The organism is Actinoplanes siamensis (genome assembly GCF_016862395.1).
GTDB classification, from domain to species: Bacteria; Actinomycetota; Actinomycetes; order Mycobacteriales; family Micromonosporaceae; genus Actinoplanes; species Actinoplanes siamensis.
This window is the reverse complement of sequence record NZ_BOMW01000046.1, coordinates 1-55,359: the sequence shown is the minus strand read 5'-3', so window position 1 is coordinate 55,359 and position 55,359 is coordinate 1. Positions and strand designations below refer to the sequence as shown.

Genomic DNA, 55,359 nt, shown 5'->3' with positions numbered 1-55,359 from the left:
CTGCTGGGGATGGAGAGTACTGGCCCAGGGTCGCGAAACGGTGTAATGGGGCCGTTGGTTCGGCTCACGTTCGGCCGGGAGGCGCCGCGCCCACCCGCCCGCGGCCGGCTGCGATATCTGCTTCCGTTGATCCTTGTCGGGCTGGTCGGAATCGGCGCGGCGGCCTACGAGTACCTGCTCGCCCACCGCGACGTACCGACGATCCTGATCGCGATCCTGGCGATCGGGTCGGTGCTGCCGGTCGCCGTCTGCTACCGACTGCCGGTGAACGCGTGGCGGCTCACGTTCGTGATGGTCTTCCTGGGCGTGGTCGACGCCGGGCCGGAGGAGCCCTGGCCGTGGAACACCGTGCAGATCCTCGGCACGCTGTTCGTGCTCGGCCGCCTCGCCACGGTCAGCAGCTCGCTGGTCACCCTCTGGGCCACCACGCTCACCGTGATCGGAGTCCTGCTGCTCGGCGGGAAGAACTCCGGGGGCGCGAGCATCATGATCGTGGCGGTCGCGGCGCTCGGCAACATCGCCTCCGCCCGCCGCCGCACCCGCGAGCTGCTCGCCGAGCAGACCGAGCTGAACGAGCTGGAGCGGGCCAGACGCGCGGTGCTGGAGGAACGCGCCCGGATCGCCCGGGAGATGCACGACGTGGTGGCGCACCACATGTCGATGATCGCGGTGCAGGCCGAAACGGCGCCGTACCGTTTGGCCGGGTTGCCCGACGAGGCGAAGGACGAGCTGGCCTCGATCGCCGGAGCGGCCCGGGAGGCGCTCACCGACATGCGCCGGCTGCTCGGGGTGCTGCGCTCGGCGGACCAGGCGGCGGAACGGGCGCCGCAGCCGGGGTACGCGGAGATCGCCGAGCTGGTGGCCACCGCCCGCAAGGCCGGGCTGCCGGTCACCGGCGACCTGCCGACCCTGGCCGGGATCGACGGGACGGCCGGGCTCACGGCGTACCGGATCATGCAGGAAGCCCTGGCCAACGCGGCCCGGCACGCGCCCGGCGGCCCGGTCCGGCTGACCGCTCGCGCCGATGGCGATCTCCTGGAGTTGCGGGTCGTCAACGAGCTGACCACCGCGCCCGGCGCCGGGCACAAGCCGGGTCATGGATTGACCGGGATGCGTGAGAGGGTGGCACTGCTCGGTGGCGAGCTGACCGCCGGGCCGGACGGCGAGGGCGGCTACCAGGTGCTCGCCCGCATCCCACGGCAGCCGGAGGCGCGATGATCAGAGTGTTGATCGCGGACGATCAGGCGATGGTGCGGCAGGGCTTCGGCGCGCTGCTGGCCGCGCAGCCCGACCTGCTGGTGGTCGGCGACGCCGCGGACGGCGCGGCGGCGATCACGGCGACCCGCACGCTGAACCCCGACGTCGTGCTGATGGACGTGCGGATGCCGGTGATGGACGGGCTGGAGGCGACCCGGCGCCTGGCCGGAGGCCCCCGGATTCTCATCCTGACCACCTTCGACCTTGATGATTATGTGTACGAGGCCCTGCGCGCCGGCGCCAGTGGTTTCCTGCTCAAGGACGCCCCGGCCGCCGACCTGGTCCACGCGGTGCGGGTGGTGGCGGCTGGCGAGGCGCTGCTGGCGCCCTCGGTGACGCGCCGGCTGATCGCCGAGTTCGCCGACCGCCCGCGCAAGCACCGGCCCCGGCCGGTGGCGCTGAACGCGCTCACCCCGCGCGAGACCGAGGTTCTGCGGCTGATCGCCCGCGGCCGGTCGAACCAGGAGATCGCCGCCGACCTGGTGGTCGCGGAGCAGACGGTGAAGACGCACGTGGGGCGGATCCTGACGAAACTCTCGCTCCGGGACCGGGCGCAGGCGGTGGTCTTCGCCTACGAGACCGGCCTGGTGGCCGCGGGCGAGTGACCCGTCCGGGTGGTCCGGGCCACCTGTGTGGAGCCTGAGTTTCTTAAGTAGTCTTTAAGGGGTACAGTTCCCGGCGGCCCTGGCCCGACGACTTTGCGGAGGTGATCGCTGTGCGAGATAGCGATCCTCCTAGTCGTGGCCGGGACGCTCGTCAGCGTTTCTGACCGCTGACCAGACTCTCCCACCCGTTCCCACCGGCTCGACCCTGCCTTGCGGGGGGCCGGCCGTGTCGTGCGCGCCGCGACGCCGGGAACGGGCATGGCCGCGACGTGACCCGCGCTCGTTCACCGCCCGTCACGAAGCGGAAGTAGGTGGCTCCACCATGAAGAACCTGATCGCTCCCCTCGGCTTCACCGTCATGACCGCGTGGGTCGTCCTGCTCTTCGTCCTGGCCTCGCACAACACGCCCTGAGCGCGCCCGCCCGACGCTCCGTGAGCGCCCCTCCCCCACCATCGCGCGGGCGCCCCTCGCACAACACTCCGTGGGCACACCGCGTAGGGCCCACGGCTGGACGACACGCCCCGGAGCAGGGCCGCCCACGGCAGGAGGCGGGCCCGTAGCGGGCCACGGCGGCCGGACGGTCACGGCAGGCGCGACGTCCAGAGCAGGCTCGTCGCGGCGCCGAGCAGGGCCAGCAGCAGGGCTGTCGCGGCGTACCACTGGGTGACCTCACGCGGCTGCGTCCGGTGCCCGATCGAGCTGCCCATGTCCTCGTACACCTTCTTCAGCTCGCTCACCGAGGCGGCCTCGTAGAAGTAGCCCTTCGTCCGCTCCGCCAGCTCCTGCAGCGAGAGCCGGTCCACCGGCACGCGCTGGAGCTGGCCGCGGATGTCCACCACGCCGGTGTCGGTGCCGAACGCGATGGTGCTGACCGGCACGTTCGCCCCGGCCGCGGCGGTCGCGGCGTCCTCGATCGAGCGGCCGGACGTGCGGTAGCCGTCGGAGAGCAGCACGATGCGGGCTGGCGGCGCGCCGTCCGCGCCGTCCGACGGCACCGAGCGGATCGCGTCCAGCGAGGTGAACACCGCCTCACCGGTGGCGGTCGCCTCGGCCAGGGTCAGCCCGTCGATCCCGGCCAGCACCTCGGCGCGGTCCTTGGTCGGCGCGACCAGCACGTTCGCCGCCTTCGCGAACGACACCAGGCCCAGGTTGTAGCTCGGCGGCAGCTCGTTGACGAACGCCTTCGCCGCCTCCTGCGCGGCCTCGATCCGGGTCGGCGCCACGTCGTCGGCCTGCATCGACAGCGACACGTCGATGGCCAGCATCACGGTGGCGCGCTCCAGCGGCTGCTCGGTGTCCACCGACGGCCGCGCGGTGGAGAACGCCAGCGCCGCCAGCATCAGCAGGAACGCGGCCGCCGAGACGTGCCGGCGCCAGCCCAGCCCCTTCGGCGCGAGGGTGCGCAGCAGGTCGACGTTGGTGAAGCGCATCGCGTACGACCGCCTGCGGAACTGCCGCCACACGTAGGCGCCGGCGACGGCGAGAACGGGCAGCAGCGTGAGCAGCCACCACGGAGCCAGGAAGCGGATCATCGAGTGGTCCCCCGGGTGCGTGCGTGTCGTTGGGCGGCCACGAAGCGGACCATGTCCAGCAGCCAGTCGGTGTCGGTGCGCAGCCGCAGGTGGGAGGCGCCGGCCGCGCGCAGCGCGCGGGCGATCGCGGCGCGCTGCTCGCCGGCCGCGGCCGCGTAGCGCTCGCGCAGCCGGGCGTCCGCGGTCTGCACCTCGTGCAGCGCGCCGGTCTCCGGGTCGGCCAGGGTCAGCACGCCCACGTCGGGCAGCTCCAGCTCACGGGGGTCGACCACCTCGACGGCCAGCACGTCGTGCCGGACGCCGAGCTTGCGGACCGGCCGCGACCAGCTCTCCACCGGCGCCAGGAAGTCCGAGATCACCACGGCCACGCCACGCCGCCGGGGCGGCCGGTTGAGCATGTCGATCAGTTCGCCGAGATCGGCGCGCCCCGGCTGGACCCGCGTGCGCGCGATGGCCCGGAGCAGTCCCTGCGCCTCCTTGCGGCCCGGCCGGGCGGGCATCCGGACCACCGACGGGCCCGGCGGCTCCGCCGCCGCGGCGCGCTTCCGGAAGAACACCGAGGAGCCCTTCTCCGGTACGGCGCAGCCGGTGCCCACGACGGCGCCGACGCGGTTGCCGCCCCGGGCGGTGAGGTGCGTGATCGCCGTGGCCGCGGCGATCACCAGGTCCTTCTTCAGCCACTTGGCGGTGCCGAAGTCGAGACTGGCCGACAGGTCGATCGCCATCCAGGTCTCCAGCTCCCGGTCGGCGACCGTGCGGCGCACGTGCGGGAGCGTGGTACGGGCGGTGACCGGCCAGTCCATCCGGCGCACGTCGTCGCCCGGCCGGTACTCCCGGGACTCGCCGGCCTCGGTGCCCGGACCGGGCAGCAACCCGACGTAGTCGCCCTGGAGCAGGCCGTCCAGCTTGCGGGTGACCAGCAGCTGCAGGCGGGCGAGCACGGCCTCGGCCCGCGCCGCCTCGTCGAGCGGCGCCGGCGGGCTGCCGACGGGCTGGCTCATGGGTGCGGCCAGGGGCCGTTCTGCGGGAACACCGGCGCGCCGGCCGGGATGCCACTGGTCGGCTGGATCCCGCCGGGCCCGGCCGGCGGCGCCCCGTTCGGCCCCTGCGGGTGCTGGCCGCCGTTCGGCGAGGCGCCCTGGCGGGAGGCGACCGACGGCATCGGCACGGCCTGCATGATCCGGGCGACGATCTGGTCGGCCGGGATGTCGTCGGCGAGCGCGTCGTAGCTGAGCACCAGGCGGTGCCGCAGGATGTCCGGCGCGACGTCCTGCAGGTCCTGCGGGAGCGCGTAGTCCCGGCCGCGGAGCAGGGCCAGGGCGCGGGTGGCGCGGACGATGCCGAGCGAGGCGCGGGGGCTGGCGCCGTACTGGATCAGCTGGGCGACGTCGGGCATGCCGTGCTGTGCCGGGGCTCGGGTGGCCAGCACCAGGCGGACCGTGTAGTCGACCAGCGCGTTGTGCACGAACACCTGGTCGGCCCGGCGCTGCAGGGCGAGCAGGTCGGCCGGGGTGAAGACCTGCTTGGGCTCCGGCGCGCTCACCCCCATCCGGTAGACGATCTCGCGCTCCTCGGCGTCCGTCGGGTAGCCCACGATGATCTTCATGAGGAAGCGGTCGCGCTGCGCCTCGGGCAGCGGGTAGACGCCCTCCTGCTCGATCGGGTTCTGCGTGGCCATGACCAGGAACGGGTCGGGCACGTCGTAGCTCTTGCCGCCGATCGACACCTGGTGCTCGGCCATCACCTCGAGCAGCGCCGACTGCACCTTGGCGGGCGCCCGGTTGATCTCGTCGGCCAGCAGGAAGTTGACGAAGACCGGGCCGAGCTCGACGTCGAACTGCTCGTTGCTCTGCCGGTAGATCCGGGTGCCGACGATGTCGGCGGGGACCAGGTCGGGGGTGAACTGCACCCGGGAGAACGTGCCACCGACCACCTTGGCCAGCGTCTCCACGGCGAGCGTCTTGGCCACCCCGGGCACGCCTTCGAGCAGGCAGTGCCCGCGGGCCAGCAGCGCCACGAACATCCGCTCGACCATCCGGTCCTGGCCGACGATGACCCGCTTGACCTCGAACATCGCGCGCTCCAGCTGCGACGCGTCGTGCGCCGGCGGGACCGGCGCCTCTTGCCTGGTCTCGGTCTCGGGCGTGCTGGGCTGCGCCACCGGTCCTCCACAACGGTCGTGATCCGCCGGCTCGGATGCCGACGCTCAAGACTTACACGACAGACAACTACACACGGCTGAGAGGTTGCTAGGAGCTCCTCCGCGCCCGGGACACCAGTCGTCAGGTGACCGTCATCATCATCCGCGCACCCGAAGGTCTCCGCAGCCCAGGGCGCTGTCGGCCGAACATGTTGATCTTTCTGCGCGATCCGCCGGAACGGGCACGCTCACCGGGTGGATACGTAAGTCTTTGAACCGTGTAGCATTTACCACGTCGCCGGGCGGCTTCCCCCGTGGCCGCCCGGCGCATAACTCCCTTTTATTTCTCCCGAGTCGTTTCCCTTATGTTGGTCGACATGGTCGAGGAACTCTCCCCGCAGTGCTCCGCCAAGGGTTGCCGTGCGGCCGCCGCCTGGCAATTGCTCTGGAACAATCCGAAACTGCACGCGCCGGATCACCGCAAGACCTGGCTCGCCTGCGACGATCATCGGGTGTCCCTCGGAGCGTTCCTGGAAGCGCGATCCTTCCTCAAGGAAGTGACGCCTTTCGTGTCGTCCGACGATGCGTCCGTCTCCTAGGCTGCAGATGTGAACCAGCCTTCCGCGCCCATCGCCGTCGATGCCCTGCAGCCGTGGCCGGACACGGTGCAATGGCGTCCCGTCTCGCGCAAGCTGATCACTGTGGAGGTGATCGGGATCGCTGTCTGGCAGGCCGTCCTGGTGATCGGTCTCGGCGTCGGCTGGCTCGTCGGCCGCCAGTGGGGCTGGCTCGCCGGGATCGCCGGGGTGCTGGTGCTCGGTGTCTGGCGCGCGACGGTCGCGGTCCGCGCGGTCCGCGCCTGGGGGTACGCGGAGCGCGACAACGACCTGATGGTCCGGCACGGGCTGCTGATCCGGCGGCTGTCCATCGTCCCGTACGCGCGGATGCAGTACGTGGACGTCACGGCCGGCCCGATCGAGCGTGCGTTCGGGCTGGCCACCGTGCAGTTGCACACCGCCGCGGCGGCCAGTGACGCCCGGGTGCCCGGCCTGCCGCCCGAGGAGGCGGCCCGGCTGCGCGACCGGCTCACCGCCCTCGGCGAGGACCGGGCCGAGGGCCTGTGACCGCCACCGGACCCGAGGAGCCGGCCGGCCGGCAGCGGCTGCACCCGCTGAGCCCGCTGCTGCACGGCGCCAAGAGCCTGTTCGTGATCGTCGCCGCGCTCTCCTGGCAGACGCTGAGCCGGCTCGGTCCGGCGCACTTCGCGATCGTGGTGGCGGTCGTCGCGGTGGGCGCGCTGATCTTCTCGGCGATCGGCTGGTGGAACACCGGGTACCAGGTGGTCGCGCGGGAGCTGCGGATCAGCGACGGGCTGCTGTGGCGGCGCAACCGCGCCATCCCGCTGGACCGGTTGCAGTCGGTGGAGGTGCGCCGGCCGCTGCTGGCGCAGCTGACCGGCCTGGCCGAGCTGCGGCTCGAGGTGGTCGGCGGCAACAAGGCCGAGGCGCCGCTGGCCTATCTGACGGTACGGGAGGCGGCCACGCTCCGGGAACGGCTGCTCTCGCTCTCCGGTCGTACCCCTCCATCGGCGGCCGTGGGTGCGGCGGACCCGGCGGCCGGAGCGCCCACCTCGGCCTCGCTCTTCGCGGTCCGCAACCGCGACCTGCTGATCAGCCAGTTGCTCACACCGCAGGCGTTCTTCCTGCCGGTCGGCGTGGCGTGGGTGATCACGCAGTTCGTGATGGAGGGATCGTGGACCTTCGTCGGGATCGCCAGCACGGTCACCGCGATGGCCGGAGTGCTGCTCCAGCCGATCCGGCGGGTGCTGCGCGACTGGAACTTCCGGCTGGCGCGGGATCCGGGCGGGCGGCTGCTGCTGCGGTACGGGCTGACCGAGACCCGCAACCAGGTGGTGCCGTTGCACCGGGTGCAGGCGGTGCGGATCACCTGGCCGTTCCTCTGGCGTCTCGGGCACTGGGTCTACCTGCAGCTCGACGTCGCCGGGTACGGCGCTCCCGAGCACGGCAACGACACCGGGTCGGACCGGCTGCTGCCGGTCGGCGATCAGCACGCGGCGCGGTTCCTGATCGGCACGGTGCTGCCGGGCGTGGACCTGCTGACGCTGGCGACCTCGCCGCCGCCGGTCCGGGCCCGCTGGCTGCACCCGTTCGGGCTGCGGTTCATGGGCGTGGGCGTGCATCCGGACGTGCTGGTGACGCGGCACGGGCGGGTGTCGCGGGAGATGACGCTGGTGCCCTACGCGCGGCTGCAGAGCGTACGCGTGGTGCAGGGGCCGGTGCAGCGGATGTTCGGGCTGGCGACGGTGTACGCGGACGCGGCCGGCGGGCGGTCCGGGCTGGCCCGGGACCGGGATCTCGCGGAGGCCTGGGCGCTGGCGGACGAGCTGGCCCGGCGGGCTCGGCAGGCGCGGCGATCGGCGCCGGTGTCGCCGGCCTTCCCGGTTTCGCCGCCCACGCCCCTTGTGCCGCCCGCTACGCCGTCCGTGCCGCCTGCGCCGCAGGTGACGCCAGCTACGCCACCTGTGCCCTCCGCGCCGCCTCGCCCGGTGGATGACGCTTTCCGGCAGCCGCCCTCGCGGGCCTAAGCTGTGAGGATGGAGCTACCGGAGTTCGCTCCCGGCCTCGGCGCCCGGGTCCAGCTGACGGTCACCGATGCCGACACCGCCCAGGCGCTCGGTTCCGGCGACGTCCCGGTGCTGGCCACGCCGCGGGTACTCGCGCTCGCCGAGGCCGCCACGGTGGCCGCCACCGCGCGGCAGATGCCCGGCGGGATCACCACCGTGGGGACCCGGGCCGAGGTGGAGCACCGGGCGCCCGCGCCGGTCGGCCGGACCGTGGTGGCGCAGGCGACGCTGACCACGATGGACGGGCGGAAACTGCTCTTCGACGTGACCGTGCGGGACGAGGACGACGTGGTCGCGCGGGTGCGGGTGGAGCGGGTGGTGGTGGACCGGCAGCGCTTCATCGCCAAGGCGCTCGGCGACTGACCGCGCCCTCCCGCCGGGACCGCTCAGATCTCGCCCCAGCGGGCGGTGACCTCCTCCGGGGTGGGCATGGCGACGGCGCCGCCCTGGCGCTCGCAGACCAGGCCGGCGACCGCGAGGGCGTAGCGGACGTGCCGCTGCCAGCCCGCCAGATCGGCCGGGAGCCCCTCCGCGAGCAGGCGGCTGACCAGCGCCCCCATCACCGAGTCGCCGGCGCCGGTGGCGTCGATCGCGGCGACCGGCGGGGCCGGCAGCAGCACCGCGCCGTCCGGGGTGGCCACGTGCGCGCCGCGGGCGCCGCAGGTCACCACCACCGCGCCGGCGCCCAGGGCGCGGATCCGCTCGGCCGCGGCGGCCGGGTCGCTGTCGCCGTAGAGCAGCTGGGCGTCCGCCGCACTGAGCTTGACCAGATCGGCGGTGGCGAAGAACTCCTCGACCAGCTCCCGCAGCGCGGCCAGGGCGGCGGTGTCCGGCAGCAGCTTGGGGCGGACGTTCGGGTCGAAGACACGCAGCCCCCGGAAGCCGGCCCAGGCCTCCCGGGCGGTCGCCCGGAACGGCTCGCGGAGCAGGCAGATCGAACCGGTGTAGAGGACCCGCGCGCCGCTGAGCGTCTCCCGGTCGAGGTCGGCCGGGCGCAGGAGGGCGTACGACGGGGGCTCGCCGTAGAACGTGAAGGCCGGCTCGGCGCCCTCGAACGTGGTGACGGCGAGCGTGGTGGGGACGTCCACCCGGCGTACCCCCTTCGCGCCGACGCCGGCCGCGCCCAGGAACGCGGCGAGCCGGTCGCCGAGGACGTCGGTGCCGAGCGTGCCGGCGTACTCCACGCGGCCGCCGAGGCGGGCCACCCCGACCGCCACGTTGAGCGGCGCGCCGCCGATCGCCTGGCGGTAGATCAGCTCGCCGCCGAGGCCGGCCTCCAGCAGGTCGATCAGCGCCTCGCCCAGTACCACCGCGTAACCCATGCCGCTCCCCTCGCGTTCCCGTCCATCTTCGCGCGCCGCCCGCGTCGAAGCGGGGCCTCGCGTCGCGGGGTCTCAGCCTCGCGTGTCATGACACGGAAATCCAGCCTGTGGTTCCACCACCGGATAAATCCTCTTTTGAGAGAATTGGGGCATGTTCAGTAGCCGCATTCTTCTCACCCTCCCGGCCGTCCTGGCCGGCGCCTGTCTCGCCACGCAGCCCGCTCTCGCCCAGCCGGCCGCGCCCGCCCCCACCCCCGGCCGGGTCCCGGCCGGCACCGGGGCGTCGCCCGCGCCCAGGCCCGCGGTCTTCCAGAAATGGCGACGCGGCGTGCAGGCGGTGACCTACGACACCAGGGTGGTTCCCCTGGGCGCCACCGCGCGTGTCGAGTTCAGCTCGACCGGGCAGAACCTGTGGATCCGGCTGGAGGTCACCGGGCTGGTGCCGAGGCGGGCCTACGGCGCCCACGTACACGTCGCCGAGTGCGGACCGGACCCGAAGGCCGCCGGGCCGCACTTCCAGCACCGGCACGACCCGGCCGCGACCAAGGCGAAGCCGTCCGCGGACCCGGCGTACGCCAATCCGGCGAACGAGATCTGGCTGGACTTCACCACCAACGCCCGCGGGGCCGCGACGGTCAGCCGGGAGCAGCACTGGATGTTCCCGGACGACCAGCCGCCGAAGTCGCTGATCCTGCACGCGCAGACGACCAGGACCGGTCCGGGGGTGGCCGGAACCGCCGGGGACCGGGTGGGCTGCCTCAACCTGCCGTTCGGCTACGGGAGCGGCCGCTGACCCACCTGTTCCGGCGCGGCCCGCGGGGCTCCCCCGGGACCGGCTGGCGCTGAGAGGCCCCCAGGGGCCGGGCACACCCGTCACGGCCGGCCGCACACGTCTGCGGCCGGCTTCCGGAGGCCTCGTCCGGGAGCGGAGGTCTTCGGGGGCTCGCCGGCGCGGCGGGCCGGTGTCGGGCCGGCCACCGGGCGCTGCTTTTCGTCGGGGGCAGGCGGTAACGTCAGGTTACAGCTGAGAACGGAGGCACCCCACGATGGCGCAGAAGGACGGCGGCGCGCAGCCCGCAGCCCGGACGGAGTCCCACGACCCCGCCTTTCCGGAGGCGTTCCTGCAGTTCATGCGCACCGGGTGGCGCGAGGATCCGATCGCGGTCGCGCCCCTGAGCGAGGCGCCGAACTACGCGAAGCGCCGGGCCGCGCTCTCCGAGGCGTTCCCCGGGGAGACCCTGATCATCCCGAGCGGGAACGAGAAGGTGCGGGCCAACGACACCGACTACCCGTTCCGCCCCGGCAGCGACTTCTTCTACCTGACCGGCGACCGCGACCCGGACAGCGTGCTGGTGCTGCGGCCGAACGCGTCCGGGCACGACGCGGTGCTCTACACCCGGGAGCGCAACTCCAAGGAGACCGACAGGTTCTTCCGCGACCGCAACGGCGAGCTCTGGATCGGCCGCACGCACACGCTGACCGAGAAGTCGACGGAGCTGGGGCTGGAGACCGCCTCGCTGGGCCTGCTCGGGCCGGCTCTGGCGCACTCGGCGCCCGGCCGCACCCGGGTGCTGCGCGGGCTGGACCCGAACGTGGACCGCGCGGTGCTCGCCTACGAGCCCGACCGGGACAGGCCGCGCGACCGTGAGCTGGCCTGGGTGATCTCCGAGCTGAAGCTGGTCAAGGACGAGTGGGAGATCGCCCAGCTGCAGGCCGCTATCGACGCCACGGTGCTCGGCTTCGAGGACGTGGCCCGGGTCCTGCCGGCCGACCGCGGGGTGAAGGAGCGCCTGCTGGAGGGCGTTTTCGCGCTGCGGGCGCGGCACGACGGCAACGACATCGGGTACGGGTCGATCGTCGGCGCCGGCGCGCACGCGACCATCCTGCACTGGGTGCGCAACACCGGGGTGACCAAACCCGGTGAGCTGTTGCTGATGGACATGGGCGTGGAGGGGCACAACCTCTACACCGCCGACGTGACCCGCACGGTGCCGGTGTCCGGCACGTTCACACCGCTGCAGCGCCAGGTGTACGACATCGTCCACGCCTCGCAGCAGGCCGGGATGGACGCGATCCGGCCCGGCGTGCTCTTCAAGGACGTGCACCGGACGTGCATGCGGGTGCTCGCCGAGGGGCTCGACGACCTGGGCCTGCTGCCGGTCAGCGTGGACCAGGCGATGGCCGAGGACAGCACGGTGTACCGCCGGTGGACCCTGCACGGTTTCGGTCACATGCTCGGCATCGACGTGCACGACTGCGCGCACGCGCGGAACGAGACGTACCGGGAGGGGCCGCTGGGCGAGGGCTACGTGCTGACGGTGGAGCCGGGGCTGTACTTCCAGCCGGAGGACGAGTTGGTGCCCGAGGAGCTGCGCGGCATCGGCATCCGGATCGAGGACGACGTGCTGGTCACGGCGGACGGCTGCCGGAACCTGTCGGACGGGCTGCCCCGGTCGTCGAGCGACGTGGAGACGTGGCTCGCGGCCCAGCGCGAGGCCGGGCCGCGCCTGCCGTGACGTGTTCGCGGCCCAGCGCGAGGCCGGGCCGCGCCCGCCGTCACGTGTTCGCGGCCCAGCGCGAGGCCGGGCCGCGCCCGCCGGGACGTGTTGCGGCCCGGTGCGAGGATTGACGGATTCCGCTGATCCGAGCACCGGGAGCAGATGTGACGGACGCCCGCCCCTTGATCGCCGATGTCGAGCAGTCCGAGGGGCGGGTCGCCGTCGAGGTGCGTGCCGAGTCCGGCCGGGCCACCGCTGTCGTCGAGCGCATCCGTGACCCGAAGCTGCACCGGCACATCCCGATCGGCACGCGGGACCGCGAGCACCTGCGGATGATGGTCGACGACGTCCCGGTCATCCTGCGGCCGGGCGCCGGGCGGTGGTCCCGCCGGTCGTACCGGGTGGTGGTGGAGCACGACGGCCGGCAGTACGTGTACCGCCCCAAGACGTCGGAGAGCAGTCGGCTGACCCGCGACGGTTTCCGCGTCGGCGACTTCACCGGGACGAACCCGGAGTGGCACGGCAGCCCGGAGCCGGTCGACGCGGCTGTCGGGTATGCGCTGGCCGCCGCGTTCGGGTCAGGCGCCGAGTTCCTCCTGGCGGCTTTCCTGGACAACCCCGCGCTGTAGCCGAACCGCGAGATCGTCCGGCGCTGCGGCCGACAGGACAGATCACCGGGCGTCGTGACCCGACGGGAAGGTCATCCGACGTGGTAGTCGGAGACGATCCAGCACTCGTCCCCGTCCGCCGCGCCGGAGACGTTGACGACCACCCGGACCGGATGCCCGTCAGCGGTGTCGTGGACGGTAGACACCCGACCCCCGTCGTCGGCGGCGGTCTGTGCCATGTCCACCAGCTCACCCAGCGTCGGCACCTCGATCTCCTCACCCTCGTCCCCGGTGACCGGCCCGAGATCGACGTCCGCCGACGGCCCCGGCGACGCCGCCCCACCCACCCGCGCGGACGTCGTCATCCGCCCGTCCCGCACGGTCGCCTGGTACCTCGCGAGCGGCGCGGCCTCGTCACACCCACGGGTCAGCAGGAACGAGTAGGACGCCGGCTCGGTCCAGGCCGGCGCCGCCGAGGCCGGCACCGCGGACGGCGACACCGGCGCGGGTGACGGCGAGGGCGAGGAGGTGCACCCGGCCACCACACCGGTGAGGGCCAACGCACCCAGGGCACCCGCGAACCGCACGACGACCTCCACTCGAGCCCGCCGACCGCCGGCGCGCCACGCGGCGCAATCTAGCGCAGCCATGCACGTATGCCGATCAGAGGTCGGCCACGAACACCGCGGCCTGACGGGCCGGAACGGTCAGCTCGACGACGTCCGGCCTGGTCACCGCGGACGCGCCGCGCAGCAGCGGATCGGCAGACGTGGTCAGCTCCGGGTGCAGCCGCAGCGGGCCCTCCCCCGGCACCACCTGACAGGTCGGCTCGTCGGTCGCGTTGAAGACCACCACGATCTGCCGCCACCGCTCGTCCAGCCCGGATCCGTCGAGGCACATCACGATCACGCCGGGCGTCTCGCCGGGCCCGCCCAGCGGGAACGTCAGCCGCCGCTCCACCTCCTCCGCCGCGGGCAGCCCGAACACCGGCGACGACCGCCGGATCCGGAGCAGCTCCCGGTAGCGCTCAGCGGCCATGTTGATCACTTCGGCGCCGGGGACCAGGGCCGGTTCGGCCAGCAACGGCCGGGCGAAGTCCCATTTGTCGCCGTTGTCGGCAAACGGCGGCAGGCCGGCTCCGAACCCGTTGCCGTGACCGGGGTCCCAGCGGATCTGGTTGAACCAGTCCCCCGAGTTGAACGAGTTCCGGTCCAGCGACTTGGACCGCAGCCGCTCGCTGCCGAGCGCGACGAACCCGGCGCCCTGCCCGAGCACCACCAGCGCCAGCGCGAGCACCTGCATCCGCGCCCGGTCCGCCGGCCGGATCCGCACCGGCAGTTTGAACGCCATCGCGTCGTACAGGATCTCGTTGTCGTGCGCGTCGACGTAGTTGATCGTCTCCCCGGGCGACGCCGCGTATCCGCACGGGGCGCCGTTGTAGTCGACCTGGGCCCCGCTGCGCTCCACCCCGTCGTGGTTGACGAAGCGGTACGTCGCCAGCCCGCCGGCGAGTCCCACCTTGATCCGGTCGTGCACGAATCCGGGGGTGCGGGAGCCGAGCCCGGTGGCGAACCCGGGCACGCCCGGGTCGTCGCCGAAGGCGCCGCCGCCACGCGCCGCGTCACGCAGCCGGTCGTTGAACGTGCCGATCCCGGTGCCGGCCAGGTTGACCTGGGTGGCCTGGGCGAACCGGGCGTCGTACGCCACCTCGCCGAAGTTCCACCCCTCGCCGTACAGGCAGATCTCCCGTCCGTGATCGACCCGGTGGTCGAGCGCGAGCCGCGCCTGAAGGATGTTGGCGCGCGGGTGGTGCCCCATCAGATCGAACCGGAAACCGTCGATCTTGTACGCCCGTGCCCAGGTCACCAGCGAGTCGACGACCAGCTTGCCCATCATCATGTGCTCGGGCGCCGTGTTCGGGCAGCAGGTCGACTCCGCGGTGCTGCCGTCGGCGAGCAGCCGGTGGTAATAGCCCGGGACGATCCGGTCGAGCACGCTGAACCGGTCGAGCCCGTCGCCCATGGTGTGGTTGTAGACCACGTCGAGCACCACGCGCAGACCTACCGCGTTGAGGGAGGCCACGGCTTTGCGCAGTTGCAGCACCCGGGCGGTCCCGGCCGGGTCGGTGGCGTAACTGCCCTCCGGCGTCGTCCAGTGCCACGGGTCGTACCCCCAGTTGTAGCCGTCCCGGTCGGCCACCGCCATCACCGCGCGCTGCTGCTCCGGCGAGTCGGGCGGGAAGGACGCCAGGTCGCAGGCGGGCTGGGCCTGGTCGGCGCGGCGGTCCGGGACGGTCGCGAAGTCGTTGACCGGGAGCAGGTGCACGTGGCTGAGCCCGGCCTCGGCGAGTGAGCGCAGGTGCCGCATCCCGTCCGAGCCGGCGTGGGTGAAGGCCAGGAACGTCCCGCGCTCCTCGGGCGCCACCGACGCGTCGGCGATCGAGAAGTCCCGTACCGACACCTCGGCGATCTGCATCCGGGCCGGCGGCACCGCCTGCGGTTTCTCCAGCTCGGCCCAGCCCGGCGGGATCAGCTCGGGGGCGTCGAGGTCGGCGAGCTGGCTGTGGGTGGAGTCGGCCGCCAGCGACACCGAGTACGGATCGGTCACGCTGGTCGTGACGACGCGTTGCGCGGCCGGCTGCCAGATCTCCACCCGGTACCGGTAGTAGCGGCCCAGCCACTTCCGTTTGACCGGAATCGACCACACACCGGTGAGGTCGTCCCGGGTCATCGGGAGCACCTTCGGCTCCGCGTCCGGCTCCCGGAACAACTCCAGCCCGACGCCGCGGGCGGTCGGCGCCCACACCGCCAGCCGGGGCTGCTCCTCGTGCAGGACCAGGCCCAGGTCGACGTCGGCCGCCTCCGGGTAGAGGTCGTCGAGCACGCCGGCGATCTGCACCGCGGTCCGCGCGGTCACCTCGCCGGCCGGGTCGCGGCCCTCGACCAGCAGCCGGTCCCGCAGCAACGAGCCGAGCTCGGCGTCGGCTAGTTCGCGGAGCGCGAACGCCCGGTACGCCCGCAGGTGCGGGAACCGCCGGCTCTGCGCCTGGAACAGCCCGCCCGGCCGGGCCGTCAGCGGCAGCTCCGCGGACTCGGCGAGCAGCGTGAAGGTGGCCGCGCGGGCGGCGAACCACTCGGGCAGCGCGATGGTCGTGCGGTCCGCGAACACCGCGAAGGCGCGGGCCGGGTCCAGCTCGGGGCCGAGCGTGCCCAGGTCGGGGCGGACCGGTTCGACCGTCCCGGCGAGCAACCAGACCTCACGGGTCGTGGTCAGGTCGAGACGCTGGTCGTCGGGGAGGTCCTTCTGCTCGCCGCGGTGCAGGACGTAACGCAGTCCGACGGCGTCCGGCCGGAGGGGAACGCGGAACACCGCTCCGAAGTCGTCGAAGGCGGCGGGCATCAACGGCGTACGCCAGAGGGTCCGGACCGCAAGCGGCACGCCCTCCCAGCAGTGCAGGCCCCACCCTTCGTAGTCGCCTTCCGGGCGGCGGTAGTGGATCACGGCGAAGCCGGGGTCGGGTTCCCCGCCCGCGCCGGAGAAGTAGATCTGCCGGTCGCCGGACCGCAGCCAGATCTCCGGGTGCTCGCGGACGTCCACGGTCCGGTCCAGGTCGACGTCCTTGGCGCCGGACTCGTGGAGCACCACGAAACTGACCTCGCGCGTGCCGGGCGCCAGGCGGACCCAGGCGAATCCGCCCGCGAAGGGCCGGGGCCCGGCGTCGACGTCTCCCCAGCCGTGCAACGACCACCCGGAGTAGTCCCCGTCGGGCCGGTGGTAGTGGACGATCAGCCAGGACACCGCAACATCGTCGCACCGCGGTGCGACCATTTCAGCGGGAAGCGATCACCGTGGTGATCAGCGGCCCGTCCGCGCCGGTGCGGATCAGGTAGCGGTAGCGCTCGCCGGGCACCGCGTGACCCGTGCTGTCCAGGTATTCCCACTCCACCTCGACCAGCGACAGCGCGGCGGAGAGCCGCTGCACGTCGAGCAGTTGCGCGTGCGCCGCGACGATCTGCTGATCCCGATAGGTCGGAGCGGCGCCGAGGAAGGAGAGCGCCACGGCTGCCGGGGAGCTGAACGTGAAGCTGTACGAGTCGGCCACCACCATCCCGGGCAGCGCGTGACACCCCGCGATCCCGGCGACGTCGCCGGTGGTGAGCGCCGCGCTGTAGCGGCCGAAGAACTCCGTGAGCTGATCCAGTTCCGCCTGCGCAGCCATGCGCAGTCGGATGCCCACGGATCGACGAACGCAAACACCGGCCCGGCGACACCCGGCCGGCTGGGAGGATCGGCGGAGGACCCCGCCTTGCGACGGCTAGCAAGACGGACGTACGGTTTACCGGGTACGGCACAACCGAGAGTTAGGCAAACCTAACCCGAAGGTCGCCCTTTCGGTGCGAAAGACTTGACTTCCAGTCGCTGGGTGTGAAGGAGATGACGGTGGCCAGCCTCGACACCTTTGGTGCGAAGAGCGAGCTGCGCGTCGGAGACGCGAGCTACGAGATTTTCACGATCGACAAGGTGGAGGGCCACGACCGGCTGCCCTACTCCTTGAAGATCCTCCTGGAGAACCTGCTGCGTACGGAGGACGGCGCGAACATCACCGCCGACCACATCCGCGCACTCGGCAACTGGGATCAGAACGCCGACCCGAGCGTCGAGATCCAGTTCACCCCGGCCCGGGTGCTGATGCAGGACTTCACCGGCGTCCCCTGCGTGGTGGACCTGGCCACCATGCGGGAGGCCGTCAAGGACCTGGGCGGCGACCCGACCAAGGTCAACCCGCTGGCGCCGGCCGAGCTGGTCATCGACCACTCGGTGATCGCCGACCTGTTCGGCCGTGAGGACGCGTTCCAGCGCAACGTCGAGCTGGAGTACCAGCGCAACCGCGAGCGCTACCAGTTCCTGCGCTGGGGCCAGACCGCGTTCAACGAGTTCAAGGTCGTCCCGCCGGGCACCGGCATCGTGCACCAGGTCAACATCGAGTACCTGGCCCGCACCATCATGGAGCGCAACGGCCAGGCGTACCCGGACACCGTGGTCGGCACCGACTCGCACACCACCATGGTCAACGGTCTGGGCGTGCTGGGCTGGGGCGTCGGCGGCATCGAGGCCGAGGCCGCGATGCTCGGCCAGCCGGTCAGCATGCTGATCCCGCGGGTCGTCGGCTTCAAGCTCTCCGGCGAGGCGCCGGCCGGCACCACCGCCACCGACCTGGTCCTGACCATCACCGAGATGCTCCGCAAGCACGGCGTGGTCAGCAAGTTCGTCGAGTTCTACGGCCCCGGCGTGAGCGCCGTCCCGCTGGCCAACCGGGCCACCATCGGCAACATGTCCCCGGAGTACGGCTCGACCGTCGCGATCTTCCCGATCGACGAGCAGACCATCGACTACCTGAAGCTGACCGGCCGCACCGAGCAGCAGGTGGCGCTCGTCGAGGCGTACGCCAAGCGCCAGGGCCTGTGGCTAGACCCGACCGCCGAGCCGGACTACTCGGAGAAGCTGGAGCTCGACCTCTCCACCATCGTCCCGTCGCTGGCCGGCCCGAAGCGCCCGCAGGACCGGGTGCTGCTCAGCGAGGCCAAGGACGCGTTCCGCGAGGCCCTGCCGAACTACGCCGCGCCGCACGGCCACGCCGACGAGGCAAGCGAGGAGTCCTTCCCGGCCTCCGACGCGCCGGCCAACGACGTCGACGACGAGGCGGACAAGCCGCACCTGTACAGCGCCGCGCTGGGCGCCACCGGCCGCACGTCCAAGCCCGTCCTGGTCAAGGGCGACGACGGCGTGGAGTACGAGCTGGACCACGGCGCGGTGGTGATCGCCGCGATCACGTCCTGCACCAACACCTCGAACCCGCAGGTCATGATCGGCGCCGCCCTGCTCGCCAAGAAGGCGGTGGAGAAGGGCCTGACCCGCAAGCCGTGGGTCAAGACCACCCTGGCCCCCGGCTCCAAGGTCGTCTCCGACTACTACGACCGGGCCGGCCTCACGCCGTACCTGGACAAGATCGGGTTCAACCTGGTCGGCTACGGCTGCACCACCTGCATCGGCAACTCCGGCCCGCTGCCCGAGGAGATCTCGGCCGCGATCAACGAGAACGACCTGACCGCGGTCAGCGTCCTCTCCGGTAACCGGAACTTCGAGGGCCGGATCAACCCGGACGTCAAGATGAACTACCTGGCGTCCCCGCCGCTGGTCGTGGCGTACGCGCTGGCCGGCTCGATGGACGTCGACATCACCACCGAGCCGCTCGGCATCGGGTCGGACGGCAAGCCGGTCCACCTGGCCGACATCTGGCCGTCCGCGCAGGAGATCGACGAGGTCATCGCGCAGGCGATCGGCGCCGAGGGCTTCTCCACGGCGTACCAGGACGTCTTCGCCGGCGACGAGCAGTGGCAGTCGCTGCCCACCCCGACCGGTGACACCTTCGCCTGGTCCGGTGACTCCACCTACGTGCGCAAGCCCCCGTACTTCGAGGGCATGTCCGCCGAGCCGGCTCCGGTCAAGGACATCTCCGGCGCCCGCGTGCTGGCCAAGCTGGGCGACTCGGTCACCACCGACCACATCTCCCCGGCCAGCTCGATCAAGGCGGACTCGCCGGCCGGCAAGTACCTCGCCGAGCACGGCGTCCCGCGCGCCGAGTTCAACAGCTACGGCTCGCGCCGCGGCAACCACGAGGTCATGATCCGCGGCACCTTCGCCAACATCCGGCTGCGCAACCAGCTGGTCCCGGGCGTGGAAGGCGGGTTCACGGTCAACCACCTGACCGGCGAGCAGACCACCATCTACGACGCCTCGGTCGCCTACCAGGAGGCCGGCGTCCCGCTGGTCATCCTGGCCGGCAAGGAGTACGGCTCCGGCTCCTCGCGTGACTGGGCCGCCAAGGGCACGATGCTGCTCGGCGTCCGCGCGGTCATCGCGGAGAGCTACGAGCGCATCCACCGCTCCAACCTGATCGGCATGGGCGTGCTGCCGCTGCAGTTCCCGCAGGGCCAGACCGCCGAGTCGCTCGGCCTCACCGGCACCGAGACGTTCTCGATCACCGGGGTCACCGAGCTCAACGGCGGCGCCACCCCGCGTACCGTCAAGGTCACCACCGACAGCGGCCTGGAGTTCGACGCGGTCGTCCGCATCGACACGCCCGGCGAGGCGGACTACTACCGCAACGGCGGCATCCTGCAGTACGTCCTCCGCAAGATGCTCCGCGGCTGACGCCCCACCCGGACGCCCCGCCTCCCGCCCGGGAGGCGGGGCGTTCCGCGTTCCCACCCGGCCCGCACCGCGCCCCGTTCAGCCACCCAGCCCGCCGACTCGGGCGTGGACGGTTCCCGAGCGCGGGCACGCCCACACCACGACCCCGTCCCGCAGGACCACCCCCAGCGGGTGCGTGCCCGGGTGTTCCGGGCACTCCGGCCAGACCGCCGGGAAACCCAGCTCCGGCAGGCATTCCAGCACCCAGTCGTGAACCTGATCGGCCTGTGTGAACGTCCGCTCGACAAGCGCCGCCCCGGGCTGCGGCACGAACCCGATCGCCCCGGACGCCCCGGCCACCCGCACCCACAACGCGCTGCCGGACCGATCCCGCACCGGCGGCTCCCGCACCACCACGCGCACCGGTGAGCAGCGGTTCACGTCGTGCACGATCGGCTGCAACTCCTCGGGAAGTTCGGTCATGGCCCCCACCGTAGGGTGCGACATCGAACACCGGGATGCCCCACGCTCCCAGCCCGGGTGAATAGGCTTCGGGAATGACGGATGACAACAACGTGATGAGCCGCATCCACCGGCTGGTCGAGGAGGAGCACCAGCTGCGCCAGCAGCTGAGCCAGGGCAAGATCTCCTCGGCCGAGGAGCACGCCCGCCTCAAGGAACTCGAGGAGTCCCTGGACCAGTGCTGGGATCTCCTGCGCCGGCGCCGCGCGGCCCGCGACATCGGGCACGACCCCGACGCCGAGCAGACGCACAGCGTCAGCGAGGTGGAGAACTACCTGCAGTGACCGGGCCGCGGTCGCCGTCGCCGCGGCGGCCGCGAACGGTGCCGGCGCGCGGCGCCACCGCGAACGGTGTGAACCCTCGACGCCGCCCGCGAACCGTCCGCGCGCTCGATACCGCCCGCGGACGGCCCGCGTACCCGTCACCGCCCGCGAACCGCGCGCCCGTCGCCGCCCACGAGCCGCGCACCCGTCACCGCCCGGAAACCGTGCGCCCGTCACCGCCCGGGAACCGCTCCGAGGCTCAGCGGCGGCCCGGCCGGGTGTCGCGTGGCCGCCGGCAGCCCGGGATCCGGGAGGCCCGCGTCGGGATCGGCCGCCGCCGGCCACGCCGGGCGCTCATCGCAGCCCCGCCTCGAACAGCAGCCGCTCGATCAGCCCCTCGGCGTCCACTGCGACCCCCCGCGCTCGGAACCAGTTCGCCACGTTGGTGACGTCCCGCGCGATGAACTCCGCACCCCGCGGATTGGCCACCACGTCCACGATCTGCGGCAGGTCGATCAGCACCAGCCGCCCGTCGTGCACCAGCGTGTTGTACGGCGACAGGTCGCCGTGCGCCACCTGCGCCCGGGCCAGCACCGACAACGCGTCGGCCATCTGCGCCCACAGGTCGTCCAGCTGCTCGGCCTCCGCCCGCACCTGGGCCAGCCGCGGCGCCGCCTCGCCGGTCTCCCAGTCGCCGACGAACTCCAGCATCACCTCGGTGCCGAGCAGCTGCACCGGGTACGGCACCCGGATCAGTCCGCTCTCCTGGCCGACCTGCCACAGCCGCCCGAGCGCGTCGAACTCGGCCGCCGCCCACTGCCCGGCGATCAGCTCCTTGCCGAACGAGGTGCGGTTGCTCATCGCCCGCATCTCCCGCGACCGCCGCACCCGGCGGCCTTCGAGATACCCGGCGTCGCGGTGGAACATCCGGTGCTCGCCGTCCCGGTACCGCTTGGCCGCGATCATGCTGCTCTGCCCGGTCGCCGGCAGCCACCGCCGGACCAGGTACACGTCGGCTTCCTTGCCGGTCTTCAGCACACCCAGCTCGCTGTCCACAGCGGCATGCTCGGTGCGCACCCAGTCGGGCCGCGGCTCGGGCCCGTGCAGCGCACCGTCCCAGCTGGACCAGTTGTCCCCGACCTCGGGCCGGTCGGGATCCTCCTGCAGGGCCGGCTCCAGCCGGCCACGCTTCAGGAAGTCGGACTCGTCGTCGTCGAACTTGCGACGGCCCCGGCGCATGGTCGCCGGACCGTAGGTGTCGTGCTCACGCACTGGAGGGTCTCCTCGGAGAAAGAAGGTTTCAGGGAAGCCGGGACAGCAGGCATCACAAAGACAGCCATTCGTGGCCACCTCCTTCTCTCTCGAAGCCGGTCGGCGAAGACCGGACAGCACGCCGCGGCGCACACCGCGTTGCGCCGACGACTCTCTCCCACCCGGAGTCCGCCCGCAACTCATTTGTCGCCGCCCGAGACCCTCACGACGTCGCGTTCACCGGCTGGTCCTCAGAGGTGCCTGCGCAGGCTCGAGACACCACTGGTGGCCGGCCGCGACCCGGCGGCGCGCAACGGCCCGGGGATCTGCGGACATCGCGCCCGGCCACTATGTGACGTGGGCGCGGCGAGGGGAGCCGGCACGTCGTGACGCCCGGCCGGACAACGTCAGGCGCGGGCCGACATGATGGCGGAGAGGCCCTGGATGACGTTGCCGACCACGCGGGTCGGGGCGAACCGCGTGTCCATCCACTCCCGTCCACGGTGCAGCCAGACGCTGGGCAGGCCCAGGGCCGCCGCCCCGCCGATGTCCGCCTCCGGGCTGTCGCCCACCACCCACGCCCCGGCCAGGCGCATCCGGACCCGCTGGGCGGCGAGCGCGAAGATGCGCGGGTTGGGCTTGCTGACGCCGGCCTGCTCCGAGATCACCCAATCGGCGACATAGCGGTCCAGCCCCGTACGGCGGATCCGGCCCTCGGAGGCCTCGGTGGCCCCGTTGGTGACCACGACCGGGACCAGGCCGGCGTCCGCGGCGATCTCCAGGGCACAGCCGACCATCGGGTCGAGGCGCTCGTAGACGAGCGGGCCCTCGTAGAGCTCGTCGACCAGGTCGATGGCCGGCACGCGCAGCTGGTAGCGGTCCCGGATCAGGTCGGCCAGGTCCCAGCGCGAGGTCAGGCCGTCGGCGTCCACGGCGACCAGCCAGTCAAGATCATCTTGCGGCGCGGCGATCTCGTCGAGGAAACCTTTAGCCCACAGCCGGAACGCGCCGCTGCGGTCGAGCAGGGTGTCGTCCAGGGCGAGGAAGACTAGAGGCACCCGCGCACTTTACGTGAGCGGCGGCCGGAGCGAACAGTCCAGGAGTGTAAACAATGCGCGGAAAGCTTGACGCAATTCGCATCATCCGATCGAGCGACCGCCGCGCGCTAGAAAGCCGTACGTACTGTTTGCAAGACCGCGGGGCCACGTGACACGATCTGCGTTGTGCCCAGGGTAAGCCAGGACCAGCTCGAAGCCCGTCGCCACGAGATCCTCACGGCGGCCCGCGGCTGTTTCGCGCGATTCGGCTACGAGGGCGCCACGGTCCGCCGGCTGGAAGAGGCCACGGGCATGTCCCGCGGTGCGATTTTCCACCATTTTCGCGACAAGGAGTCGCTGTTCCTCGCCGTCGCCGAGGACGACGCGGCCACGATGGTGGAGACCGTCGCCCGCAACGGCCTCGTCCAGGTGATGCGCGACCTGCTGGAGCTTGCCGGCACCAGCGACGGCGACACGGCCGGCTGGCTCGGCACCCAGCTGGAGGTCTCGCACCGGCTGCGCACCGACCCGGCGTTCGCCAAGCGCTGGGCGCAGCGGTCGGAGGCCATCGCCGAGGCCACCCGGGAACGGTTGCAGCGGCAGCGGGACGCCGGAGTGCTGCGGCAGGACGTCCCGGTCGAGGTGCTGACGCAGTTCCTGGAGCTGGCGTACGACGGGCTGGTCCTCCACCTGGCCACCGGCCGTCCCCCCGGCGACCTGGCCCGGGTGCTCGATCTGGTGGAGGACGCGGTCCGCCGCCACTGACCCGGGCCGCAGTCAGAACGGGCCGCCGGCCAGGCGGACCGCGGGAAAGGCAGGCCACGGGCTCAGCCGGACGGGATGGCGCCTCCCGGCCGGCGCGGCGACCACCGTGACTCTGCGAAGATGGCTGCCATGGATCTCGGGCTGGCCGATCGTGTCTATGTCCTCACCGGCGCCTCGCGGGGCCTGGGCCTGGCCACCGCGCAGGCGCTGGTCGCCGACGGCGCCCGGGTGGTGATCTCCTCGCGGGACCCGGAGAAGGTCGGCGACGCGGTCGAACGGCTGGGCGGTCCGCGGCACGCGGTGGGGGTGACCGCCGACCTCACCGATCCGGACACACCCCGGGAGCTGGTGGACACGGCCACCGAGCGCTTCGGGCGGCTGGACGGCGCGCTGATCTCGGTGGGCGGTCCGGCGCCGGGCACGGCGGCGAGCATGACCGATGACCAGTGGCGGTCGGCCTTCGAGACGGTGTTCCTGGGTTCGCTGCGCGCGGTGCGGACCTTCGCGGCGGCGCTGCCCGAGGGCGGCGCGATCGGGCTGGTGCTGTCCACCTCGGTGAAGGCGCCGCTGAGCGGGCTCGGGCTGTCCAACGGGCTGCGGCCCGGCCTGGCGATGGCCGCGAAGGACATGGCGGACGAGTACGGCCCGCGCGGCATCCGGGTGTTCGGGATCATGCCGGGCCGGTTCATGACCGACCGGAACCGGGAGCTGTTCCGCATGACCGGGGATCCGGCGACCGCGGCGGCCGAGGCGGCGGAGCGGATCCCGGTGCGGCGGATCGGGGAGCCGGCCGAGTTCGGGACGGTGGCGGCGTTCCTGCTGTCGCCGGCGGCGGGTTATGTGACCGGTTGCGTGGTGCCGGTCGACGGCGGCTCGCTGCGCGCCCTGTGAAACCCTCAGCCGGAGAAATCGCGGCCGCCGCGAACCGCACCATTCCGGATCTGCTCGGGCCGGGTCTGCGGGTCCTGTTCTCCGGGATCAACCCGAGTCTCTACTCCGCGGCGACCGGCCACCATTTCGCCCGCCCGGGCAACCGTTTCTGGCCGGCCCTGCACGGTGCCGGCTTCACCGACCGGCTGCTGCATCCCTCGGAGCAGCATCTGCTGCCCGGACTGCGTCTGGGAATCACCAACGTCGTGGCGCGGGCCACGGCCCGCGCCGACGAGCTCTCCCCCACCGAACTGATCGCCGGGGGCCGGCTTCTCGCTGATCTGGTACGCCGGGAGCAGCCTGGCTTCCTGGCCGTGCTCGGCGTGACGGCCTATCGGGCGGCCTTCGCGCGCCCCAGGGCGAGGATCGGCCGCCAGCCGGACACGATCGGCGATGTCCCGGTCTGGGTCCTGCCCAACCCGAGCGGGCTGAACGCCCACTTCCAGCTCCCGGACCTGATCCGCGAGTTCGGCGCGCTGCGCGACGCGGCCGGCCACCCGGCCCTCTGACCACGTCATCCGCCATCGGCACCACCGCGAAGACCAGGAGGCCGATCACGGCTCCACGGTAGCCGCCGGAACGGTGAGCGGGGTGGCGGCCTGCGCGAACTGGGTACGGTACAGATCGGCGTACATCCCGCCGGCGGCGACCAGCGAGTGGTGCGTGCCCCGCTCGACGACCCGCCCGCGGTCGAGCACCACGATCAGGTCGGCCTCCCGGATCGTGGAGAGCCGGTGCGCGATGACCAGCGCCGTACGCCCCTCCAGCGCCACCGACAGGGCGCGCTGCACGGCCGCCTCGGACTCGCTGTCCAGGTGCGCGGTGGCCTCGTCGAGGATCACGATCGACGGCTGCTTGAGCAGCAGCCGGGCGATGGCGATGCGCTGCTTCTCGCCGCCGGAGAAGCGGTAGCCACGCTCGCCGACCACCGTCTGCAGCCCGTCCGGCAGGGCCCGGACCAGATCGCCGACCTGCGCGCCGTCCAGGGCGGCCCACATCTCGTCCTGGGTCGCGCCGGGCCGGGCGTACCGCAGATTCTCGGCGATCGTCTCGTGGAACAGATGGGAGTCCTGGGTGACCACGCCGACCGTGTCGCGCAGCGAGTCCAGGGTGGCGTCCCGCACGTCGACGCCGCCGATCAGAACCGCGCCGCCGGTCACGTCGTAGACCCGGGAGACCAGCATCGACGTGGTGGACTTGCCGGCGCCGGACGGGCCGACCAGGGCCACCAGCTGTCCCGGCTCCACGGTGAAGTCGAGGCCGTGCAGGACCGGCGCGTTCTCGGTGCGGTCGAGCGACGCCACGTCCTCCAGGGTGGCCAGCGAGACCTCGGCGGCGCTCGGGTAACGGAACCGCACGTCGCGGAACTCGACCCGGCCGGCGCCCGGCGGGATCGGCACGGCGTCCGGTTTCTCGGCGATGCCCGGCTCCAGGTCGAGCACCTCGAAGACCCGGTCGAAGGAGACCAGCGCGCTCATCACGTCGACCCGGACGTTGCTGAGCGCGGTGAGCGGGCCGTAGAGCCGGGTGAGCAGCAGGGCCAGGGTGACCACGGTGCCGGCCGAGACGTCGCCGTGGACGGCGAGCCAACCGCCCAGGCCGTACGTCAGGGCCTGGGCGAGGGAGGCGACCAGCAGCATCGCCACGAAGAAGGTGCGGGAGAACATCGCCTGCTGGATGCCGATGTCGCGGACCCGCGCGGCGCGCTCGCCGAACCTGGCGGCCTCCGCGTCGGGGCGGCCGAAGAGCTTGACCAGCAGCGCGCCGGAGACGTTGAACCGCTCGGTCATCGTCGCGTTCATCTTGGCGTCGAGGTCGTACGACTCGCGGGTGATCTCGGCGAGCCGCTTGCCGACCCGGCGCGCCGGGATGATGAACAGCGGCAGGAGCAGCAGCGACAGCACGGTGATCGGCCAGGACAGGCTGACCATCACCACCGCGGTGAGCACCAGCTGGATGGTGTTGCTGAGCACCCCGGACAGCGTCGACGTGAACGCCCGCTGCGCGCCGACCACGTCGTTGTTGAGCCGGCTGACCAGCGCGCCGGTCTGGGTGCGGGTGAAGAACTGCAGCGGCATGCGCTGGACGTGGTCGTAGACCTGGGTGCGCAGGCTGAGGATGACGCCCTCGCCGATGCGCGCCGAGTACCACCGCTGGGCGAGCGAGAGCAGCGCGTCGGCCACCGCCAGACCGGCGATGAACAGCGCGATGCGCACCACTGCCGCGGCCGCGCCGGGGCCGCCGCGGGTGATCGTGTTGATCACGTCGCCGGCCAGCAGCGGGGTGGCCACGCCGATGCCGGCGTCGAAGACCACGGCGATCAGGAACACCGTGATGTCCCGGCGGTAGGGCCGCGCGAACCGCAGGATCCGCCGCGTGGTGCCGGGGGTGACCTGGTGCTTCGCGACCCGCTCCGCGCTCTGGATCGAGCGCAGCATGTTCCAGCTGGGCATGCTCATTTCCCACCTCCCGGGCATCGCGGCGACTACGACAACCCGGGAGGTGGAATCCCTATTCCTTGTCCCCGCTGCCGGAGAGCTCGGCCAGCCGGCGGGTCTGCGCCTCCCGCTCGGCCCGGTCCTGCTCCGCGTACGACCTGCCGGACGCCCCGGCGAGCAGGCCCTTGATCTCGGCCACCGCGCCCCGCTCCCCGGCCAGCACGGCCGCGACCAGGTCGGCGACCGCCGCGTCCAGCTCAGTCCGCGGCACCACGGCGGTGGCGAGGCCGATCCGGTCCGCCTCGTCGGCCGCGATCCGCCGCCCGGTGACGCAGATCTCCAGTGCCCGGGACGGGCCGACCAGCTCGGTGAGCCGTTTCGTCCCGCCCAGGTCGGGCACCAGGCCGAGGGTCACCTCGGCCATCGAGAACCGGGCGTCGTCGGCGAGCACTCGCATGTCGCAGTTCAACGCCAGTTGGAAACCGGCGCCGATGGCATGCCCCTGCACCGCCGCGACGGACACGATGGACGGGCTCCGCAACCACGTGAACGCGGCCTGGAAGCCCGCAATCCGATCGGCGCAGTCGGCGGCTGACAACTGCGCCAGGCGAGCCAGTGAGGAATCGCCGTCGCCCCGGGCGACAGACAGATCCAGGCCGGCGGAAAACGCGCGGCCCTCGGCTCGCACAATGACGACGCGGACGTCGCCCGGCAATTTCCGGGAAATGTTGCCGAGCTCCGCCCACATGGCCGGAGTCTGTGCATTGAGAACGTCGGGCCGGCACAACGAGACCGTCGCAACCGGCCCAGCCTGTTCGTAACGAACGCCTACTTCGTCGGCGGTTGACGCCTTAACCGGCTCGGCGTTGTCGGGTGTCACGCCTTCTTGCGCCGGCGCGCGCCGCCACGCTGGCGCAACTGCACACCCGACTCGGTGAGCACCCGATGGACGAATCCGTAGGACCGGCCGGTCGACGCGGCCAGCGCCCGGATGCTCTCGCCGGAGGTGTAACGCTTCACCAGGTCCTTGGCGAGCGACTGCCGCTCGCTACCGACGATTCGACGACCCTTCTCAGTACTGGTAGCTGTGCCAGTGGCTGCCATCTTGAATCCTCACGTCGCAGACAGTGCGGTCAGATACGGTCCCACCTATTACACCGCCTCCAACGATCATGCGCCAGGCATCTAGCGTCGAGGAACGTGCCCATTTATTACTGTCAGGAACTTGACGGTTACCACGAGCATCAATGTCAGACCGTTTGCCGACTGCGCCCGGACCGACATTTACCGTCCCGCTCGCGGGCCGGGATCAGCTCACCAAGACCATCGATCACCTGCAGAAACACTCGATCGAGGCGCGACCGTACGATACCGCCCCGCCACGCTGTGCGCCGGCTGTGGGACACCTGTACGGGACGTCCAGCCCGTACGGGCGCAAGTCCGACCTGCCCGCAAACGCCCGAACATCGCACTGTCTGTGTGGGCACCAGTTGACAACTGACGATGCCGTTGATCCTGGATCAACGGCATCGGATCAGGCGAGCTCGACAAGCTCCAGCAAGTCGTCGCTCCACGCGTCCTCGTCGCCGTCGGGCAGCAGGATCGCCCGGTCCGGCTTGAGCGCCTGCACGCAGCCCGCGTCGTGGCTGACCAGCACGATCGCGCCCGGGTAGTTGGCGATCGCGTCCAGCACCTGCTCCCGGCTGACCGGGTCGAGGTTGTTCGTCGGCTCGTCGAGGAGCAGCACGTTCGCCCCGGAACAGACCAGGGTGGCCAGCGCCAGCCGGGTCTTCTCGCCGCCGGAGAGCACGCCGGCCGGCTTGTCCACGTCGTCGCCGGAGAACAGGAACGCGCCCAGGATCTTGCGCAGCTCGGTGTCGGTCTGCTCGGGCGCGGCGCTGCGCATGTGCTCCAGGATGGTGCGGTCCACGTCCAGCGTCTCGTGCTCCTGGGCGTAGTAGCCGAGCCGCAGGCCGTGGCCCGGGCGCACCTCACCGGTGTCGGACTGCAGCAGGCCACCGAGGATCCGCAGCAGCGTGGTCTTGCCGGCGCCGTTGAGACCCAGGATGGCGACGCGGGAACCGCGGTCCACGGCCACGTCGACATCCGCGAAGATCTCCAGCGACCCGTACGACTTCGACAGCCCCGTCGCGGTCAGCGGCGTCTTGCCGCAGGACGCCGGGCTCGGGAAGCGCACCTTGGCCACCTTGTCCGAGGCGCGGACCTCCTCCAGGCCGCCGAGCAGCTTCTCGGCCCGCCTCGCCATGTTCTGCGCGGCTACCGTCTTGGTGGCCTTCGCCCGCATCTTGTCGGCCTGGGCCAGCAGGGCGCCGGCCTTCTTCTCCGCGTTCGCGCGCTCCCGGCGGCGGCGGCGCTCGTCGGTCTCGCGGGCCTCCAGATACGTCTTCCACCCCATGTTGTACATGTCGACCACGGCGCGGTTGGCGTCCAGATACCACACCTTGTTGACCGCGGCGTCGAGCAGCTCGACGTCGTGGCTGATCACCACGAGGCCACCCTTGTGCTGCGCCATGTAGCCGCGCAGCCAGGCGATCGAGTCCTGGTCCAGGTGGTTGGTCGGCTCGTCGAGCAGCAGGATGCCCTTGCCGTTCTGCCCGGAGTTGGCGAACAGGATGCGGGCCAGCTCGATCCGGCGGCGCTGACCGCCGGAGAGGGTGCCGATGGTCTGCGCGAGCGCGCGGTCGGGCAGGCCCAGGTTCGCACAGATCCGGGCGGCCTCGGCCTCGGCGCCGTAGCCGCCGAGGGCGGAGAACTGGTCCTCCAACTGCCCGTACCGCCGGACCAGCTTGTCCTCGGAGCTCTCCTCGAGCTGCACCTCGAGCTTCTGCATCTCGGCGAGGATGGTGTCCAGCCCGCGGGCGGAGAGCACCCGGTCGCGACCTGTCACGTTCAGATCGCCGGTGCGCGGGTCCTGCGGGAGGTAACCGATCTCACTGGTCCGCTCGACCTGGCCCGCGTAGGGCACGCCCTCGCCGGCCAGCACCTTGAGCGTGGTGGTCTTGCCGGCGCCGTTGCGGCCGACCAGGCCGATCCGGTCGCCGGGCTGCACCCGCAGCGTGGTCGGGGACATCAGGATGCGCGCGCCGGCGCGGAGTTCCAGTCCGGTGGCGGTGATCATGTAAGGCTTCTCGCTCTCGGGGATCGGGCTGACTCGGGGCGCAACTGGGAAATCGGCAGGTCAGCCTTCGCGGAGCAGCACCGCGCCATCCTACCCGCCCGGCGGCGGCACCTCCCACCCGATTAAGCGGCAAGATCATCGGGTACACGCGGGGCAACCGTGGCGAAGTGAGGACGGCATGGAACTCAATGAGAACGCCGAGATCGACACCAGTCAGGTGGAGGACGCTCGCGGCTCGGGCGGCGGGGGCGGCTTCGGCGGCCTGCCCATCCCGATCGGCGGGGGCGGTCTCACCGGCATCATCGTCACGGTGGTGCTGCTCCTGGTCGGCGGCTACTTCGGCATCAACAACCTGGGTGGTGGCGGCGGCAGCTCCGGCAGTGGCGACAACACCAATCTCAACCAGCAGTGCAAGCAGGCGGACGCGACGAAGTTGATGGAGTGCCGCAATGTCCTCTACATCAACTCGATCCAGGCCTACTGGGCCACCGAGATGCCGGAGGCGTTCGGCAAGCAGTACCAGAAGGCCACCACGCACATCTTCTCCAGCCGGGTCAGGACCGGCTGCGGCGTCGCGGACTCCGGCGTCGGCCCGTTCTACTGCCCCGCGGACGACAAGGTCTACATCGACCTGACGTTCTACCAGCAGCTGGCCAAGGAGCTGGGCGCGCCGGGCGAGTTCGCCCAGCCGTACGTGCTCGCCCACGAGTACGGGCACCACGTGCAGGACCTGCTCGGCACCGAGGCGAAGATGCGCCAGGCGCAGAACGCCGACCCGGGCAACGCGAACCTGGAATCGGTCAAGCTGGAGCTGCAGGCCGACTGCTACGCGGGGGCCTGGGCCAAGGGCGCGAGCAGCACCACCGACACCAAGGGCCAGAAGATCTTCACCAGCATCACCGACGCCGACATCCAGGAAGGCCTGCAGACCGCCGGCCAGATCGGCGACGACACACTTCAGCGACGCAACGGTGGCACGATCAACCCGGCCGAGTTCACCCACGGCACGTCGGCGGACCGCCAGAAGTGGTTCCGCACCGGGTACGACTCGGGCGACCCGACGCGGTGCGACACGTTCGCGCCGGGCGCGGTCAAGGAGGGCGACTGACCGCGGCCGGAGCGCGGTGATCCCCGGCCGCCGACCCGCACCTGGCGCGGGACGGCGGCCGGACCCGTCTCAGGGCTCCCGGATCAGGATCGGCACGGCGCGGGCCAGGCCGACGGCATGCACGAGTACGGCGTGGCGCGGCTCCGGGACGTCGAGCACCCGCCCGGCCCGCAGCGCGGCGAGCGGCGCGAGCGCCCGATCGGCGAGGATCGCGTCCACGGCGGCACGGTCGCCCCCGGTCACGAGCGCGCTCAGGGTCCGTACCTCCGGAAGTAAGATCCGCCCGGCGATGCCGGCGCTGCCGGCGGCGGCCGCCTTCGCCTGGTTGTCCCGGCGGCGCGCGAAGCGCTGCTGCGACCAGCCGCCCGCCGCGGTCCGGCCCTGCACGTAGTGCGTGTCCACCTTGGAGGACACCAGCTCGGCCCCGTCCGCGACGCCAGCCGCCACCGCGCCCTTGCGGGCCAACAGCAACCCGATCCGCCGCGGCGACACGGCGGCCCGGATCAGCTCGGCCACCGTCGCCGGCTCCCCCGCTCCGGGCGGCGCCTGCGGGGTCGCCTCGGCGCCGTCCGCGGCGATCAGGGTCAGACCGTCCTCGCGGTACGGCCCGTGCCGCCCCGCGAAGTTCTCCAGCCACCGTTCGAGCCGCTCCGGCGCGACGTCCACCCATTTCCCGCCGCCGGCGGCCGGCCGTTCACCCATTCTTGTCAGACTACGGTGGCGGAGTCCGGGGCACCGGCCCCATGGCCACCACCCCGAGCGGACCTCCCGCGGACGCGCCGCCGGGCACCATCTCTTGCCCGCCGTTTCCGCGCGTCTCCCGGGCGTGCAGCAGCGACGCGGACCGGCGTTCCGGAACAGGAGATCACCTCGTGCGGCTTCACGACGACGGACTGTGACAGATAAGGTCCGATCATGGGTGTCGCGGAGCTGATCCTGATCCGGCATGGGCAGAGCCTGGCCAATGTGGCCTTTCCGGAAGCGGACGCGCAAGGGTTGCTGGAAGCCGCGGTGAGCGGACGAGACGCCGACGTCCCACTGACCGATCTCGGTCAGGAGCAGGCGCGGGCCATCGGCGCCTGGCTGGCCTCGCTGCCCGCGGACCGGCGCCCCGAGGTGGTCGTGACCTCGCCTTACCTGCGCGCCCGGGAAACCTGGCGGATCGCCGCGGAGGCCTCCGGGACGGTCACCCCGGAGCCGCGGACCGACGACCGGCTCGTCGACCGGCTCCTCGGTGAGCTGGAGATGCTGACCCGGGCGGCGATCGCGGCGCGGTATCCGGGCGAGGCGGCGCGGCTGGCCGAGGCGGGGCCGTGGGAGTACCGCCCGCCGGGCGGGGAGTCCTTTGCGGACATCCGGGTGCGGCTCACCGCGTTCCTGGACGATCTGCACCGGGAGCACGACGGGCAGCGGGTGGTCGTCGTGGCGCACGACTCCGTGGTGCTGATGACCCGTGCGGTGATCGAGGATCTCGGCTGGGAGGAGCTGGCCGCCGTGGAGAGGTCCGCGGGCGCCGTGCGCAACGCCTCGGTCAGCCGGTTCACGAGCAACCCGGACGGCGTCCTGGAACTCGATCGCTACAACGTGATCGACCACCTGCCACCGGCCTGAGTCCCGCAGAACACATCGACCGACATCTTCCAAAGATTTCTTTGCATGGATAGGTTGAGTCGATGCCCGCACCCACCGGCGCGCTCGGTCCGCACTCGCTGCGCGGCCTGGCCCACCCGCTTCGTGTCCGCATGCTCGCCCTGCTCCGGGAGCACGGCGCGTCGACTGCCACCCGCCTCGCGGAACGGCTCGGCGAGTCGTCCGGGACGACCAGCTACCACCTGCGCCAGCTCGCGGCCTACGGCTTCGTCGAGGACGTGCCGGGACGCGCCGCCGGGCGGGAACGCTGGTGGCGTCCGGTGGTGCGGCGCAACGACAACGCGGGCCACCTGCGCGCCGCGGCGGCCGACGGCTTCCAGCGGCTGCACGAGTTCTTGGGCGCCGCCGCGGAGCTGCAGCCGGAGTGGCAGCCCGCGGTCGGCATCGGCGACCACACCCTGCGGCTGACCCCGGCGCAGGCGGTCGATCTGCTGTCCCGGATCGGGGCGCTGGTCAGCGCCTATTCCGCGGACGAGCCGGGCGGGCCGGGCGCCGGAACGGAACAGGTCGTCGTGCAGTGGCAGGTGTTTCCGCGGTTCGTGGCGAGCAAGCAGGCGTCGAGGAGGGACCACCGGTGAGGCGCGGATTGACCGGACTGCTCGCGGCGGAGACGATCTCGCTGCTCGGCAGCCGGATCACCTTCGTGGCGCTGCCCTGGCTGGTGCTGACCAGCACCGGCTCGGCGCTGATGGCCGGGGTGGCCGGGTTCGCCGAGATGCTGCCGTACGTGCTGGCCGGGCTGCTCGGCGGGCCGGTCGTGGACCGGGCCGGGCCGCGCTCGACAGCGGTCGCCGCCGACCTGGCCAGCCTGCTCGCGGTCAGCGGCATCCCGCTCCTGGCCGCCCAGGAGAGCATCCCCCTGCACCCGTTGCTCGGGCTGATCGTCGTGGCCGGGGCGTTGCGCGGGTTCGGCGACACGGCCAAGCGCGCCCTGCTGCCCCGGGTGATCGCGGACGCCGGGCTGACCACCGAGCGCGGCACCACCCTCTACGACGGCATCAGCCGGGTGGCCACGCTGCTCGGCCTGCCGCTGGCCGGGATCCTGGTGGCCGCGGTCGGACCGGCCCGGGTGCTGCTCGTCGACGCGGTGACGTTCGGCCTCGCGGCGCTGCTCATCACGGTGTTCGTGCGGGGCGGCGCCACCGGCCCGGACGGGGCGGAGTACGAGGAGGGCGGGTACGCGGCGGCGCTGCGCAGCGGCTTCCGGTACGTACGGCAGGATCGTCTGATCATCGGAATCATGTCCCTGCTGTTCGCGACGAACCTCTTCGACCAGGCGTTCGCGACGGTGTTCGTGCCGGTCTGGGTGCGCGAGGGGCCGCACGGCCCGGCCGCGCTCGGGGCGCTCGGCACCGCGTTCGGGATCGGCGCGGTGGCCGGGAACATCCTGTGGACGATCGTCGGGCCACGCCTGCCCCGCCGGGCCACGTTCGCCGTGTGCTTCCTGATCGGCGGGCCGGCACAGCTGTTCGCGCTGGCCCTGACCGACCGGATGTGGCTGGTGCTGGCGATCGCGGCGATCTCCGGCACAGTGATGGCGACGATCAACCCGATCCTGCTGGCGGCCGTCTACGAGCGGATCCCGGTGCGCGTGCAGGGCCGGGTGATGAGCGTGCTGATCGCGTTCTGCTGGGCCGGCATCCCGCTCGGCGGCGTCCTGGGCGGCTGGGCCGCGGACGAGCTGGGCCTGCGGACCGGGGCGCTGCTGGCCGGCATCGGATATCTCGCGGTCACGCTGGCGCCGTTCGTCTTCTCGGCCTGGCACTCGCTCGACGAGCACCGGGCACTGCCGGCGAAGACGCTGGTGGCGGCCAAATAGAACAGGGTGCCTGCGATCGAGGTCGCGTGGGAGCCGGCGACGAGCACCGCGCGGACGCTGCTCGTCTCCGGGCGCACGAGCTGCCCGACTTCCGGGAGATCGCGATCCGGCTGGCCGGGGAACTGCCCGTCGCCCGGCATGTCAAGCCGAACCGGGCCGGGCACCCGCCGGGCCCGGAGCGCCCGGAGCCGATCAACCGGCTGTTGACCGACTTCCCAGAAAACCGATGACTTTCTGTACGAACCATGCGGCGTCGTCCAGCCAGGCGAAATGTCCACCGCCGGGCACCATGGCCAGCTCGGCCTGCGGGAACAGGCCCGCGTACTCGGCGGCGTGCTTCGGCGGCAGTTGCAGGTCGGTCTCACCGGCCACCAGCAGCACCGGGGCCGGCAGGGCGGCGAGCCTCGCACGTACCGCCTCGGGGTCGAAACCGCCCGCCTCGTTGTAGGCCGCGGCCGCGGCCCGGTTCTTCTGCCCCGCCTCGCGTGCCGAATAGGCCTGGGTCTCGGCGTCCCAGCGGCCGTAGATGAACGGCGCCAGGGCACGGCCGTCGGCGGGCGTGCCCTGGCCGGCCTGCACGCGTTCGAGAGCGGCGAACGCCTCCGGGAACCACGGCTCGCCCCGGCGCTCCTCGGCGACCCGTCGGCGGTCCAGGTCGCCGATCTCCAGGTTCACCGCCCGCGGGCTGGGGTTGACCAGCACCAGCCGGCGCACCCGCCCGGGGTGCCGCGCCGCGTAGAGCAGCGCGAGCGTGGCGCCGGCCGAGTGCCCGAGCAGGTCGAAACGGTCCAGCTGGACGTGCTCGCGCAGCGCCTCGACGTCGGGCACCTGGCGGTCGCAGCGGTAGGTGCCCGGGTCGGCCGGGACCGCCGACGACCCGGTGCCGCGCAGGTCGGGGATCAGCAGCAGCCGGTGCGCGGAGAGGCCGCCGAGGTCGCCGAGGTAGGCGGACGCTTGCATGGGGCCGCCGGGCAGGCAGACCAGCGGGTCGCCGCGGCCCGCCCGGTGCAGCGCGAGCCGGGTGCCATCAGGAGCGCTGAAGGTGTCCACGCCCGAATCCTATGCGCGAACATCGATCTCTCACGCTCCCGGCGGGCTTCCGGTCAGTCGATCCGGGACCACTCGCGGAGCTGGGCGGCCACCTCGCGGTCGCCGTCGATGCGGACGGCGTCCAGCGGGATCCGGCGGTAGAGCAGCAGAACCAGGTCGCTGGCCGTCCCGTGGACGCGGGTGACCGGCTCGCCACCGGCCGCCGGGTCCGGGGTCACCCCGGCCGGGGACAGGTCCACCGTCCAGACCGGACCCTCGATCGCCTGGTACCGCACCCGGGCCGGGCGGTGCGGCCACGCCCCGAGCGAGCTCAGGCAGGTGCTCAGGAACTCACTCACCCCGTCGACCGCGACGGCGGCCGGCAGCGGCTCCGGCTTGCCCAGGGCCTCCCAGGCGTCGTACGCGTGCACCGCGGCCTCCTGCACCTGATGGCGTGCCACCGCGTGGGCGGTGCGCGGGGCGACCTCCGGCGACCACCACGACCAGCAGGGCGCCTCCGGGCCGGCCGCGCGCAGCGCCGCGCCGAGCATCCGGGTCGACTCGGCGAGCCACTCCAGCAGGTCGCTCTGCGGCAGGGTGCTGCCGAGCCGCTGCCGGGGCGGCGGGCCGGAAGGGTCCGCCTCGGTGACCGTGAGCGCCCAGAAGCGGTGCACCTCGCCGAGATGGGCGACCAGGTCGCGCAGCGACCAGTCCGGGCAGCCGGGCACCCGGGCGCCCAGGTCGGGCGCCGCGGAGGCGGCCGCGCGCAGCGCCGCGGAGCGCTCCTCGACCAGGGTGACCAGCTCAAGGAAGGTTGGAGTCGGAGTCATGCCCGGTTTCTATCACCGGAACATGACGAAGGACGGCACGCTGCACGCGCACCGTCCTTCGGATGTACGTCCTACACGTTGAAGCCGAGCGCCCGCAGCTGCTCACGCCCGTCGTCGGTGATCTTGTCGGGGCCCCACGGCGGCAGCCACACCCAGTTGATCCGGAAGTCCTGCACCAGCCCGCCGCCCGGGCCGGTGGTCAGCGCCTGCCGGGTCTGGTCCTCGATCACGTCGGTCAGCGGGCAGGCCGCCGACGTCAGGGTCATGTCCAGCGTGGCGACGTTGTCGTCGTCGACGTGGGTGCCGTAGACGAGGCCCAGGTCGACCACGTTGATGCCGAGCTCCGGGTCGACGACGTCCTTCATCGCCTCTTCGATGTCGTCGACGGACGCCTTCCTGACCGGCGCCGGCTGGTCGTCCGCCGGCTTGCCGGCCGCGGCGGACACCCCGGCCGTCGGCACCTCCACCGGCTCGGCGGCCGCCGCCCGCTCCTCCTCGAGCCAGGCCGGGACCTGGTCGTCGGCCGGGGACGCGCCGCCCGGGGCGGTCGCCACCGTGCGTGCCCCATCGGTCTGTTCGCTCATGCCTTCACCTCCGGGCTCGCGCCCACCTCGACGCCGGCGCGCGCCGCCGCGTCCTTGAACGCCATCCACGGCAGCAGGGCGCACTTCACCCTGGCCGGAAACTTCGCCACTCCGGCGAACGCGATCCCGTCGCCGAGCATCTCCTCGTCCGGCTCGACCTGCCCGCGGCCCTGCATCAGTTCCACGAACGCCTGGTGGATCTCGCCGGCGTCGTGCGCGTCCCGGCCCTGCAGCAGCTCGTGCAGGACGGAGGCGGACGCCTGGCTGATCGAGCAGCCCAGACCGTCGTACGAGATCTCGGAAAGATCCGCGTTGACCCGCACGGTGATCTCGTCCCCGCAGGTCGGGTTGACGTGGTGCGCCTCACCGTCGAATCGCTCGCGCAGGCCACGCCCGTGGGGATGCTTGTAGTGGTCCAGGATGATGTCCTGGTACAGCCCGTCGAGCATCATCAGCCGAACACCTTCCGCACCTGGTCGAGACCGCGCGCCAGGGCGTCGATCTCCTCCGTGGTCGTGTAGAGGTAGAACGAGGCCCGGGTCATCGCCGGCACCCCGAACCGCACGCACACCGGCCGGGCGCAGTGGTGGCCGACCCGCACCTCGACGCCGAGCGCGTCCAGGATCTGCCCGACGTCATGTGGGTGTACCCCCTCGACGCCGAAGGACACCGTGCCGCCCCGGCCGGCGGGCGACGCGGGGCCGTAGATCCGCACGTCCGGAACGGCGGAGAGCTGCTCCAGGGCGTACCGCGTGATCTCCTGCTCGTGCCGGTGGATCTCGTCCATGCCGATCCCGGTCAGGTAGTCCACCGCCGCGCCCAGACCGATCGCCTCGGTGATCGGCGGGGTGCCGGCCTCGAAACGGGCGGGCGGCGGCGCGTACGTCGTCCGGCCCATCGTCACGGTCTCGATCATCGACCCGCCGGCCAGGAACGGCGGCATCTCCGACAGCAGGTCGAACCGGCCCCAGAGCACGCCGATGCCGGTCGGGCCGAGCATCTTGTGCCCGGTGAACGCGATGAAGTCGACACCCAGCTCACGCACGTCGACCGGGAAGTGCGGCACCGACTGCGAGCAGTCCAGCATGACCAGCGCGCCGACCTGACGGGCCCGCGCGACCAGCGCCGACACGTCGTTGATCGTGCCGAGCACGTTGGACATGTGCACCACCGAGACCAGCTTGGTGCGCTCGTTGACCAGCTCGTCCAGGCCGGACTCGTCGAGCCGGCCCTCGTCGGTGATCCCGAACCAGCGCAGCGTGGCGCCGGTCCGCTCGCAGAGCAGCTGCCAGGGCACCAGGTTGGAGTGGTGCTCCATCTCGGAGATCACGATCTCGTCGCCCGGCCCGAGCGCGAGCAACTGCCCGGCGGCGTGCGCCACCAGGTTGATCGCCTCGGTGGAGTTCTTGGTGAAGATCACCTCGTCGGGGCGGCCCGCGCCGATGAAGGCGGCGACCTTCGCGCGGGCGGCCTCGTACCTCTCGGTCGACTCGGTGCCCAGCGTGTGCACCGAGCGCGAGACGTTGCCGTTGTGCCTCTCCTGGTGCGCGCGCATGACGTCGAGCACCTGCACCGGCTTCTGCGAGGTGTTGGCACTGTCCAGGTAGACCAGCGGGTGACCGTTCACCTCCCGCTCGAAGATCGGGAAGTCCTTGCGCACCCGCGCGACGTCGAAGCTCATGATCGCTCCTAGGCCTTGGTGAGGAACTTCTCGTAACCCGACGCCTCGAGCTCCTCGGCGAGTTCCGGGCCGCCCTCCTGGACGATCCGGCCACCGACGAAGACGTGCACGAAGTCGGGCTTGATGTAGCGCAGGATCCGGGTGTAGTGGGTGATCAGCAGGAAGCCGGTCTCGCCGGTCTCGCGCACCCGGTTGACGCCCTCGCTGACGATCCGCAGCGCGTCGATGTCCAGGCCCGAGTCGGTCTCGTCGAGCACCGCCACCTTCGGCTTGAGCAGCTCGAGCTGCATGATCTCGTGCCGCTTCTTCTCACCGCCGGAGAAGCCCTCGTTCACGTTGCGCTGCGCGAAGGACGGGTCCATCTGCAGCTTCTCCATCGCGCCGCGCAGCTCGCCGGCCCAGGTGCGCAGCTTGGGGGCCTCGCCGTCGATCGCGGTCTTCGCGGTGCGCAGGAAGTTCGCCACCGAGACGCCGGGCACCTCGACCGGGTACTGCATCGCCAGGAACAGGCCGGCGCGGGCGCGCTCGTCCACCGTCAGCGCCAGCACGTCCTGGCCGTCCAGGGTCACCGAGCCGCCGGTGATCTCGTACTTCGGGTGGCCCGCGATGGAGTACGCCAACGTCGACTTGCCGGAGCCGTTCGGCCCCATGATCGCGTGGGTCTCGCCCGACTTCACGGTGAGGTCGACCCCGGCCAGGATCGGCTTCAGCTCGCCATCGGGCAGCTTCACCGAAACCTGCAGGTCGCGGATCTCCAGGGTGCTCACGGCTCTACTCCATTGCTCGGGTTCGTCGAAACGTAGATGTCGCCGTCGCGGATCTCGACGGGATAGACCGCCACCGGGTCGATGGCGGGCGGTCCGGAGGGTTCGCCGGTGCGCAGGTCGAAGCGGGAGCCGTGCAGCCAGCACTCCAGCGTGCACCCGTCGACTTCGCCCTCGGAGAGCGCCACCGAGGCGTGGCTGCACTCGTCGCGGACCGCGTAGAAGTTGTCGTCGTCGGCGTGCACGAGCGCGACCTCGACCCCGCTGACCTCCACCCGGAGCACGGTGCCCTTCGCGATGCCGGCCGCCGGGCCGACGTTCTCGAACGCCGTCATCGACCGGCCTCGGCCAGGCGCGCCTCGATGGCGTCGCCGAGCCGCTCGCGCAGCTCCTCGACCGGGATCTTGTTGATCAGCTCGGCGAAGAAGCCGCGAACCACCAGCTTGCGCGCCTCACCCTCGGGGATGCCCCGGGCCATCAGGTAGAACAGCTGCTCGTCGTCGAAGCGGCCGGTCGCGCTCGCGTGCCCGGCGCCGGCCACCTCGCCGGTCTCGATCTCCAGATTGGGTACGGAGTCGGCACGCGCGCCGTCGGTCAGCACCAGGTTCCGATTGATCTCGTACGTGTCGGTGCCGGTCGCGGCCGCGCGGATCAGCACGTCGCCGACCCAGACGGTGTGCGCCGAGGCGCCCTGCAACGCGCCGCGGTAGCCCACGTAGCTGCGGCAGTCCGGCACGCTGTGGTCGACCAGCTGGCGGTGCTCGTGGTGCTGGCCGGCGTCGGCGAAGTACAGCCCCCAGAGCTCGGCGTCGCCGCCCCGCCCGGTGTACTCCACACTGGCGAACTGGCGGACCAGGTCGCCGCCGAGCGTCACCTGCACGTGCTGGACGCGGGCGTCCCGGCCGACCCGGAACCGCACGTGCTGGGCCTGCACGGCGTCGTGGTCCCACTCGGCCAGCGTCACGAAGGTGAGCTGGGCGCTGTCGCCGACGACCACCTCGACGTTGTCGGCCAGGGTGACCGTGCCGGTCTGCCGCAGCACGATCGTGGCCTTGGCGAAGTTGCCGACCTTGACCACGGTGCGCGCGGCCGCGGCCTCGCCGCCCTTGCCGACCAGCCGGATCACGACCGCCTCGGCCGGCTCGGCCTCGGGCGCCACCTCGATCACGGTGACGCCGTCGGCCGCGGCGTAGGCCAGGGCGCTGATCCGGTCGAACGGGATGAGCACCGGCTCCACGTCGTCCGCGGCCGAGACCGTCACGCCGTCGGGCAGGCCGGCGTATTCCGCCGACGGTGGCGCCCCGGTCAGCGCCGTGGCGGTGACCAGCTCACGCAGCCGCTTGAGCGGGGTGAAACGCCACTCCTCCTCCAGGCCGGTGAGGGCCGGGAAGTCGGCGACGTCGAAGGAGCGCAGCACCTGTGACTTGGTGCGCGGCGGGGCGATGGCCTCGGTAGTCATTTCGTCCTTATGTCCGCTTCTTTGCGCTTTTTCTCGCGAGGGCCGGGCAGGTCAGCCCACGGCCCCTTCCATCTGCAGCTCGATCAGCCGGTTCAGCTCCAGGGCGTACTCCATCGGGAGCTCCTTGGCGATCGGCTCGATGAAGCCACGCACGATCATGGCCATCGCCTCGTCCTCGGTCAGGCCCCGGCTCATCAGGTAGAACAGCTGGTCCTCGCTGACCTTGGAGACCGTCGCCTCGTGCCCCATGTTCACGTCGTCCTCGCGGATGTCCACGTACGGGTACGTGTCCGAGCGGGAGATCGTGTCCACCAGCAGCGCGTCGCACTTGACAGTGCTCTTCGAGTGCGAGGAGCCCTCCAGCACCTGCACCAGACCGCGGTACGACGTGCGGCCGCCGCCCCGGGCGATCGACTTGGAGACGATCGTCGAGGAGGTGTGCGGCGCGGCGTGCACCATCTTGGCGCCGGAGTCCTGGTGCTGGCCCTCGCCGGCCATCGCGATCGAGAGCACCTCGCCCTTGGCGTGCGGGCCGGTCATGTAGACCGCCGGGTACTTCATCGTGACCTTGGAGCCGATGTTGCCGTCGATCCACTCCATGGTCGCGCCCTCCTCGCAGGTGGCGCGCTTGGTGACCAGGTTGTAGACGTTGTTCGACCAGTTCTGGATGGTCGTGTACCGCACCCGGGCGTTCTTCTTCACGACGATCTCGACGACCGCGGAGTGCAGCGAGTCGGACGAGTAGATCGGCGCGGTGCAGCCCTCGACGTAGTGCACGTGGCTGCCCTCGTCGGCGATGATCAGGGTCCGCTCGAACTGACCCATGTTCTCCGTGTTGATCCGGAAGTAGGCCTGCAGCGGGATCTCCACGTGCACGCCCTTCGGCACGTAGATGAACGAGCCGCCGGACCAGACGCTGGTGTTCAGCGCGGCGAACTTGTTGTCGCCGACCGGGATCACCGTGCCGAAGTACTCCTTGAAGATGTCCTCGTGCTCCCTGAGGGCGGTGTCGGTGTCGAGGAAGACGACACCCTGCTCCTCCAGGTCCTCACGGATCTTGTGGTAGACGACCTCGGACTCGTACTGCGCCGCGACGCCGGCCACCAGGCGCTGCTTCTCCGCCTCGGGGATGCCGAGCTTGTCGTACGTCGCCTTGATGTCCTCCGGAAGCTCCTCCCACGACTGGGCCTGCTTCTCGGTGGAACGGACGAAGTACTTGATGTTCTGGAAGTCGATGCCGGTGAGGTCGGCGCCCCAGGACGGCATCGGCTTGCGGTCGAACAGGCGCAGGCCCTTGAGCCGCAGGTCGAGCATCCACTGCGGCTCGTTCTTCTTCGCGGAGATGTCGCGCACCACGGCCTCGGACAGGCCACGCGTGGCGGCGGCGCCCGCGATGTCGGCGTCGGCCCAGCCGTACTCGTACTTTCCAAGAGCGGCCAGGTGCTCTTCCTGAGTGACGATCTGGTCAGTCATGACTTTTCTGTCCTAACCGTGGTTGCGGCGGGTTGGTGCGGGTGTTGCGGACCGCGGGCGGGGATGTGCGTGGTGCACACCCCGTCGCCGTGCGCGATGGTGGCGAGGCGCTGCACGTGGGTGCCGATGAGCCGGGAGATGACCTCGGTCTCGGCGTCGCACAGCTGAGGGAACTCGGCGGCCACGTGAGCCACCGGGCAGTGGTGCTGGCACAGCTGCCCGCCGGACGCGATCGTGCTCGCGCCGGCAGCGTAGCCCTCCGCGGTCAGCGCATCGGCGAGCGCCTCCGCCCGCGCGATCGGATCCGGCCCTGCCTCCTCCAGAGCGGCCCGGCAGCGCTCCTCCAGCGCCCGGATCTGGGTGGAGGCGAACGCGGTGACCGCCTCCGGGCCGTTGTGCTGGGCGATCCAGCGCAGCGCGGCGGCGGCGATGTTGTCGTAGTGGTGCGGGTTGAGATCCTCGCGGGCGGCCGCGGTCAGCACGAACGCCTTGGCCGGGCGGCCGCGGCCGCGCGGGCCGGCGCGCCGCACCTCGCGGGTCTCGACCAGGTGGTCGGTGAACATCGCGTCCAGATGCTTGCGGATCGCCGCGGGGCTCAACCCCAGCTGGGCGCCGAGCTCGGCGGCGGTGGCCGGGCCGCGCTGCAGCAGTTGGGCGACCCGATCCCGGGTGCGGCCGTCCGACGCGGCGGCAGACGCCCCCGCACCGCTCCCGGCTAGCACCATGTTTTTCACTACGGCAACGTTACGTATTTCCGGCGGTGGCTGCAAACCGGTCCTGGGTGATCCACCGCACCGGCCCCCGGGGACGCCTCATTTCAAGATCAATTTCGGGCGTACGATGCTCCGGGTGAAGTCCTTCGAGCCGCTGCTCCGCCCGTTCGCCGCCGTGCTGCGCCCGCTGGCCCTCGCGTCGCTGGTCGCCAACGTCGCGCTGATCGTCACCGGCGCCGCGGTCCGCCTCACCGACTCCGGCCTGGGCTGCCCCACGTGGCCCAAGTGCACCGACGAGTCGTACACGACGACCGCCGCGATGGGCGTGCACGGCGTCATCGAATTCGGCAACCGGCTGCTCACCTTCGTGCTCGTCGGACTCGCCGTCGCCTGCTTCCTCGGCGCGCTCGCCCGGCCCCGGCGCCGCTCGCTGGTCCGGCTGTCGGTCGCCGTCGGCCTGGGCATCCCGATGCAGGGCGTGGTCGGCGGCATCACCGTCCTCACCCACCTCAACCCGTGGGTCGTCGGGCTGCACTTCCTGCTCTCCGTCGCGCTGATCACCGCGGCGTTCGCGTTCTGGCGCCGGATCGGCGAGGGCGACGACGCCCCGGTCGCGCTGGTCCCCGGCCCGCTCCGGAGCCTGGCCGCCCTGACCGCGCTGGCCAGCCTCGCCGTGGTCGCGGTCGGCGTGATCGTCACCGGCAGCGGCCCGCACTCCGGCGACCGCGGCGCGAAACGCAACGGCCTCGACCCGGCCGCCATCTCCCAGGTCCACGCCGACCTGGTGTTCCTGCTGATCGGCCTGTCGGTCGCGCTGTGGTTCGCGCTGCGCGCCGTCCCGGCCCCGCCGGCCGCCGCCCGGGCCGCGCTGGTCCTGGTGGTCGTGGAGCTCGCGCAGGGTTTGGTCGGCTTCGTGCAGTACTTCACCCATCTGCCGGTGGCGCTGGTGGCCGCGCACATGCTCGGGGCCGGGCTGGTCTGGACGGCGACGCTGGCCGTGCTGTGGTCGCTCCGGTCCCGGCCGGTCGTCCCGGCCGCCTCGTCGGCGGTGGCCGCCCGGTCGCAGGCGCCTGAGCCGGTCGCCGCCGCCTGACGCTTTCCCCCGACCCCCGACCCCCGACCCTCCCGCGACCCGGCCCCAAGCCCTCCGCGCGGCTCGACGCCAAGCCCTCCGCGCGGCTCGACGCCAAGGTCTCGCGTAGCGGGCGCTGGGGCCCGCCTGCGGCTCGGCACAGGAGCGTTGCCTCTGCTGGCCTTGCTCGCCAGCCACGCCCGTGCCGCCACTCCCGCCAGCAGACGGCCGAGCTTGCTCGCCAGCGTCCAGTCCGCCGATCGCCCCCGCTGCCGCCACTCCCGCCAGCTGGCGGCCGAGCTCACTGCCCCCCGCCGTGCGGACCATGAGTCCCAGCCGCGCGGTCTCGGCTGGGACTCATGGTGGTCACCCAGGCCGTTCAGCAACCACAACACCCGGCCCGAGGGGGTCGGCCGGGACTTCACCGGCCGCGGTTCAGCAACCATGGACCCCGCCGGGCGTTCCGGCCGGGGTTGGTGGTGGTTACTCGGGTCGTGGGGTGTCCCGGGCGGCGTGGGAGCGGGGAGGGGCGAGCGGGGGTTGCCGGTGTCCGGAGTCGCCGGACGTTTCGCCCGGGCCCCGGGCGGGGCGGCGAGCCGGCGCCGCGGGGCTTACAGGCGGGCGAGGATGCCGTCGGCCAGGCGGTTGGCGGCGGTGGGGGCGAAGCTCAGGAACAGCGCCGGCTCGGTCAGCTCGAGTTCGACGAGCTGGGGAGCGCCGTCCGGGCCCGGGATGACGTCGATCCGGGCGTACAGCAGGCGCTTGGTGCCGCCGGGGATCGCCGCGAGGGCCGCGCGGGCAACCGCGAGCTCCGCCTCGGACGGGGTGCGCGCGGTGATGTCCTCGCTGCCCGGGTCGATCTCGTGCTCGCCGGTGCGGGTCAGCATCGGGCCCTTGCGGATGGCGTGGCTGAACGTCAGGTCGCCGGCGGCGTCGGGGAGGCACAGGACCGCTGTCTCGCCGGCCGTGGCGACCGCGGAGAGATACGGCTGGATCATCGCGGTGCGGCCGGCGGCGGTGAGGCGTGTGACGTGTGCCCGGGCGGCGCCGAGCTGGTCCGGGAAGTCGTAGCGGGCGGTGTCCTGGCTGCCGGCCGAGACGGTCGGCTTGACCACCCACTGGCCGGTGGCCGGTGGGGTCCAGGTCTCGCCGGGGCCGACGAAGCCGGTCGGGATGACCGGGACACCGGCCGCGGCGAGCTCGCCGAGGTACCGCTTGTCGGTGTTCCAGGCGATGACGTCGCCCGGGTTGGCCAGCCGGGGAACGCTCCGCGCCCAGGCCACGAACTGGTCGTGGCGGGCGACGTAGTCCCACGGCGAGCGGATCACGGTGAGGTCGTAGACCGTCCAGTCGGCGTCCGCGTCGTCCCAGCGCACCACGTCCACCGCCACGCCGCGGGCGCGCAGGGCGTCACGCAGCGGGCGGTCGTCCTCCCACAGGTCGGGGAAGGCGGAGCAGGTGACCAGGGCGACCCGGGCGTCGACGGTCATGTCAGCGGGCCATGCTCCGGCGCGCCATCGAGCGCCACAGGTCGTTGCTCGGGCGCATCTGCTCCAGGAGCTCGCGCTCCCACTCGTTCTCCACCTGGATACCGGCCTGCGTGCACGCCTCCCGGGCGACACCGGTGTCCTGTGCGAACTGGTCCGACCACTCGCCGTCCTCACCGACCAGGACGATGCGGGCGCCGCGCTTACCGACGTACTCGATGACCGCCTTGGCGCCGCCGTGACCGGCGGCGAAAGACTTGATCTCGGAGGTCAGTGACGTTACGGAACCTTCTGCCATGACTCGCAGCCTAAGCAGTCAGCGATGCCCGCGTGGGTACTCCAGAGCCCTTTTGTGACTCCCGTTACCAGCAGGTTTGCTTTTGGGACGTATAGTTTCGCACCGATTTCGCCCGAATTGTCGAGTAACTGAAATCCGTCAAACGAGTGACAGACAGTAGTTGACACGCGTCACAATCCGGGCATCCTGTGCGACTTACCCGTAACCGGATCACTTACCGCGATCTCAGATCAGCGCATCGACGGCAATCGCCATGAAGAGCACCGTGAGGTACGTGATCGACAACTGGAACAGGCGCATCGGCTTCGGCAGGCCCCCGTTGCGGCTCTGGTACACCAGTCGGAGCGACTCGCCGAGGAACAGCGCCCCGGTGATCACCGCGGCGGCGCCGTAGATCCAGCCCAGCCCGAAGCGCAGCCCCAGCGGCCAGGCGGCCAGCGAGGAGGCCACGGTGAGCACGGTGTAGAGAATGATCTCGAAGTTCACCCGGGCGGCCGAGCGGACCACCGGGAGCATCGGGATCCCGGCCCGCTTGTAGTCGTCCTTGTATTTGATGGCGAGCGCGTAGAAATGCGGCATCTGCCAGAAGAAGACGACGGCGAACAGGGCCCAACCCATCGCGGCGATCGAACCGGTAACCGCGGCCCAGCCGATGACCACCGGAGCCGCGCCGCAGACGCCGCCCCAGAAGGTGTTCGCCGGGGTGCGCCGCTTCAGCCAGAACGTGTAGATCACGTCGTAGTAGAAGATCGAGAACGCGGTGAGCGCGGTCGCCAGCCAGTTGGTCAGCAGCGCCATCAGCACCACCGAGACGACCGCCAGCGTCAGCCCGAAGACCAGCACCGCCCGCGGGCTGATCTGGTGCGTGGGCAGCGGGCGCCGCTTGGTCCGCTTCATCAGCACGTCGATGTCGCGGTCGATGTAGCAGTTCAGCGCGCTCGCCGCGCCGCCCGCCAGCGCGCCGCCGACCAGCACCGCGAAGAAGGTGACCAGGTCGGGCCAGCCCCCGGCGGCCAGCATCATCGTCGGCACGGTGGTGACCAGCAGCAGTTCGACGATCGCCGGCTTGGTCAGCGCGACGTAGGCACGGAACACCGCCATCCGGTCACGTCGTGTCTCCACGCGTGGCGCAGGCTCCGCCACGCCGGGCGACCGTCGTGGGACGGAACGCTCGGTGATCATGCTCACGGACAGCCACCTTCCGGCATCTGGACCAACTCGCGGCACCCGCCGGGCATCGATCAACCCGGCCAAGCCGCCCGGACAGCCTACGCGCCACCGTCTCCGCTGCTCGGGGCACCCAGCACGGGTGGAGGCCATCACACCGTTCATCCGTGTGTCCGCTCACAGCGTATGTGCCTGAGCCGTTCGCTGCGCAGACGTTTAGACGTACTGGATAGGGTCAAGCCGAAAAGGGTTCCGCAATCCTGCCCGAGGAGCACAACAGACGTGGGTGCCAACGATCCTGCTCTCCATTGGTCCGACCTCGACCGCAAAGCGGTCGACACGGTGCGGGTCCTGGCCATGGATGCCGTCGAGAAGGCCGGCAACGGTCACCCCGGCACGGCCATGAGCCTGGCGCCGGCCGCCTACCTGCTGTTCAACCGCGTCATGCGGCACGACCCGACCGACCCCCACTGGGCGGGCCGCGACCGGTTCGTGCTGTCCTGCGGTCACTCCAGCCTCACCCTCTACATCCAGCTCTTCCTCAACGGTTACAGCACCTCGCTGGACGACCTGAAGTCGCTGCGCCAGTGGGACTCGCTGACCCCGGGTCACCCGGAGTACGGCCACACCCCCGGCGTGGAGATCACCACCGGCCCGCTGGGCCAGGGCATCGGCAACGCGGTCGGCATGGCGATGGCCGCCCGCCGCGAGCGTGGTCTGTTCGACCCGCAGGCCGAGCCGGGCGAGTCCCCCTTCGATCACCACGTCTACGCGCTCTGCTCGGACGGTGACATCGAGGAGGGCGTCAGCCACGAGTCGAGCGCCATCGCCGCGGTGCAGAAGCTGGGCAACCTCGTGCTGATCTACGACGACAACGAGATCTCCATCGAGGACGACACCCGGATCGCCAAGTCGGAGGACGTCGGCGCCCGCTACGAGGCGTACGGCTGGCACGTGCAGACCGTCGACTGGCGCTCGTCCGACCCGTACACCGAGGATGTCGAGGCGCTCTGGAACGCGATCCAGGCGGCCAAGGCGGTGACCGACAAGCCGTCGTTCATCGTGCTCAAGACGATCATCGGCTGGCCCGCGCCGAACAAGCAGAACACCGGCAAGATCCACGGTTCCGCGCTGGGCGCCGCCGAGATCGCCGCGACCAAGGAGATCCTCGGCTTCCCGGCCGAGCCGTTCGCGATCGACGACGACGTGCTGAAGCACACGCACCAGGCCGTCGAGCGCGGCAAGAAGGCGCACGCCGAGTGGAACGCCGCGTTCGCCACCTGGGCCGCCGCCAACCCCGAGGCCAAGGCGCTCTACGACCGGCTCGCCGCGAGGCGGCTGCCGGACGGCTGGACCGCGGCGCTGCCGGAGTTCCCGGCCGACGAGAAGGGCCTGGCCACCCGGGCCGCGTCCGGCAAGGTGCTGGAGGCGCTCGCGCCGGTGCTCCCCGAGCTCTGGGGCGGCTCCGCAGACCTGGCGGAGAGCAACAACACCACGATGAAGGGCGAGCCGTCGTTCATCCCGGCGGAGTACGCGACGAAGGAGTTCCCCGGCCACGAGTACGGCCGCACGCTGCACTTCGGCATCCGTGAGCACGGCATGGGCTCGATCCTCAACGGCATCGCGGTGCACGGCGGCACCCGGCCGTACGGCGGCACCTTCCTGGTCTTCAGCGACTACATGCGGGGCGCCGTCCGGCTCTCCGCGCTGATGAAGCTGCCGGTGATCTTCGTGTGGACGCACGACTCGATCGGCCTCGGCGAGGACGGCCCGACGCACCAGCCGATCGAGACGCTGACCGCGCTGCGCGCGATCGTCGGCCTCGACGTGGTCCGCCCGGCCGACGCCAACGAGACCGTGTGGGCCTGGCGCGGCGCCCTGGAGCACACCGACCGCCCGACCGCGCTGGCCCTGTCCCGGCAGAACCTGCCGACCATCGACCGGTCGAAGTACGCCTCCGCCGAGGGCACGCTCAAGGGCGGCTACATCCTCTCCGAGGCGTCCACCGGCACCCCGTCGGTGATCCTGATCGCCAGCGGCTCCGAGGTGCAGATCGCCCTCACCGCGCAGGAGCGCCTGGAGGCGCAGGGCACCCCGACCCGGGTCGTCTCGATGCCCTGCCAGGAGTGGTTCTTCCAGCAGGACGTCGCGTACCAGCAGGAGGTCCTGCCGAACGGGGTCAAGGCGCGGGTCAGCGTCGAGGCCGGCATCCGGATGAGCTGGGACCGCGTCATCGGCGACGCCGGCGAGGCGGTCAGCATCGAGCACTACGGCGCGAGCGCTCCGGCGAAGATCCTCTTCGAGCAGTTCGGGTTCACCGCCGACAACGTCGTCGCCAAGGCGAATGCCTCGCTGGCCAGGGTCGGCGAGATCACCGGTCACACGACCGGCAACTGAGGGAGTTGAAGGCAATGACCGACAGGCTGGCAGAGCTCTCCGCCCAGGGTGTGGCGGTATGGCTCGACGATCTCTCCCGGGTCCGCCTGACCAGCGGCTCGCTCGACAAGATGCGTCGCGAGCAGCACATGGTCGGGGTCACCACGAACCCGAGCATCTTCCAGAAGGCGCTGTCCGACGCCGACGCCTACGACGAGCAGGTGCGTGACCTGGCCGCCCAGCGCGTGACGGTGGAGGAGGCGGTGCGGCTGATGACCGCCGCCGACGTGCGCGCGGCCGCCGACGTGATGCGACCGGCATACGACGCGTCCAACGGCGTGGACGGCCGGGTGTCGATCGAGGTGGACCCGCGCAAGGCCCACGAGACCGAGTCGACAGTCGCCGAGGCGAAGACGCTGTGGTGGCTGGTGGACCGGCCGAACGTGTTCATCAAGATCCCGGCGACGCTGGCCGGCCTCCCCGCGATCACCAGCACCCTGGCGGCCGGGATCAGCGTCAACGTCACGCTGATCTTCTCGCTGGAGCGCTACCGCGCGGTCATGGAGGCGTTCCTGGCCGGTCTGGAGCAGGCCAAGGCGAACGGCCACGATCTTTCCAAGATCGGCTCGGTGGCGTCGTTCTTCGTCTCCCGCGTGGACACCGAGGTGGACAAGCGGCTCGACAAGATCGGCACGGACGAGGCCAAGGCGCTCAAGGGCAAGGCCGCGATCGCCAACGCCCGCCTGGCGTACGAGGCGTACGAGGAGGTCTTCGGCACCGACCGGTGGAAGGCCCTGGAGTCCGCGGGCGCGCATCCGCAGCGGCCGCTGTGGGCCTCGACGTCCACGAAGAACCCCGACTTCCCGGACACCATCTACGTCGAGGAGCTGATCGCGCCCGGCACGGTGAACACCATGCCGGAGTCGGTGATCATGGCGTTCGCGGACCACGGCACCACGAAGCCGGGCAGCATCCAGAACAACTACGCGGACGCCAAGCAGGTCTTCGCCGACCTGGCGGCCGCGGGCATCGACTTCGACGACGTCGTGAAGGTCCTCGAGGAGGAGGGCGTCGAGAAGTTCGAGGCCAGCTGGAAGGAGCTTCTCGAGCACGTCGACAAGTCCCTGAAGGTCGGCAGCAGCGTCTGACGAACACCTCGCGGCCTGTCGCGGAACACTCCGCGACAGGCCGCTCCACCGTCGAAAAACTGGCAGGATGGCAACGTGGGTAATCCGCTGCGCACCGCACAGGACCGTCGGCTACCGCGGATTCCGGAGCCCTGCGCTCTGGTGATTTTCGGGGTCACCGGTGACCTGTCCCGTAAGAAGCTCATCCCGGCCGTGTACGACCTGGCCAACCGCGGTCTTCTGCCACCCGGCTTCGTGGTCGTGGGCTTCGCCCGGGCCGACTGGGGCGAGGGCGACTTCGAGTCGCTGGCGTGCGACGCCGCGAAGAAGGGCGCCCGCACGCCCTGGCGCGAGGACGTCTGGCAGCGGCTGTCGAGCCAGTTCCAGTTCGTGCCGGGGTCGTTCGACAACGACGACGACTTCGACAAGCTTGCCGAGACCCTGGACGAGCTCCGGGAGCGCAACGGGATCGCCGGCAACACCGCCTTCTACTTCTCGATCCCGCCGGCCGCGTTCCCGCTGGTGCTCAACCAGCTCAACCGCACCGGCCTGGCGGACAACTCGAAGACCGGCGGCTGGCGGCGCGTGGTGGTCGAGAAGCCGTTCGGCAACGACCTGGCCACCGCGGTCGCGCTGAACCAGCTCGTCGACGACGTGTTCAACCCGGCCGACGTTTACCGGATCGACCACTACCTCGGCAAGGAGACGGTCCAGAACATCCTGGCCCTGCGCTTCGCGAACAGCCTGTTCGAGCCGGTGTGGAACTCGAAGTACGTCGACTCGGTGCAGATCACCATGGCCGAGGACGTCGGCATCGGCACCCGGGCCGCGTTCTACGACGCCTCCGGCGCTGCCCGCGACGTGCTGCAGAACCACCTGCTGCAGCTGCTCGCGCTGGTCGGGATGGAGGAGCCGACCAGCTTCGACCCGCAGGAGGTGCGGGCCGAGAAGCTCAAGGTGCTCAAGGCGATCAGCCTGCCGGCCGACATCGCCAAGGGCTCGGTCCGCGGGCAGTACCTGCCGGGTTGGGTCGCCGGCGAACGCGCGGTGGGCTATCTGGAGGAGAAGAACATCCCGCCGGACTCCAAGACCGAGACGTACGTCGCGGTCCGGCTCGGCATCCAGAACCGGCGCTGGGCCGGCGTGCCGTTCTACGTGCGGGTCGGCAAGCGGATGCCGCGCCGGGTCACCGAGATCGCGATCCTCTTCAAGAAGGCGCCGCACCTGCCGTTCGACCCGGCCGACGTGGAGATGCTGGGCAACAACCAGCTGGTCATCCGGGTGCAGCCGGACGAGGGCGTGGTGCTCAAGTTCGGGTCCAAGGTGCCCGGCACGGCCATGGAGGTCCGCGACATCGCGATGGACTTCCAGTACGGCGAGGCCTTCACCGAGTCCAGCCCGGAGGCGTACGAGCGTCTCGTGCTGGACGTGCTGATCGGTGACCGCACGCTGTTCCCGGACGCGGCCGAGGTGGAGCAGTCCTGGCGGGTCATCGACCCGCTGGAGGCGGCCTGGGCGGGCACCACGCCGGAGCCCTACCGGGCCGGCGAGTGGGGCCCGCGGGCCGCGGACGAGATGCTGGCGCGCGAGGGCCGTGCCTGGAGGCGAGCATGATCGGGCTGTGGGACACCACCGGTAACGAGGTGGTCAAGGCGCTCGCGGCGGAACGCCGCAGCGCCGGGGGCGTGGCGTCCGGGCTGGCGCTCACCCTGATCGCGGTGGTCGAGGAGAAGAAGGTCCGGGAGGCCGAGGCGGCCGCCACGATCGCGGCGGCGGCGCACCCGTGCCGGGTGCTGATCGTCGTGCGCTCCGATCTGGACGGCCGCAGCCGCCTGGACGCGGAGATCGTCGTCGGCGGCCGGCTGGGCCCGGCCGAGGCGGTCGTGATGCGGATGTACGGCCGGCTCGCGCTGCACGCCGAGTCGGTGGTCATCCCGCTACTCGCCCCGGACGTCCCGGTGGTCACCTGGTGGCACGAGGAGCCGCCGAACAGCATCGCCAACGACTTCCTGGGCGTCGTGGCGGACCGCCGGATCACCGACAGCGCGCAGGCGGCGGACCCGGTGGCGGCGCTCAAGCAGCGGGCGGTCGACTACGCCCCCGGCGACACCGACCTCACCTGGACCCGGATCACGCTGTGGCGGACCCTGGTGGCCGGCGCGTTCGACACCACCGACGCGCGGGTGGTCGGGGCGAAGATCGTGGCGCCGGAGAAGGACCCGACCGCCTGGCTGATGCTCGGCTGGCTCAAGTCCCGGCTCGGCATCGAGCCGGTGCTGGAGCACACCGAACGGGCCCCGCGCATGCGCTCGGTCGAGCTGCAGTGCGAGAACGGCGACTGCGTCCGGGTCACCCGGGAGGAGGGCACCGCGCTCTTCAGCCGGACCGGCCAGGAGGACCGTTACATGCCACTGCCCAAGCGGCCGGTCGGCGACGAGCTCGCCGAGGAGCTGCGCCGGCTCGACGCCGACCAGATCTACGCGGACGCGCTGGGCGCCATGGCCGGGGTGTCCGGTCTGGAGCACCGCTCGCCGATGCGCGTGCACGTCTGGAAGGACCCGACGCTGGCGGCCCGGGCGGCCAGCGCCACCGACGCGATGGCCGGCTGAAGCGGAACAACTGTGAAGGGCCGTCCGCCACCGGCGGGCGGCCCTTCGGCAAAGGAGAGCCTTGTGAGTGAGACCGTGGTCGTGGTGGTCCCGGACGCCGACATCCTGGCGTCGACGGTGGCCGCCCGCCTCGTCATCCGGATCATCGACGCCCAGGCCGTGCACGGGACGGCGAGCGTCGTGCTGACCGGCGGCCGGGTGGCCGCCAAGGTGCTGCGCCAGGTGCGGGACCTGCCGGCCGCCGCGGCGATCGACTGGTCCCGGGTGGACCTGTGGTGGGGTGACGAGCGTTTCCTGCCGTCCGGCGACCCGGACCGCAACGAGACGCAGGCGCGGGAGGCGGTGCTCGACACGCTGCCGCTGGATCCGGCCCGGGTGCACGCCATGCCGGCCAGCGACGGCCCGGACGGCGACGACGCGGACGCGGCCGCCGCGCGCTACGCCGCCGCGCTGAGCGCCGCCGGCCTGCGGTTCGACGTGCTCATGCTCGGCGTGGGCGAGGACGGGCACGTGGCATCCCTGTTCCCCGGGCACCCGGTGCTGGAGAAGGAGGGCATCGCGGTGGCCACCTACGACAGTCCGAAGCCGCCGCCGACCCGGATCACGCTGACCCTGGCGACCATCGGGAACGCCGACGAGGTGTGGCTGGTCGCGGCCGGTCCGGACAAGGCCGAGCCGATCGGCACCGTACTGCGGGGCGGGGACCTGCCGGCGGCGCGGGCCCGCGGCGTACGCAAGACGCTGTTCCTTCTCGACGAGGCGGCCGCCTCGAAGCGTTGAACCGCTAGGGGCGGGACGAGATCTGCTGGACCGCCCAGCTGTTCCCGTCCGGGTCGCTGAAGAAGACGAACCCGATGTTGTCCAGGGGATCCGGGGTCGGCATCGGGTTCTCCCCCAGCGTGGTCACCTCGCTGACGTCGACCCCGCGGGCCACCAGCTCGGCGTGCGCGGCCCTGATGTCGCGCACCACGAGCTGCAGGCCCTTCAACGACCCGGGCGGCATGTCCGGCACCGCGCCCTTGCCGATCACGATCGAGCACCCGCTGCCCGGCGGCGTCAGCTGCACGATCCGCACCTGGTCGCCGAAGGCGGTGTCGTGGTCGACGTGGAAGCCGAGCTGCTCGGCGTAGAAGCGTTTCGCCCGGTCGATGTCGGAGACCGGAACGATCACCACCTCGAGAGTCCAGTTCATCCGGCCCATGGTGCCATCCGTAGACTTCGGTGGGTGCCTGTTGCGATACGTGCCTACCGATCGAGCGACCTCGAAGCCGTCTACGACATCTGCGTCCGCACCGGCGACGCGGGCCGGGACGCCCGGGGAAAGTACAGCTCGGACCGCCTGCTCGGGGACATCTGGGCGGCGCCTTACGTGATCCTGGAGCCCGAGCACGCGCATGTGCTGGACGACGGCACGGGCCGCGCCGTGGGGTACGTCATCGGCACCGCGGACACCGCGAAGTTCGTCGAGCGGTACCGCGCGGAGTGGCTGCCGGCCACGGCGGACCGGTTGGTCGGCGGCGACCCGCGTGACGAGATCATGCTGGACCTGCACCGGCGCCCGGAGCGGATGCTGCGCCCCGAGCTCGGCGACTACCCGGCCCACCTGCACATCGACCTGCTGCCGCAGTGGCAGGGCAAGGGGCGGGGGCGCGGGCTGATGGCGGCGTTCCTGGACGGGCTGCGGGCCGCCGGCGTGCCCCGGGTGCACCTGGGCATGGCGCCGTCGAACCACGGCGCCTACGCCTTCTACCAGCGGCTGGGCTTCCGCGACCTGCCGGTGGACGATTCCGGCGCACTCTACCTGGGCCGGGACACCAGCCCGCTGTAAGCGGCCAGGGCCAGCCGTGCCGGCCGCACGAGGCCGCCGGGTGGGCCACTATCGGCATCGCGCTCGCGCAGCCGGCAGGACCGACCTCAGCGGCCCCGGCGCCGGCCGGCGGTGTCCGGCCCGGGACGGCCGGACGAGCCCC

55 protein-coding genes are annotated in these 55,359 nt (G+C 71.7%); 26 read left to right on the top strand and 29 right to left on the bottom strand.

Annotated features, from left to right (window positions below; all coding sequences use genetic code 11):
* Positions 1-45: 45 nt before the first annotated feature.
* Complete coding sequence (locus Asi03nite_RS23885) at positions 46-1,218, top strand: sensor histidine kinase (RefSeq protein ID WP_203682676.1); 1,173 nt, start codon at positions 46-48, stop codon at positions 1,216-1,218.
* The gene (locus Asi03nite_RS23880) at positions 1,215-1,862 is read left to right on the top strand and encodes a response regulator (RefSeq protein ID WP_203682675.1); all 648 of its coding nucleotides are present in this window, start codon (positions 1,215-1,217) and stop codon (positions 1,860-1,862) included. The genes Asi03nite_RS23885 and Asi03nite_RS23880 overlap by 4 nt, the downstream gene beginning before the upstream one ends.
* Positions 1,863-2,444: 582 nt before the next feature.
* Here the strand turns inward: Asi03nite_RS23880 and Asi03nite_RS23875 are convergent.
* From Asi03nite_RS23875 to Asi03nite_RS23865, 3 genes are read right to left on the bottom strand one after another with little or no spacing between them, the layout of a single operon-like run.
* On the bottom strand, positions 2,445-3,395 hold the full coding sequence (locus Asi03nite_RS23875; RefSeq protein ID WP_203682674.1) for a VWA domain-containing protein: 951 nt from the start codon (positions 3,393-3,395) through the stop codon (positions 2,445-2,447).
* Entirely contained in the window at positions 3,392-4,396 is a 1,005-nt protein-coding gene (locus tag Asi03nite_RS23870; RefSeq protein ID WP_203682673.1) for a DUF58 domain-containing protein, read from the bottom strand. The genes Asi03nite_RS23875 and Asi03nite_RS23870 overlap by 4 nt, the downstream gene beginning before the upstream one ends.
* Entirely contained in the window at positions 4,393-5,556 is a 1,164-nt protein-coding gene (locus Asi03nite_RS23865) for an AAA family ATPase (protein ID WP_203682672.1), read from the bottom strand. Before Asi03nite_RS23865 ends, Asi03nite_RS23870 begins: the two co-directional genes overlap by 4 nt.
* Positions 5,557-5,912: 356 nt before the next feature.
* On the opposite strand from Asi03nite_RS23865, the gene Asi03nite_RS23860 reads away from it, so the two are divergent.
* The 4 genes from Asi03nite_RS23860 to Asi03nite_RS23845 are packed head-to-tail and all read left to right on the top strand — an operon-like array spanning position 5,913 to position 8,542.
* On the top strand, positions 5,913-6,134 hold the full coding sequence (locus Asi03nite_RS23860) for a hypothetical protein (RefSeq protein WP_239102879.1): 222 nt from the start codon (positions 5,913-5,915) through the stop codon (positions 6,132-6,134).
* Positions 6,135-6,143: 9 nt separating this feature from the next.
* Positions 6,144-6,659 (top strand): PH domain-containing protein, encoded by a 516-nt coding sequence (locus tag Asi03nite_RS23855; protein WP_203682670.1) that lies wholly within the window; start codon positions 6,144-6,146, stop codon positions 6,657-6,659.
* The gene (locus tag Asi03nite_RS23850; RefSeq protein WP_203682669.1) at positions 6,656-8,140 is read left to right on the top strand and encodes a PH domain-containing protein; all 1,485 of its coding nucleotides are present in this window, start codon (positions 6,656-6,658) and stop codon (positions 8,138-8,140) included. Before Asi03nite_RS23855 ends, Asi03nite_RS23850 begins: the two co-directional genes overlap by 4 nt.
* Before the next feature lie 9 nt (positions 8,141-8,149).
* A complete protein-coding gene (locus tag Asi03nite_RS23845) occupies positions 8,150-8,542 on the top strand; it encodes a thioesterase family protein (RefSeq protein ID WP_203682668.1) in 393 nt (130 codons plus the stop codon).
* A 23-nt stretch (positions 8,543-8,565) separates the two neighbouring features.
* Here Asi03nite_RS23845 and Asi03nite_RS23840 read toward each other — a convergent pair whose 3' ends face one another.
* Positions 8,566-9,501 carry a carbohydrate kinase family protein gene (locus Asi03nite_RS23840; protein ID WP_203682667.1) on the bottom strand — a complete coding sequence of 312 codons (936 nt, stop codon included), beginning with the start codon at positions 9,499-9,501 and terminating at the stop codon, positions 8,566-8,568.
* A gap of 151 nt (positions 9,502-9,652) precedes the next feature.
* On the opposite strand from Asi03nite_RS23840, the gene Asi03nite_RS23835 reads away from it, so the two are divergent.
* The 3 genes from Asi03nite_RS23835 (at position 9,653) to Asi03nite_RS23825 (ending at position 12,628) form a co-directional block, all read left to right on the top strand.
* Positions 9,653-10,294: a superoxide dismutase family protein gene (locus Asi03nite_RS23835; RefSeq protein ID WP_203682666.1), complete on the top strand. Its 642-nt coding sequence runs from the start codon at positions 9,653-9,655 to the stop codon at positions 10,292-10,294.
* Between the two features lie 253 nt (positions 10,295-10,547).
* Complete coding sequence (locus tag Asi03nite_RS23830; RefSeq protein ID WP_203682665.1) at positions 10,548-12,017, top strand: aminopeptidase P family protein; 1,470 nt, start codon at positions 10,548-10,550, stop codon at positions 12,015-12,017.
* 146 nt (positions 12,018-12,163) lie between these two features.
* Positions 12,164-12,628 carry a hypothetical protein gene (locus tag Asi03nite_RS23825; RefSeq protein WP_203682664.1) on the top strand — a complete coding sequence of 155 codons (465 nt, stop codon included), beginning with the start codon at positions 12,164-12,166 and terminating at the stop codon, positions 12,626-12,628.
* Positions 12,629-12,699: 71 nt separating this feature from the next.
* Here Asi03nite_RS23825 and Asi03nite_RS23820 read toward each other — a convergent pair whose 3' ends face one another.
* From Asi03nite_RS23820 to Asi03nite_RS23810, 3 genes are all read right to left on the bottom strand, one after another.
* Entirely contained in the window at positions 12,700-13,194 is a 495-nt protein-coding gene (locus Asi03nite_RS23820; protein ID WP_203682663.1) for a hypothetical protein, read from the bottom strand.
* 76 nt (positions 13,195-13,270) lie between these two features.
* Positions 13,271-16,405 (bottom strand): pullulanase-type alpha-1,6-glucosidase, encoded by a 3,135-nt coding sequence (gene pulA, locus Asi03nite_RS23815; protein WP_239102878.1) that lies wholly within the window; start codon positions 16,403-16,405, stop codon positions 13,271-13,273.
* A gap of 31 nt (positions 16,406-16,436) precedes the next feature.
* Positions 16,437-16,826, bottom strand: coding sequence for a DUF6841 family protein (locus Asi03nite_RS23810; protein ID WP_203682661.1), 390 nt, complete (start codon positions 16,824-16,826; stop codon positions 16,437-16,439).
* A gap of 215 nt (positions 16,827-17,041) precedes the next feature.
* Here Asi03nite_RS23810 and acnA point away from each other — a divergent pair, with 215 nt between their 5' ends.
* Positions 17,042-19,819 (top strand): aconitate hydratase AcnA, encoded by a 2,778-nt coding sequence (acnA, locus tag Asi03nite_RS23805; RefSeq protein ID WP_203682721.1) that lies wholly within the window; start codon positions 17,042-17,044, stop codon positions 19,817-19,819.
* Positions 19,820-19,897: 78 nt separating this feature from the next.
* Here acnA and Asi03nite_RS23800 read toward each other — a convergent pair whose 3' ends face one another.
* Positions 19,898-20,281: a hypothetical protein gene (locus Asi03nite_RS23800; protein WP_203682660.1), complete on the bottom strand. Its 384-nt coding sequence runs from the start codon at positions 20,279-20,281 to the stop codon at positions 19,898-19,900.
* A gap of 74 nt (positions 20,282-20,355) precedes the next feature.
* Here Asi03nite_RS23800 and Asi03nite_RS23795 point away from each other — a divergent pair, with 74 nt between their 5' ends.
* Positions 20,356-20,604, top strand: a complete 249-nt coding sequence (locus Asi03nite_RS23795; protein WP_203682659.1) for a DUF2630 family protein — start codon at positions 20,356-20,358, stop codon at positions 20,602-20,604.
* A gap of 333 nt (positions 20,605-20,937) precedes the next feature.
* Here Asi03nite_RS23795 and Asi03nite_RS23790 read toward each other — a convergent pair whose 3' ends face one another.
* Both Asi03nite_RS23790 and Asi03nite_RS23785 read right to left on the bottom strand, forming a co-directional pair.
* The gene (locus Asi03nite_RS23790) at positions 20,938-21,855 is read right to left on the bottom strand and encodes a serine protein kinase RIO (protein WP_373872154.1); all 918 of its coding nucleotides are present in this window, start codon (positions 21,853-21,855) and stop codon (positions 20,938-20,940) included.
* Between the two features lie 386 nt (positions 21,856-22,241).
* Positions 22,242-22,892 (bottom strand): HAD family hydrolase, encoded by a 651-nt coding sequence (locus Asi03nite_RS23785; protein ID WP_203682658.1) that lies wholly within the window; start codon positions 22,890-22,892, stop codon positions 22,242-22,244.
* 165 nt (positions 22,893-23,057) lie between these two features.
* Here Asi03nite_RS23785 and Asi03nite_RS23780 point away from each other — a divergent pair, with 165 nt between their 5' ends.
* From Asi03nite_RS23780 to mug, 3 genes are all read left to right on the top strand, one after another.
* A complete protein-coding gene (locus Asi03nite_RS23780) occupies positions 23,058-23,636 on the top strand; it encodes a TetR/AcrR family transcriptional regulator (protein ID WP_203682657.1) in 579 nt (192 codons plus the stop codon).
* A gap of 129 nt (positions 23,637-23,765) precedes the next feature.
* Positions 23,766-24,527, top strand: a complete 762-nt coding sequence (locus Asi03nite_RS23775) for an SDR family oxidoreductase (RefSeq protein ID WP_203682719.1) — start codon at positions 23,766-23,768, stop codon at positions 24,525-24,527.
* A complete protein-coding gene (gene mug / locus Asi03nite_RS23770; protein ID WP_307834024.1) occupies positions 24,524-25,075 on the top strand; it encodes a G/U mismatch-specific DNA glycosylase in 552 nt (183 codons plus the stop codon). Before Asi03nite_RS23775 ends, mug begins: the two co-directional genes overlap by 4 nt.
* 45 nt (positions 25,076-25,120) lie before the next feature.
* Here mug and Asi03nite_RS23765 read toward each other — a convergent pair whose 3' ends face one another.
* The 4 genes from Asi03nite_RS23765 to Asi03nite_RS23750 all read right to left on the bottom strand — a co-directional run bounded on the left by Asi03nite_RS23765 (position 25,121) and on the right by Asi03nite_RS23750 (position 30,143).
* On the bottom strand, positions 25,121-27,019 hold the full coding sequence (locus tag Asi03nite_RS23765) for an ABC transporter ATP-binding protein (protein ID WP_203682718.1): 1,899 nt from the start codon (positions 27,017-27,019) through the stop codon (positions 25,121-25,123).
* A gap of 58 nt (positions 27,020-27,077) precedes the next feature.
* Entirely contained in the window at positions 27,078-27,884 is an 807-nt protein-coding gene (locus Asi03nite_RS23760) for an enoyl-CoA hydratase/isomerase family protein (protein ID WP_203682655.1), read from the bottom strand.
* Positions 27,881-28,108 (bottom strand): helix-turn-helix domain-containing protein, encoded by a 228-nt coding sequence (locus Asi03nite_RS23755; protein ID WP_014441759.1) that lies wholly within the window; start codon positions 28,106-28,108, stop codon positions 27,881-27,883. Before Asi03nite_RS23755 ends, Asi03nite_RS23760 begins: the two co-directional genes overlap by 4 nt.
* Positions 28,109-28,538: 430 nt before the next feature.
* Positions 28,539-30,143, bottom strand: coding sequence for an ABC-F family ATP-binding cassette domain-containing protein (locus Asi03nite_RS23750; RefSeq protein WP_203682654.1), 1,605 nt, complete (start codon positions 30,141-30,143; stop codon positions 28,539-28,541).
* Positions 30,144-30,321: 178 nt separating this feature from the next.
* Here Asi03nite_RS23750 and ypfJ point away from each other — a divergent pair, with 178 nt between their 5' ends.
* A complete protein-coding gene (gene ypfJ / locus Asi03nite_RS23745; protein ID WP_203682653.1) occupies positions 30,322-31,251 on the top strand; it encodes a KPN_02809 family neutral zinc metallopeptidase in 930 nt (309 codons plus the stop codon).
* Positions 31,252-31,320: 69 nt separating this feature from the next.
* On the opposite strand, the gene Asi03nite_RS23740 is transcribed toward ypfJ, so the two are convergent.
* Positions 31,321-31,953 (bottom strand): acVLRF1 family peptidyl-tRNA hydrolase, encoded by a 633-nt coding sequence (locus tag Asi03nite_RS23740; protein ID WP_203682652.1) that lies wholly within the window; start codon positions 31,951-31,953, stop codon positions 31,321-31,323.
* A gap of 213 nt (positions 31,954-32,166) precedes the next feature.
* Between Asi03nite_RS23740 and Asi03nite_RS23735 the strand changes: the two genes are divergently transcribed.
* The 4 genes from Asi03nite_RS23735 (at position 32,167) to Asi03nite_RS23720 (ending at position 34,950) form a co-directional block, all read left to right on the top strand.
* Positions 32,167-32,862, top strand: a complete 696-nt coding sequence (locus Asi03nite_RS23735) for a histidine phosphatase family protein (RefSeq protein ID WP_203682651.1) — start codon at positions 32,167-32,169, stop codon at positions 32,860-32,862.
* A gap of 62 nt (positions 32,863-32,924) precedes the next feature.
* A complete protein-coding gene (locus Asi03nite_RS23730; protein WP_203682650.1) occupies positions 32,925-33,479 on the top strand; it encodes an ArsR/SmtB family transcription factor in 555 nt (184 codons plus the stop codon).
* Complete coding sequence (locus Asi03nite_RS23725; protein ID WP_239102877.1) at positions 33,476-34,720, top strand: MFS transporter; 1,245 nt, start codon at positions 33,476-33,478, stop codon at positions 34,718-34,720. Before Asi03nite_RS23730 ends, Asi03nite_RS23725 begins: the two co-directional genes overlap by 4 nt.
* A gap of 26 nt (positions 34,721-34,746) precedes the next feature.
* A complete protein-coding gene (locus Asi03nite_RS23720) occupies positions 34,747-34,950 on the top strand; it encodes a hypothetical protein (RefSeq protein WP_203682648.1) in 204 nt (67 codons plus the stop codon).
* Here the strand turns inward: Asi03nite_RS23720 and Asi03nite_RS23715 are convergent.
* From Asi03nite_RS23715 to Asi03nite_RS23670, 10 genes are all read right to left on the bottom strand, one after another.
* On the bottom strand, positions 34,913-35,770 hold the full coding sequence (locus Asi03nite_RS23715; protein WP_203682647.1) for an alpha/beta fold hydrolase: 858 nt from the start codon (positions 35,768-35,770) through the stop codon (positions 34,913-34,915). The genes Asi03nite_RS23720 and Asi03nite_RS23715 overlap by 38 nt on opposite strands.
* Positions 35,771-35,823: 53 nt before the next feature.
* On the bottom strand, positions 35,824-36,579 hold the full coding sequence (locus Asi03nite_RS23710; RefSeq protein WP_203682646.1) for a maleylpyruvate isomerase family mycothiol-dependent enzyme: 756 nt from the start codon (positions 36,577-36,579) through the stop codon (positions 35,824-35,826).
* A 71-nt stretch (positions 36,580-36,650) separates the two neighbouring features.
* A complete protein-coding gene (locus Asi03nite_RS23705) occupies positions 36,651-37,163 on the bottom strand; it encodes a metal-sulfur cluster assembly factor (RefSeq protein ID WP_203682645.1) in 513 nt (170 codons plus the stop codon).
* On the bottom strand, positions 37,160-37,615 hold the full coding sequence (gene sufU, locus Asi03nite_RS23700) for a Fe-S cluster assembly sulfur transfer protein SufU (RefSeq protein WP_203682644.1): 456 nt from the start codon (positions 37,613-37,615) through the stop codon (positions 37,160-37,162). Before sufU ends, Asi03nite_RS23705 begins: the two co-directional genes overlap by 4 nt.
* A complete protein-coding gene (locus Asi03nite_RS23695; protein ID WP_203682643.1) occupies positions 37,615-38,844 on the bottom strand; it encodes a cysteine desulfurase in 1,230 nt (409 codons plus the stop codon). The genes sufU and Asi03nite_RS23695 overlap by 1 nt, the downstream gene beginning before the upstream one ends.
* Positions 38,845-38,852: 8 nt before the next feature.
* The gene (sufC, locus tag Asi03nite_RS23690) at positions 38,853-39,611 is read right to left on the bottom strand and encodes a Fe-S cluster assembly ATPase SufC (RefSeq protein WP_203682642.1); all 759 of its coding nucleotides are present in this window, start codon (positions 39,609-39,611) and stop codon (positions 38,853-38,855) included.
* Positions 39,608-39,943: a non-heme iron oxygenase ferredoxin subunit gene (locus tag Asi03nite_RS23685; protein ID WP_203682641.1), complete on the bottom strand. Its 336-nt coding sequence runs from the start codon at positions 39,941-39,943 to the stop codon at positions 39,608-39,610. Before Asi03nite_RS23685 ends, sufC begins: the two co-directional genes overlap by 4 nt.
* Positions 39,940-41,067 (bottom strand): Fe-S cluster assembly protein SufD, encoded by a 1,128-nt coding sequence (gene sufD / locus Asi03nite_RS23680; RefSeq protein WP_203682640.1) that lies wholly within the window; start codon positions 41,065-41,067, stop codon positions 39,940-39,942. The genes Asi03nite_RS23685 and sufD overlap by 4 nt, the downstream gene beginning before the upstream one ends.
* Positions 41,068-41,118: 51 nt before the next feature.
* Positions 41,119-42,540 carry a Fe-S cluster assembly protein SufB gene (gene sufB, locus Asi03nite_RS23675; RefSeq protein ID WP_203682639.1) on the bottom strand — a complete coding sequence of 474 codons (1,422 nt, stop codon included), beginning with the start codon at positions 42,538-42,540 and terminating at the stop codon, positions 41,119-41,121.
* Positions 42,537-43,292: a helix-turn-helix transcriptional regulator gene (locus Asi03nite_RS23670; RefSeq protein ID WP_373872156.1), complete on the bottom strand. Its 756-nt coding sequence runs from the start codon at positions 43,290-43,292 to the stop codon at positions 42,537-42,539. The genes sufB and Asi03nite_RS23670 overlap by 4 nt, the downstream gene beginning before the upstream one ends.
* A gap of 88 nt (positions 43,293-43,380) precedes the next feature.
* Between Asi03nite_RS23670 and Asi03nite_RS23665 the strand changes: the two genes are divergently transcribed.
* Positions 43,381-44,346: a COX15/CtaA family protein gene (locus Asi03nite_RS23665; RefSeq protein WP_203682638.1), complete on the top strand. Its 966-nt coding sequence runs from the start codon at positions 43,381-43,383 to the stop codon at positions 44,344-44,346.
* Positions 44,347-44,936: 590 nt separating this feature from the next.
* Here the strand turns inward: Asi03nite_RS23665 and Asi03nite_RS23660 are convergent.
* The 3 genes from Asi03nite_RS23660 to Asi03nite_RS23650 form a co-directional block, all read right to left on the bottom strand.
* The gene (locus Asi03nite_RS23660; protein ID WP_203682637.1) at positions 44,937-45,815 is read right to left on the bottom strand and encodes an ATP-grasp domain-containing protein; all 879 of its coding nucleotides are present in this window, start codon (positions 45,813-45,815) and stop codon (positions 44,937-44,939) included.
* 1 nt (position 45,816) lies between these two features.
* Positions 45,817-46,110: a hypothetical protein gene (locus tag Asi03nite_RS23655; RefSeq protein ID WP_203682636.1), complete on the bottom strand. Its 294-nt coding sequence runs from the start codon at positions 46,108-46,110 to the stop codon at positions 45,817-45,819.
* A gap of 225 nt (positions 46,111-46,335) precedes the next feature.
* Positions 46,336-47,292 carry a heme o synthase gene (locus Asi03nite_RS23650; protein ID WP_203682716.1) on the bottom strand — a complete coding sequence of 319 codons (957 nt, stop codon included), beginning with the start codon at positions 47,290-47,292 and terminating at the stop codon, positions 46,336-46,338.
* 267 nt (positions 47,293-47,559) lie between these two features.
* Between Asi03nite_RS23650 and tkt the strand changes: the two genes are divergently transcribed.
* The 5 genes from tkt to pgl all read left to right on the top strand — a co-directional run bounded on the left by tkt (position 47,560) and on the right by pgl (position 54,169).
* Positions 47,560-49,674 (top strand): transketolase, encoded by a 2,115-nt coding sequence (gene tkt / locus Asi03nite_RS23645; protein WP_203682635.1) that lies wholly within the window; start codon positions 47,560-47,562, stop codon positions 49,672-49,674.
* A 14-nt stretch (positions 49,675-49,688) separates the two neighbouring features.
* Complete coding sequence (gene tal, locus Asi03nite_RS23640) at positions 49,689-50,801, top strand: transaldolase (protein ID WP_203682634.1); 1,113 nt, start codon at positions 49,689-49,691, stop codon at positions 50,799-50,801.
* A gap of 75 nt (positions 50,802-50,876) precedes the next feature.
* Positions 50,877-52,394 carry a glucose-6-phosphate dehydrogenase gene (gene zwf, locus Asi03nite_RS23635; RefSeq protein WP_203682633.1) on the top strand — a complete coding sequence of 506 codons (1,518 nt, stop codon included), beginning with the start codon at positions 50,877-50,879 and terminating at the stop codon, positions 52,392-52,394.
* Complete coding sequence (locus tag Asi03nite_RS23630) at positions 52,391-53,389, top strand: glucose-6-phosphate dehydrogenase assembly protein OpcA (protein WP_203682632.1); 999 nt, start codon at positions 52,391-52,393, stop codon at positions 53,387-53,389. The genes zwf and Asi03nite_RS23630 overlap by 4 nt, the downstream gene beginning before the upstream one ends.
* A gap of 63 nt (positions 53,390-53,452) precedes the next feature.
* Positions 53,453-54,169 (top strand): 6-phosphogluconolactonase, encoded by a 717-nt coding sequence (gene pgl, locus Asi03nite_RS23625; RefSeq protein ID WP_203682631.1) that lies wholly within the window; start codon positions 53,453-53,455, stop codon positions 54,167-54,169.
* A gap of 4 nt (positions 54,170-54,173) precedes the next feature.
* Here pgl and Asi03nite_RS23620 read toward each other — a convergent pair whose 3' ends face one another.
* Entirely contained in the window at positions 54,174-54,581 is a 408-nt protein-coding gene (locus Asi03nite_RS23620; protein WP_203682630.1) for a VOC family protein, read from the bottom strand.
* Between the two features lie 33 nt (positions 54,582-54,614).
* Here Asi03nite_RS23620 and Asi03nite_RS23615 point away from each other — a divergent pair, with 33 nt between their 5' ends.
* The gene (locus tag Asi03nite_RS23615; RefSeq protein WP_203682629.1) at positions 54,615-55,217 is read left to right on the top strand and encodes a GNAT family N-acetyltransferase; all 603 of its coding nucleotides are present in this window, start codon (positions 54,615-54,617) and stop codon (positions 55,215-55,217) included.
* Positions 55,218-55,359: the final 142 nt, after the last annotated feature.

Excerpts from the sequence above, each read along its gene's own strand:
- acnA (WP_203682721.1), top strand. The coding sequence starts at position 17,042 with ATGACGGTGGCCAGCCTCGACACCTTTGGTGCGAAGAGCGAGCTGCGC.
- Asi03nite_RS23860 (WP_239102879.1), top strand. The coding sequence starts at position 5,913 with ATGGTCGAGGAACTCTCCCCGCAGTGCTCCGCCAAGGGTTGCCGTGCG.
- Asi03nite_RS23870 (WP_203682673.1), bottom strand. The coding sequence starts at position 4,396 with ATGAGCCAGCCCGTCGGCAGCCCGCCGGCGCCGCTCGACGAGGCGGCG.
- Asi03nite_RS23750 (WP_203682654.1), bottom strand. The coding sequence starts at position 30,143 with ATGATCACCGCCACCGGACTGGAACTCCGCGCCGGCGCGCGCATCCTG.
- Asi03nite_RS23695 (WP_203682643.1), bottom strand. The coding sequence starts at position 38,844 with ATGAGCTTCGACGTCGCGCGGGTGCGCAAGGACTTCCCGATCTTCGAG.
- Asi03nite_RS23735 (WP_203682651.1), top strand. The coding sequence starts at position 32,167 with ATGGGTGTCGCGGAGCTGATCCTGATCCGGCATGGGCAGAGCCTGGCC.
- Asi03nite_RS23685 (WP_203682641.1), bottom strand. The coding sequence starts at position 39,943 with ATGACGGCGTTCGAGAACGTCGGCCCGGCGGCCGGCATCGCGAAGGGC.
- Asi03nite_RS23875 (WP_203682674.1), bottom strand. The coding sequence starts at position 3,395 with ATGATCCGCTTCCTGGCTCCGTGGTGGCTGCTCACGCTGCTGCCCGTT.
- Asi03nite_RS23655 (WP_203682636.1), bottom strand. The coding sequence starts at position 46,110 with ATGGCAGAAGGTTCCGTAACGTCACTGACCTCCGAGATCAAGTCTTTC.
- Asi03nite_RS23705 (WP_203682645.1), bottom strand. The coding sequence starts at position 37,163 with ATGAGCGAACAGACCGATGGGGCACGCACGGTGGCGACCGCCCCGGGC.
- Asi03nite_RS23845 (WP_203682668.1), top strand. The coding sequence starts at position 8,150 with ATGGAGCTACCGGAGTTCGCTCCCGGCCTCGGCGCCCGGGTCCAGCTG.
- Asi03nite_RS23810 (WP_203682661.1), bottom strand. The coding sequence starts at position 16,826 with ATGGCTGCGCAGGCGGAACTGGATCAGCTCACGGAGTTCTTCGGCCGC.
- Asi03nite_RS23840 (WP_203682667.1), bottom strand. The coding sequence starts at position 9,501 with ATGGGTTACGCGGTGGTACTGGGCGAGGCGCTGATCGACCTGCTGGAG.
- tal (WP_203682634.1), top strand. The coding sequence starts at position 49,689 with ATGACCGACAGGCTGGCAGAGCTCTCCGCCCAGGGTGTGGCGGTATGG.
- Asi03nite_RS23660 (WP_203682637.1), bottom strand. The coding sequence starts at position 45,815 with ATGACCGTCGACGCCCGGGTCGCCCTGGTCACCTGCTCCGCCTTCCCC.
- Asi03nite_RS23795 (WP_203682659.1), top strand. The coding sequence starts at position 20,356 with ATGACGGATGACAACAACGTGATGAGCCGCATCCACCGGCTGGTCGAG.
- sufB (WP_203682639.1), bottom strand. The coding sequence starts at position 42,540 with ATGACTGACCAGATCGTCACTCAGGAAGAGCACCTGGCCGCTCTTGGA.
- Asi03nite_RS23835 (WP_203682666.1), top strand. The coding sequence starts at position 9,653 with ATGTTCAGTAGCCGCATTCTTCTCACCCTCCCGGCCGTCCTGGCCGGC.
- sufD (WP_203682640.1), bottom strand. The coding sequence starts at position 41,067 with ATGACTACCGAGGCCATCGCCCCGCCGCGCACCAAGTCACAGGTGCTG.
- Asi03nite_RS23830 (WP_203682665.1), top strand. The coding sequence starts at position 10,548 with ATGGCGCAGAAGGACGGCGGCGCGCAGCCCGCAGCCCGGACGGAGTCC.
- Asi03nite_RS23650 (WP_203682716.1), bottom strand. The coding sequence starts at position 47,292 with ATGATCACCGAGCGTTCCGTCCCACGACGGTCGCCCGGCGTGGCGGAG.
- ypfJ (WP_203682653.1), top strand. The coding sequence starts at position 30,322 with ATGGAACTCAATGAGAACGCCGAGATCGACACCAGTCAGGTGGAGGAC.
- Asi03nite_RS23775 (WP_203682719.1), top strand. The coding sequence starts at position 23,766 with ATGGATCTCGGGCTGGCCGATCGTGTCTATGTCCTCACCGGCGCCTCG.
- Asi03nite_RS23885 (WP_203682676.1), top strand. The coding sequence starts at position 46 with ATGGGGCCGTTGGTTCGGCTCACGTTCGGCCGGGAGGCGCCGCGCCCA.
- Asi03nite_RS23665 (WP_203682638.1), top strand. The coding sequence starts at position 43,381 with ATGCTCCGGGTGAAGTCCTTCGAGCCGCTGCTCCGCCCGTTCGCCGCC.
- Asi03nite_RS23880 (WP_203682675.1), top strand. The coding sequence starts at position 1,215 with ATGATCAGAGTGTTGATCGCGGACGATCAGGCGATGGTGCGGCAGGGC.
- Asi03nite_RS23630 (WP_203682632.1), top strand. The coding sequence starts at position 52,391 with ATGATCGGGCTGTGGGACACCACCGGTAACGAGGTGGTCAAGGCGCTC.
- Asi03nite_RS23620 (WP_203682630.1), bottom strand. The coding sequence starts at position 54,581 with ATGAACTGGACTCTCGAGGTGGTGATCGTTCCGGTCTCCGACATCGAC.
- Asi03nite_RS23765 (WP_203682718.1), bottom strand. The coding sequence starts at position 27,019 with ATGCCCAGCTGGAACATGCTGCGCTCGATCCAGAGCGCGGAGCGGGTC.
- Asi03nite_RS23800 (WP_203682660.1), bottom strand. The coding sequence starts at position 20,281 with ATGACCGAACTTCCCGAGGAGTTGCAGCCGATCGTGCACGACGTGAAC.
- Asi03nite_RS23730 (WP_203682650.1), top strand. The coding sequence starts at position 32,925 with ATGCCCGCACCCACCGGCGCGCTCGGTCCGCACTCGCTGCGCGGCCTG.
- Asi03nite_RS23755 (WP_014441759.1), bottom strand. The coding sequence starts at position 28,108 with ATGGCAGCCACTGGCACAGCTACCAGTACTGAGAAGGGTCGTCGAATC.
- Asi03nite_RS23740 (WP_203682652.1), bottom strand. The coding sequence starts at position 31,953 with ATGGGTGAACGGCCGGCCGCCGGCGGCGGGAAATGGGTGGACGTCGCG.
- sufU (WP_203682644.1), bottom strand. The coding sequence starts at position 37,615 with ATGATGCTCGACGGGCTGTACCAGGACATCATCCTGGACCACTACAAG.
- Asi03nite_RS23710 (WP_203682646.1), bottom strand. The coding sequence starts at position 36,579 with ATGACTCCGACTCCAACCTTCCTTGAGCTGGTCACCCTGGTCGAGGAG.